Source organism: Achromobacter ruhlandii (assembly GCF_902859695.1).
Lineage (GTDB): Bacteria > Pseudomonadota > Gammaproteobacteria > Burkholderiales > Burkholderiaceae_B > Achromobacter > Achromobacter ruhlandii.
In genome coordinates, this window is record NZ_CADIJL010000016.1 from 53524 (window position 1) to 110156 (window position 56633).

Below are 56633 nucleotides of genomic sequence, written 5' to 3' on the forward strand. Positions count from 1 at the left end.
GACCGCTTTCACAATATCGACCATCACCCCCTCGATGGAGTTGGTCTTGGTGTCAAGAAAAGTGAACGGACTGCCGGTGGGCGTGGACCCCACCTTCAACACCGTCTGGGCCTGCGCGGCCGTGGCCGTGGACAATGCTGCGAATACAGAGACAACCAGAGTCTTGAATTTCATGACATTTCCTCATCTAGGCAAAGCGTTCCGGAGCGTGCCCGGACGGCGGATGATCCCCAGTGTCATCGCGCCGATTCACTGCCCGCGCGCTCAAGGCGGCGGTTACGTCACATCCCCCGCGGCTTGATTGATATTCGAGATGGCCCAGATGACTTCGGTCACCTGCGAGCCGGGATTGCGCCAGCGCCGCGGCGTGCTGCTGGCATAGCAGAAACTGTCGCCCTCCTTGAGCAGCACGACGCGGTCACCCACCCAGAGTTCGAGCGTGCCCTTGAGCACCACGCCGATCTGCTCGCCCTGCCCGGTCACGAACAGTTCGTTGCCGGTCGAGCCGCCGGGCTCGATGGTGGCGCGGCACAGGTCCATGCTGCGGCAGGCCGGCGGCGTGTACATCTCCTTGACGATGCCCTTCTCGCGCAGGTCGATATAGCGGTGCGTGCCGGCGCGGGCGACGCGGCCGCCGTCCTCGCCTTCGGTGTGCTCGGCGTTGCGCAGCAAGGCGTTGACCGACACGCCGAACTCGCGCGCCAGCTGGTGCAGCGTCTTGACCGACGCCGAGCTCAGGCCGCGCTCGATCTGGCTGAGCAGGCCCAGCGACATGCCGCAGGCCTGCGCCACGTCCGCCAGCGAGCGGCCGTGCTGCTTGCGCAATTGGCGCAACTGCTGGCCCAGCCACATGTCGACGGCGGACTCAGGGCGACCCGCCGCCAGCGCTGGCCTGGACAGCGCGGCGGCATCACGCGGCACGGGAGAGGATCGGCTCATATGAAAATTTCATTTTTATGTAATTTTCAATACTAAGGAGCGAGCCGAGTCACTACAACCTAGGAGCATCCCTAGGCTGATCGGGTCTTGGAAAAGGGGAAAAGGCTTGCGGACGAATCCCGCGCGATGAACGGCGGCCAGCCGGCCAGGCTGCAGGAACGAGGACGAATGAAGGCCGGAGCGTCCGCATGAAACCAGGATGCCCGCATCCTGGCGCGCCACCGAAAGATGCGCCTCGGCCCAGAATCGGGAGGGATGCGCGCGTCACGAAACCGACAGGAGCGCGTAATGGCGCAAGGCCTGGGAATGCGCCTGCCGACTCAGGAAGCCTTGGACTTGGATCCGCGGCGGCGCTTGGCGGGCAGCGGCGGCAACGGCTCGCCGGCCAGTTCGGCCAGGAAGCGCTCGTCGGCCAGCGACAGCCAGCCCTGGGCGCGGGCCGACTCGATCAGCTCGGGGCGCCGCGCGACGGTCAGCGCCAGCGAACGTTCCCGGCGCCAGCGCGAGATGTTGGCATGGTGGCCGCTGAGCAGCGGCGCCGGCACGGGTGCGCCCTCGTAGACTTCGGGGCGCGTGTAATGCGGGCTGTCCAGCAGGCCGGACAGCGTGTCATTGAAAGAGTCCTGCAGCGCGGAGTCGCCATCGTTCAGCACGCCCGGCAACAGGCGCACCGCGGCGTCGATCACGGCCAGCGCCGCGATCTCGCCGCCGGACAAGACGAAGTCGCCCAGCGAGATTTCATGCGTGACGCAGCGCTCGATGAAGCGCTGGTCGACCCCTTCGTAGCGACCGCAGATGAGGATCAGGCCGTCGCTGGCAGCCAGCGCCTCGGCGCCGGCCTGGTCGTAGCGCTTGCCCACGGGCGCGAGCAGCGCCACCGGGGCCGGCCCCAGGCCTTGGGCCTCGCGCGCCGCCTGGGCGGCATTGACGGCGGCCTCCAGCGGCGCCGCCATCATCACCATGCCGGGGCCGCCGCCATAGGGGCGGTCGTCCACGGTACGGTGGGGATCACTGGTGAAATCTCGCGGATTCCAGGCATGCAGGGCCCACCGGCCCTGGGCATGGGCCCGGCCGGTGACGCCCAGGTCGCGCACCACCCCGAACATCTCGGGAAAGAGTGTCACGACATCGATGCGCATCAGAGATTCGCGGGCCAGTCGCTGTCGATGCGGCGCGCGGCCAGATCGACGGCTTGGATGTGCGCGCGCACGAACGGAACGAGCATTTCGGCGGGCTTTCCCTTGGCGTTCAGCAAGGTTTCGGGGCCGTCGGCTCCGACCTTCTGGCGCAAGACCTTCAAGACGGCGTGAGCGCCGTTATCCAGGACCTCGTCCACCACGCCGATGAGCGCGGCATCGCCGTCCGCCGTGGTATACAGCGAACAGCCAATGAGGTCGACCCAGTAGTATTCGTCTTCTTCGGGCGCGGGGAAGGAACCCCGCGGCGCCTGCACGGAATAACCGCGCAGCGCTTCGGCCTGGTCACGGTCGGCGATGCCGGCCAGCTGGGCCACCACGGTGGCGCCCTGCGAACGGACTTGCACGACCTTGTATGCGACAGGCGCAGACGCGACAGCGCCCCGCGCCAATTCAGGCACAGGGCGAGTCAACCACCATTGAGAAGCTGAGAGCAGCACTTCGGCATTGGCCGAATGCGGCTGCACCTTGACCCAGCCTTTCACACCGTAGGCCGCACTGATGCGGCCCAACTCGATCAAGTCCGCAGGCGCCGCGTTGGAATGTGCGGCATCAGACATGTATCGGGCTATCGGTTTCGTACAGCGTAGCTAGAAACTAGCAGGGTTCAGGCGTGCGACGCGGGCATTAAGCCGCGGCGGAAACCTTGGCCGAGTAGTCCTTGACCAGACGCTCGACGGCCGGCGACAGCTGGGCGCCGTTGCTGGTCCAGTGTTGCACGCGATCCAGCGCGATGCGCAGGTTTTCCGCGCCTTCGTTGCCGACGGGGTTGTAGAAACCCACGCGCTCGATGAAACGGCCGTCGCGACGGTTACGCGAATCGGTGGCCACCAGGTTGTAGAACGGACGCTTCTTGGACCCACCGCGGGCCAGGCGAATCACCACCATAGGTAATCCCTTGAATTAGTTGTGAAAAACGGGAAATTCTAGCACTTAAACAAGCCAGCTGGCAAATGCAGGTGCTGAACATCGGAAGTCGCGGCGCGATTTATACGCGAAAACACCACATATGCACCGCGTACGGGTATTCTACAAAATCCGGGCCGGAGCCCGCCGCAGACAGAGTGTAGCCCGTCACGGGCCGCTGTGCTGCGCGGGGGCGCATGAAAATCGCCCGGCGGCGTTGCCATCCGGGACGCGCCGCCCGACCGGCGCCCTTGGCAAGTGCGTGTGAAGCATTTCCCCGATTGGAGAGATCGGAATGTCACCCTACGCCACATCCTCAAGCCCGCTCCCCCCGGCCGCGCCGCAACGGCGTCGCCCTTCCCTGCTCTCACGCACCGCATGCCCGCGCGAACGTCCCCGTTTTCGCAGGGGCTGATCGCGCCCTGTTTCTCCCCAGCGTTTTCCCACAACTTCCTCTACCGGAGGGTGCTACACCATGAAGAACCGTAAAACTGTCTTCACCCCTGTCGCGCGCCTGGCGGCAACAGGTTTGCTGGCGAGCATGCTGGCGCTGCCGATGGCGGCCGAGGCCCGGGTGGTCGGCGCCGCGCTGACCACCGCCACCGGCAAGGTCACGGCGGTGGATCCCGCCACCCGCACGATCACCCTGCAGGGCGCCAATGGCAATGTGGTGGATATCCAGGCGGGCCCGGAAGTGCGCAATTTCAAGCAGATCAAACCAGGCGATTCGTTGACGCTGGACTATTACGAGTCGGTGGCCGTCGACGTGCGCCCGGCCGGCTCCGGCGCTCCCGAAGTGGTCACCCAGACCGCCGGCACGCGCAGCGCCAAGGGAGCCAAGCCAGGCGGCGCGGTCGGCCGGCAGACCACCATCACCGCCGAGATCTGGCACATCAACAAGAGCGCCAATCTTGTCACTCTGAAGGGCCCGCAAGGCGCGCTGCGCACGATCCAGGTGCAGGACCCGGCAATGCAGGCGCGCCTGGCGAAACTGAAGGAAGGCGACTTGGTGGACTTCACCATCACGCAGGCGGTGGCGGCGGCCATCCATAAATAGACGGCGCGACGCGCAGACGCGCGCCACGGCACGCCAAACAAAAAGGCCAGCCCGTAAAGGCTGGCCTTTGTCATGGAACGCCGGATCAGCGGCGGCGCAGGAAATGCACGCCGCGGCCATCGGCCTCGTGTTGCGCGACCAGCACGTTGCCGGTCTGGCGCGAGAAGGCCTGGAAGTCACGAATGGCGTTGCGGTCGGTGGTGACGACGCGCAGCACCTGCCCGCTTTCCATCTGCGCCAGGGCTTTCTTGGCGCGCAGGATGGGCAAGGGGCAGGTCAGGCCGCTGGCATCCACTTCCTGGTCGAACGACGGCGCCGGCGCGCCGGACGCGTTGTCCATGTCAGAGGCGCTCATCGACCCACTTCTGCACGCTGGCGATCGCGGCGGGCAGCGCCGCCAGATCGGTGCCGCCACCCATGGCCATGTCCGGACGGCCGCCGCCCTTGCCGCCCACCTGGCTGGCGACGAAGCCCACCAGGTCGCCGGCCTTGATGCGGTTGGTCAGGTCGGCCGTGACGCCGCCGACGACGCTGATTTTGCCGTCGGCCGAGCCGGTGGCCAGCAGCACCACGGCGGGCTTGAGGCGGTCCTTCAGGTTGTCGACCATGCCGCGCAGGGCCTTGGGATCGACGTCGCCGATGCTGGCGGCCAGCAGCTTGATGCCCTTGACCTCGACGGCCGCGGAGCTGGCCAGGTCATTGCCGGCGCTGGCGGCGAGCTTGCTGCGCGATTGTTCCAGGTCTTTCTCGAGCTGCTTGACCTGGTCCTGCACCTGCGCGATGCGGGCCGGCAGGTCGGCGGGCGTGCTGCGCAGCATGCCGGCCACCTGGGCCAGCAAGGCGCTCTGGTTCTGCACCCAGGCCAGGGCGTTGTCGCCCGTGATGGCCTCGATACGGCGCACGCCGGCGGCCACGCCGCCTTCGGACACGATCTTGAACAGGCCGATGTCGCCGGTGCGGCTGACGTGGGTGCCGCCGCACAGTTCGCGCGAGAAACCGATGTCGAGCACGCGCACGGTGTCACCGTACTTTTCGCCGAACAGCGCCATGGCGCCGCCCTTGACGGCGTCGTCGTAGGCCATGACCTGGGCCACGGTGGGCTGGTTGGCGAGGATCTCGGCGTTGACGATGGCCTCGACGCGGGCGATCTGCTCGGCCGTCAGGGGCGCGTCCTGCGCGAAGTCGAAACGGGTCTTGTCGGGGTCGACCAGCGAGCCGCGCTGCTGCACATGCGCGCCCAGCACCTGGCGCAGGGCCTTGTGCATCAAATGGGTGGCCGAGTGGTTGCGCACGGTGCGGGCGCGGCGCACCGCGTCCACGCGCGCCAGCACGGTGTCGCCCACCGCCAGCTTGCCCTCTTCCAGCGTGCCGTGATGGCCGAACACGCCGGACTGGATCTTGAGCGTGTCGCCCACGGCGAAACGCACGCCGACCGCTTCGAGCAGGCCGGTGTCACCGACCTGGCCGCCGGACTCGGCGTAGAACGGGGTGGCATCCAGCACCACCACGGCGCTCTGGCCGGCCTGCACCTGCTGTACCTGGGTGCCGTCGACGTACAGGGCCGTGACCTTGACGTTGTCGAGTTCGAGCTTTTCGTAGCCTTCGAAACGCGTTTCCGCGCCTTCGTAGCTCAGGCCTTCGGCCATCTTGAACTTGCCGGCGGCGCGCGCCTGGTCGCGCTGGCGCTCCATGGCGACCTCGAAGCCGGCCATGTCGACGTCGACTTCGCGTTCGCGGCAGATGTCGGCGGTCAGGTCTACCGGGAAGCCGTAGGTGTCGTACAGCGTGAACAGCGTGGTGCCATCCAGCTGGCCGCCCTTGGGCACGTTGGCCAGCGCGCCGTCAAGGATGCGCATGCCGTGTTCCAGCGTTTCGCCGAAGCGCTCTTCTTCCTGCTTGAGCACCTGGGCCACGCGCTCGGCGGTGGCGGCCAGCTCGGGATAGGCTTCGCCCATCTCGGCGACCAGGTCGGGCACCAGGCGGTGGAAGAACGGCTTGGTCTGGCCCAGCTTGTAGCCGTGGCGCAGCGCGCGGCGGACGATGCGGCGCAGCACGTAGCCACGGCCTTCGTTGCTGGGGATGACGCCGTCGACGATCAGGAACGAGCAGGCGCGGATGTGGTCGGCGATGACCTTGAGCGAATTGTTCGCCAGGTCCTTGACGCCGGTTTCGCGCGCGGCGGCGGCGATCAGGTTCTGGAACAGGTCGATTTCGTAGTTGGAGTGGACGTGCTGCAGCACGGCCGCGATGCGCTCCAGGCCCATGCCGGTATCGACACAGGGACGCGGCAGGCGCGGCATGTTGCCGGCGGCGTCGCGCTCGAACTGCATGAACACCAGGTTCCAGATCTCGATGTAGCGGTCGCCGTCTTCCTCGGGCGATCCCGGGGGGCCGCCCCAGATCTCGGGGCCGTGGTCGTAGAAGATTTCCGAGCACGGGCCGCAGGGACCGGTGTCGGCCATCTGCCAGAAGTTGTCCGACGCGTAGCGCGCGCCCTTGTTGTCGCCGATGCGGATAATGCGCTCGGCCGGCACGCCGACTTCCTTGGCCCAGATGTCATAGGCCTCGTCGTCTTCCTGGTAGACGGTGACCCAGAGCTTCTCGGCCGGCAGCTTGTAGACCTGCGTCAGCAGTTCCCAGGCGTACTGGATGGCGTCGCGCTTGAAGTAGTCGCCGAAGCTGAAATTGCCCAGCATTTCGAAGAACGTGTGGTGGCGGGCGGTGTAGCCCACGTTCTCCAGGTCGTTGTGCTTGCCGCCGGCGCGCACGCTGCGCTGCGACGACGTGGCACGCGTGTACGACCGCGATTCCTTGCCCGTGAAGACGTCCTTGAACTGGACCATGCCCGAATTGGTGAAAAGCAGGGTCGGATCGTTGCCCGGCACGAGCGACGACGAAGGAACGATGGTGTGTCCCTTGGACTTGAAGAATTGCAGGAACTGCTGGCGAATCTCGGAGGATTTCATCGTGGATGAAGCAGGATTTAGGCGAATCGTTGATTATAGAGGGTTGTCGCCCGCTTGCACCCTGGGGGCCACCCCAGCGCGTCCCGCCTCGTCCAAACCGCCCCCTGGCGAGGCGCGGCGCGCCTGGGCCGCCAGCCTGCCGCCACGGAATACCAGGGCCTGCCAGCGACCCGCCACCACCACGTACGGATCGCGGTGCGCAAGGGGCAGGACGCGCTCGCCGTCGGCCGCCACGCCCAGGATGGCGGGCAGCGCCTGGCCAGGCGCGAACTGCAGCCAGGTCTCGCGGCCGTCGTCGAACACCTGCATCGGCGCCACGGCGGGATCGCCGGACAGCAGCCAATCGAAGTGGAACCCGGGCGCGGCGATGGCCGATGCCCGCCAGCCCGGCCGCGCCATCGGAGTGCCGGCGGGCGACCACGCGCAAGCGGCCAGGCTCGACAGCGCGCCGGCGAAAAAAAGGATTCTGAACATGCTCCACCCTGCCTGAAACGGCGACCCGGGAGCGGATCGCATCACGCCAGGCATGGTGAGCCCAAGCCGGCGGCAACGACAGACCGGCATGTACGCATGGACCGATATATCCCGTCCGATGGCATGGGCGTGGCCCGAAAAAAAGCCCGGTTCGGAAACCGGGCTTGCGGACGGCTGTCAAACGGCGCGCGGGCGCCGCCGGCGGACTGTCTTAACGCTGCGTGGCGATGGAACGCGCCTGGTTGGCGGCGTTGTTCAGCGCCGACACCGGCGGCGTCTTGCCTTCCAGCGCGTCGTTGAGCTGCTGGTTGAACACCGGCTCGATGCGGTCGTAGTTGGCCATGCGGAAACCGCGGCTGTTGGCGACCGGGCGAGCGCTCATCGAGGCCACCACGGCTTGCGCGCCGGGGATGCTCTTGTAGAACGACACATCCGAGGCGCGGAACGCGGCTTCGGTCAGCGGCAGGTAGCCAGTGCGCTGGTGCCATTCCGCCGCGATGACGGGCTTGGACAGCCAGGCCAGGAACTGCGCCGTGGCCTTTTCCTCATCCTTGGGACGGCCTTCGAGCGCCCACAGGGCCGAGCCGCTCACGAACGGCTGGCCGCCGTTCTGGGTGACCTGGTCGTAGTAAGGCAGCGGCGCCACGCCGAACGACAGCGACTTGGTGTTCAGGAACTGGCCGAACGAACCCGAGTTGCCGGTCAGCACCGCGCATTCGCCCTTGGCGAACAGCTTGTCGGCGCTGTTGTCGGCAGTGTGCGCCATGAACAGCAGCGAACGCTTCCAGCTGACCATCAGCGAGATGTGACGCATGTAGAGCGTGTCGAACTGCATCGCCGGCGCCGCGCTCTTCTTGGTGACCGCATCCAGGCCGTTGTTGTTGCTGGTGTATTGCTGGTTGTTCACCGGCGCCAGGTTTTCCAGGTGAATCGAAACCTGGTCGCTGGAGGCGTAGGGACAGTCGAGGTCAGCCACGTCACGCAGCTTCAGCAACTCGGCCTGCAGGCCGGTCCAGGTGCGGGCGGGCTTGTTGGGGTCGAGGCCGGCCTTCTTGTAGGCGGCGGTGTTGTAGAACATCACCGGCACTTCGGCCATCCACGGGAAGGCCAGCAGGCGGCCCTTGCCGTCGCGGATGAAGCTGCTGGTGGCCGGCACGAACCAGTTCAGGTCCTTGATCGGATACTTGGCCAGCAATTCGTACATCGGCAGGATGGCCTTGTGTTCGGCCACGACTTCCGGCGAGTGATTGTCGTTCAGTTGCACCAGGTTGGGGGCCTTCTTGGCCTTGACCGCGGCGGCGGCCTCCTGTTGCAGTTGCGCCTGCGTCGGGAAGGCGCGCAGGGTCACTTTGACCTGGTCCTGCTCCTTGTTGTACTGCTTGGCGAGCTTTTCGAACTCGGCCTTGTTGGCGTCCGGCAGCGTGTGCCAGACCTGGATTTCCACGGGAGCGGCATGGACCGCGCCCGCGACCGCCATGGCGGCGCCAAAGACCCATGTGCGCCGGCTGGCGAACATCGCGCGGGCAATGCCCGCCAATTGCAATTTCTTCATAGGTTCATAGACCAAGAAAAGGGAATTCCGGTTCTGGACGACGTCCGCTCAGCAGGTCGGCCAGTGCCCGGCCCGAGCCAACGCCCATCGTCCAGCCGAGAGTACCGTGTCCGGTATTGATATACAAATTCGGGATGTGACTGCGGCCGATGATGGGCACGTTCGAGGGAGTGGACGGGCGCAGGCCCGACCAATAGCTGACACGCTCGAAATCGAGCGCGTCGGGAAAGAGTTCGCGGGCCAGCCGCGTCATGGCTTCGCAGCGGCCGGTGTTCAGGCCGCGCGAATAGCCGGACAGCTCGGCCGTGCCGGCCATGCGCAGGCGGTCGCCCAGGCGGGAGAACACCACCTTGTGGCTGCTGTCGGTCAGGCTGACCGTGGGCGCGCCGTCGGGTTTCAGGACCGGGAAGGTCGCCGAGTAGCCCTTGGCCGGGTAGACGTTGCACGGAATGCCGAGCGGGCGCAGCAGCGACGGGCTGAAACTGCCCATGGCCACCACGTAGGCGTCGGCCGCCAGGGCGCCGTAGCGGCCGTCGGGCTCGATCAGTTCGACGCCGCTGACGGCGCCGGCCTGGGTGATGAGCCGGGTGACGCGGGTGCTGTAGCGGAATTCGACCCCGGCGCGCGCGCAGCGCTCGGCCAGCGCGACGGTGAACAGATGCACGTCGCCGCTTTCGTCCTCGGGGGTGTAGTCGCCCCCGACGATGGTGTTGCGATGCGGCGCCAGGGCCGGTTCGATGGCGATGACCTCGTCGGTCGAGACGACGCGGCGCTCGACGCCGAAATCGCGCATCAGGCCGGCGGCGCGCTGCGAGTTCTCGAATTCGTGCTGGTCGCGGTAGAAATTCAGGATGCCGCGCTCGAGGTGATCGTATTCGATGCCGAGTTCGGCGCGCATGCCGCGCAGCGTGGCGCGGCTGTATTCGGCCATGCGGACCATGGCGCGGATGTTCGGCGCCAGGCGGCCGGGCAGGCACTCGCGCAGGAAGGCCAGGCCCCACATCCACTGGCGCCAGTCCAGCTGCGGACGGAACAGCAGCGGCGCGTTGTCCTGGAACATCCACTTGAGCAGCTTCAGGGGCGCCTGCGGATTGGCCCAGGGCTCCGCATAGGAAACCGAAATCTGCGCGCCGTTGGCGAGGCTGGTCTCCTGGGCGGGTCCGGTGCAGCGGTCGATGACCACGACGTCGTGGCCGGCCTGGCTCAACCACCAGGCGCTGGAGATTCCGATGATGCCGCTACCCAATACCGCTACTTTCATGCCCGCATTGCTCCCTGCGTATCCGCCGGGCCCGCGGACACGATGTCCGCCCCCCGCGGCAAGCCGCTGCCAAGATGACACCGCAGTTTACCCCGGCGCCCCGCCCTCGCCTACGCCCGCCCTCATCAAAAAAAGGGGAGGAACCCGCCCCTGCCGGATCCCTCCCCTTCGCTATGGGCGGCGAGCGGATTTCAATCAGGTCGCGGCTTTGGCCAGGTCGGCCTCGGAAGTAAAGGCGTCCGCGTAAAACTCCTCGGGCGGCAGGCCGCACTGGGCGCTGAATTCGCGCCGCGCGGCGTCGACCATCGGCGGCGCGCCGCAGGCGTAGACCTGGTGACCGGACATGTCGGGGATGTCCTGGAGCACGGCCTCGTGCACGAAGCCGTCGCGGCCGCTCCAGCCGTCTTCCTCGAGCGCATTGGACACCACCGGCACGTAGCGGAAATCCGGCAGGTCGCGGGCCCACGACTGCGCCAGTTCGTCCATGTAGAGGTCGCGCGGGCGGCGGCCGCCCCAGTACAGCGACACCGGACGGCGGATGTTCTTGTGGATCATGTGTTCGACGATGGCCTTGACCGGCGCGAAACCGGTGCCGCTGGCCAGCAGGATGATCGGCTTGTCGCTGTCTTCGCGCAGGAAGAACGAACCGAACGGGCCTTCCAGGCGCAGGATCTCGCGCTCTTTCATCTGCGTGTCGCCGGCGCCGAACACGTGGTCGGTGAAGACCCCGCCCGGCAGGTGGCGGATGTGCAGTTCCAGCGGGCTGCCGGTGTGCGGCGCGCCGGCCATGGAATAGCTGCGGCGACGGCCGTCCTTGAGGATGACCTCGATGTACTGGCCGGCGTAGTAACGGAACTGCTCCGAGGCCGGCAATTGCAGCTTGAGCACGATCACGTCCGGCGCCGCGCGCTCCATGGTCTGCACGCGCGAAGGCAGCTTGCGGATCTGGATGTCGCTGGCCAGGCGCACTTCGGTCGACTCGACCACCAGGTCGGAGGCGGGCCGGGCCTGACAGAACAGGGTGTAGCCATCGGCCAGTTCCTCGGGCGACAGGATCTGCGCGGGGTACTGGCCGGCGTCGAATTCCCCGGACACCACTTTGCCCTTGCAGGTGGAGCAGGCGCCGTTGCGGCAGCTGTAGGGCAGCACGATGCCCGCGGCCAGGGCGCCGTCGAGCACGGTCTGGCCGGGCTCGACCGGGAATTGATGCTTGCTGGGTTGGATGATGACCTGGAAGCTCATGATGAAACGTATCAGGGGGGATCAGGGTTGACGGCGCCCATGGTACACACCCCACGAGGCGCCGCCCGGCCCGGCCTCAGGCCGGGAACTTGCGGATTTCCTTGACGCGGTTGGCGTCGTCCACCAGCACGACCTGCGGCTTGTGGGTGGCGGATTCTTCTTCGGACATGGGACCGTAGGTGCAGATGATCATCAGGTCGCCGACCTGCGCCCGGCGCGCGGCCGCGCCATTGAGCGAAATGATGCCGCTGCCGCGGGCCGCCTTGATGATGTAGGTGTCAAAGCGCTCGCCATTGTTGATGTTGTAGAGCTCGATGCGCTCGAACTCGCGCATGCCGGCGGCGTCCAGCAGGTCTTCGTCGATGCCGCAAGAGCCTTCATAGTGAAGGTCGGCTTCGGTGACCGTGACGCGGTGCAGCTTTGCCCGCAACATGATGCGTTGCATGATGGAAATATCCTGGTTTCGCGTGCCGGAACGCGAAGTGATGCGATGAATGCGAAAACACCCGCGACGGTTGCGAATCCGCGGGCGTGCACCGAACGGCACCCGGTTTTGCCGTCGGAAGCCGGTATTCTATAATTTTTGCCGCGACGGGACGGCCCGTTGCTGCGCCTGCCCGCACATGGCGGCATTTGCCATCGGCAACGACGGCATTGGCCATTGCCGGCAACGCATCAATCCGGGGACGACCCCTCTCAAGTAGGAGTCGTCATGACCTGGATCATCCTCATCCTCGCTGGCCTGTTCGAAATCGTCTGGGCCGTCGGCCTCAAATACACCCATGGCTTCACCCGCCTGACGCCGTCGCTCGTCACCGTTGGCGGCATGCTCATCAGTTTCTGGCTGCTGGCCGTGGCGATGAAGACGCTGCCGCTGGGCACCGCCTACGCGGTGTGGGTCGGCATCGGCACCATCGGCGCCTTCGTGGCCGGCATCATCCTGTTCGGTGAATCCATCAGCTGGTTGCGCATCGCCAGCGTCGCGCTGATTGTGCTGGGCCTGATCGGCCTGAAGCTGACGTCGGCCTGATCGCGCAAGACCCGGCCTCGCGCCGGGACGCGACGCGCTAGAAATCCAATTCGATCTCGACCGCGTCGCCCACTTTCAGGCGCGCGCCGGCCGGCGCATCGACAATCGCATTCTGGCCAAACACCACCCCGATCTCCAGGTTGCGATAACCCGCCAGTGTGCGGCCCGGCTCGTCGTGCTGCACGGCGGTGCGCTGGTCGATGTCGGGAATCGAGCAGCGCGTGCACGGCTTGACCAATGCCATGCTGACCGCGCCCGTGGTGATCATGGCGGTATGGTCTTCCTCGAAGGCCTCCCACTCGCCCTGCACCACGATGTTGGGACGGAACCGATCCATCGGCACCGGGGCCACGCCCTTGGCCTGCAGGCGTGCGTTCAGGTCATCGAGCGACGCCTGGTTCGCCACCAGCAACGGGAAGCCATCGGCGAAGCCGAAGAAGTGATCCCCCCCGAACGTCTGCGCCAGGTCTGGATGGCTTTCGGCCCACTTATCCACCCATTCCGGTTTGGCCGGCCGCGTCGCGCCGGTGTCGACCTTGTACAGGCGGCAAGGCGTCTTGAGGAAATCCGAGCACCACTGCGCCGCGGCCTCGCTTTCGCGGCGCGCGTCGAGCGTGTCCTTCCAGACGCCCACGCTTTCGACCCCGGGCTGCAGCGCCGAGCCGTCCAGCGGCACGTCCAGGTCGGGCATGCCGGGCGCCGAAAGCCGCAGCGTGTCGGCCGTGAGCGCCGTGCGGATCAAGGCCATGGCCGCCCACTGGCGCTGCGTCATGAAATGGCCGTCCGCCCCGACCAGCATCCAGCGACGGTCGTGGGCCAACCCGGCGCGGTCCACGGGCGACTCGGACAGGTCGATACCGGCACAGGATTTGACCGGGTAGATATGCAGGCTGAGGATGCGGGCGGACATGATGCGACTTCCGGCGGGGAAAGACGGCAGAGCATAGCGGAACGACGAAAAAAAGCCCAGGCCGAACGGCCTGGGCTGCGGCGCATGCAAGCGACGCGGGCGTTCTTTCCCCTCACGGGAAAGCGCGCAGCGGAAACGGCATGGGTCGCCCCCGCGCGCGGCCGGCCAGGCCACGCCCCGACCAGCGCCGGCAAGCATCCGCCGCGGATAACATGCCGCGCTAGCTGCCGACCAGCTTCAAGGTATCGAGCGGCGTGACGGCCTTGAACGCCTTGCGGGTGGCGATGTGCTCGGGACGCGGGGTCAGTCCGTACTTGGGCGGCTCCAGCGTGTTTTCCACGCTGTTGTAGACCATGAACACGTTGGCGCGCGGCCACGGCGAGATGTTGCTGTTGGAGCCGTGCATGGTGTTGCAGTCGAAGAACACCACCGAGCCGGCCTTGGCCGTCATGGTGCGGATGCCGCCCTGCTCGACCAGCAACTGCAGGCTGACCGGATCCGGCACGCCGTACTCCTGCTTCTTGAGCGACTGCTTGTAGTGGTCGTTGGGGGTTTCGCCGACGCACGAGATGAACTGCCGATGCGAGCCCGGCACCAGCATCAGCGGGCCGTTGCAGTCATTGTTCTCGGTCAGCAGCACCGAGCAACTGAGCGCGCGCATCGACGGCATGCCGTCTTCCACGTGCCAGGTCTCGAAATCCGAGTGCCAGTAGAACTCCTTGCCCTTGAAGCCGGGCTTCATGTTGGCGCGGGACTGGTGGATGTAGACCTCGGACCCCAGGATCTGGCGCGCCACGTTGACCAGCCGCGGATCGCGCACCAGGCGCGCCAGCACGGGATTGAGCACGTGCACCATGAAAATCGAGCGCACGGCGTTGCTGCCGGGCTCGGTGATCGACTCTTCGCGGCGGATGATCGACGGGTCGCGCGTCATGCGCTCGACCTCGGCCGACAGCGCCCGCACTTCGGCTTCGGAGAACACGTCCTCCAGCAGCAGGAAGCCATCGCGCTCGTAGCTGCCGATCTGTTCGCCGCTCAGGGCGTTGGCGTACTTGCCTTCTCCATAGACCACCGGATCCTGGCGGGAAATGATGGCGGAACTGCGATCCGTACGGGAGGCGTACGGATCCTGCGCAGGTGAGATCATGCGAACCTCCTTGTATCAGGCCGCTTGGGCTTCGGCTTCAGGCAGGGCGTAGACGCCCTCTTTATCGTGCACTTCCTGGCCGGTCAGCGGCGGGTTGAAGACGCAGATGACGCGCAGCGGCTCTTTGCCGCCGCACAGCCAGTGCTCGTCGTGCTCGTTCAGCGCGTAGACCACGCCCGGGCCGAGTTCATACTTCTTGCCGTCGGCAATCGTCTCGATGGAGCCGTCGCCCTCGATGCACCACACCGCTTCCAGGTGATTCTTGTAGTGGATGTGGGTGCGCCCGCCCGGGAAGATGGTGGTCTCGTGGAAGGAGAAGCCCATGCCGTCCTTCTTGAGCAGCACGCGGCGGCTGACCCAGGTATCGGTGCGGACTTCGTCGGCGGTGCCGATCACATCTTTGACATTGCGTACGATCATTGACGTTTTCCTCCAAATTTCAGGATGCGGGCGGACTGCCCCTCTTCGGCCAGCGCGTCGGCCACGCTGGCCTCGATCACTTCCAGGCCCTTGGACAGCAGGTCTTCCTCGATGGTCAGCGCCGGCAGCAGCTTGAGCACTTCGTCATGCGCGCCCGAGGTCTCGATGACCACGCCGCGCTTGAAGGCGTTGGCGGCGATGCGGTTGGACAGCGCCGGGGTGGCATTGCTGACCAGGCCCTGGATCAGGCCGCGGCCACGCACCGACAGGCCGGCGTTGGGATAGCTGTGCACCAGGTTTTCCAGCCAGTCGCGCACCAGGCGCTCCTTGCGCTGGATCTCGGCGGTGAACGCGGTGTTGGTCCAGTAGGTTTCCAGCGCCTGGGTGGCGGTGACGAAGGCCAGGTTGTTGCCGCGGAAAGTGCCGCTATGGGCGCCGGGCTTCCAGACGTCCAGCTCGGGCTTCATCAGCACCAGCGACATCGGCAGGCCAAAGCCCGACAGCGACTTGGACAACGTGATGATGTCGGGGCGGATGCCGGCGGCCTCGAAGCTGAAGAAGGTGCCGGTGCGGCCGCAGCCGACCTGGATGTCGTCCACGATCAGCAGCATGTCGTGGCGCTTGCAGAGCTTGTCCAGTTCCTTGAGCCAGCGCAGCGTGGCGACGTTGACGCCGCCCTCGCCCTGCACCGTCTCGACGATGACGGCGGCGGGCTTGTCCATGCCGCTGCTGGGATCTTCCAGCATGCGCTCCAGGTAGGCCATGGTGTCCACGTCCGGGCCGAAGTAGCCGTCATAGGGCATGAACGTGGTGTTGCCCAGCGGGTAGCCGGAGGCATCGCGGAACTTCATGTTCGCGGTCACCGCCAGCGAGCCGCCGCTGACGCCGTGAAAGCCGTGCGTGAAGGAAATCACATTGGGACGCCCCTTCACCTGGCGCGCGATCTTGAGCGCCGCCTCGACCGCATTGGTGCCGGTGGGGCCGGTGAACTGCAGGGTGTATTGCCAGTTGCGCGGCTTGAGCAGCACGCGGTCGACCGCCTCGAGGAAGCTTTTCTTGGCGCTGGTGGCCATGTCCAGGCCATGCACCACGCCGTCCGCCTGCACGTACTCGAGCAGCTTTTCCTTGAAGATGGGATTGTTGTGGCCGTAGTTCAACGTGCCGGCGCCGCTGAAGAAGTCGATGTACTCGCCACCGTCCTCATCCACCAGCGTCGATCCCCTGGCCTGGCTGAAGATCACGGGAAAAGACCGGATATAGCCCCGTACTTCCGACTCCATCCGGTCGAAGATTTTCAAGTCCATGTGATTATTCCTCCCTTTCATCTCATAAGTTGACAGACGGCCAGATCCCTTCCGCATGCGCGCCAGGCGCATCCGGATGCGTCAAAGCCATCCCGGTTTTCGACAGGACCGCGTTGCCGCCTAGGGAGCGGGCAAGGTGAACGGGCCTATCCTCAACAACATCTCGTCGTCATGGTCCGCGCCGCCGAACAGTTGCCGGTCGAAGAACGGCTGCTCGGAGACGTGGGCGCCCAGTTCGCCGGCCAGGCCGGCGAAGGTGCGGCGCGAGGCCTGGTTGTCAGGCGCCACCGTGGTTTCAAGATGACGAACATGCGCGAGCCCCTCGCGTTGCAAGAGCGCCCGAAGCATGGCGCGGCCTAACCGTTGGCCGCGTGCGCGGGTGTGCACGGCGACCTGCCAGACGAACAACACGTCGGGCCGGTCGGCAAGCACGTAAGCGGAGATAAATCCATCGATGCGTCCTCCGGCGCTTTCGGCCAGGACGCAGGTGCCGCGGTTGTGCTCGCACAGGAGCAGATACGCGTATAGGGAATTGAGGTCGAGTGGCGGGCACTCGGAAATGAGCTGGTGGATCGCGGCGCCGTCCTTGCGGCGGGGCTCACGCAACAGATGCGTTTTGCTGCCCGCCGCCGGCGCCACGGCACTTGAGTTCGTAGGGTCGTGCAGTTCGTTTGCTCTCATACAACCAATCCTGATTCGGGAGGCGCGCCACCGGTGGGCACCTCGAGGATGGGCGACGACGCGTCGCCCTGGGGTTCCGTCGCCACCCCGCTCTCTTCTTCCATGAGCGCGACGATGCGCTCGAGCGACAGGGTGATGGTGGCCTGCTCCAGCTCCGGCAACGCGTTGAGCGCGTCGGCCAGGTGCTTTTGCAGCGGCGACGGCGCCTGCTGCGCGACCTCGCGGCCGGCGTCGGTGGCAGTCACGAAAACAATGCGGCGGTCTTCACGGCCGCGTTCGCGGCGGATCAGGCCCTTGTCTTCCAGGCGGTCGAGAATGCCGACGACCGTGCTGGGGCTGACGTGGATCTCGCGGCTGATCGCCGTGGCCGTCATCGGCCCATTGGCAATGACCGTGCGCAGGCACATCAGCTGCGGCGCGGTGATATGGCTCACCGCGGACAGCTGGCGCGAATGCAACGCGATGGATCGCGTGATCCGGCGCAGTGCCCGCAGGATGCGCAGGTCATATTGCTGCGCGGGGTCGGTTACGGTCTGTTTATTCATGACTGAATTAGTTCAGCTAAATTGATTTCTATACGAATGATATGGGTGACCTATCCCTGTGTCAAACCGGATCGACCCTCATTTTGTAATCATTTCCGCGCATTCCGTCGTCAAGTCGCCGGGGGCGTCCCCGGGAACGGCGGTCGTTACGATTTGCCGGAATCGTTCTACATTTCGCAAATAAAACATCCGTTTTATTTTTACCCAGACAGCGGTAGCATTTGTTTTATTGCTTTCGCTTATTCCGCCATGATCGCGCCCCTGCAAGACCACCTGCGCCGCCTCAGCGCCACCCTGCCCGCCGAATTACAGCGCGCGGCGCATTGGGTGCTGGCCAATCCGGCCGAAGTGGGACTGTGGTCGATGCGCCGGCAGGCGCAGGCAGTGGGCGTCTCCCCCGCCACCATGCTGCGCCTGGCGCGCGCTGCCGGGCATGACAGCTACGAGGCCTTCCGCGCGCCCTTCCAACGCGCTTTGGCCGGCGCCGCCGACAACGGCTTGCGCGAGCGCGCGGCGCGTCTGCAGGCCGCGCACGCCCACCCGGCCGGCGGCGCGGGGCAGGATGCGCTGACGCAATGGCAGACGGCGGCTCTGGCCTCGGTCTGGCAAACCAACGACGCGGTGGCGTTCGACGCCGCCGTCGATACCCTGCTACGGGCGCGCCAGGTCGGCTTCCTGGGGACGCGCTCGGCCTTCGGCGTCGCCTTCCAGATGCGCTATGCCTACCACCTGCTGCGCCGCAACGGCATCCTGATCGATGGACTGGGCGGCGCGGCGGCCGAGGATGCCGACAGCCTGCAGGCCGGCGACGCCCTCGTGGTGATATCGCAGGCCCCCTATCCGACCGCGACGGTGCGCCTGACCCGCGAGATCGCCGCCCGCGGCGTCGCCGTGCTGGCGCTGACCGACAGCGACACCAGCCCGGTGGCGCGGGCCGCCCGCCATGTGTTGCGCTTCACCCGTCCCGCCGACACCGGGCCGGATGACGGCGAGGCGCGGGATCCCGCGTCCTTCTTCCACAGCACCGCGGGTCTGCTGGGCCTGGCCGAACACCTGATCGCGCGGCTCGCGGCCCGCGGCGGCGAGGCGGTGCTGCAACGCCTGGACGAGATCGAGGCGCGGCTGCGAGCCGACGGCGCCTATTGGCGCGACCCGCCGCGCGGGCGCGGCGCGGCGCCGGCTCCGGAATGACCCCGCCGCGCGCCGCTTCCCACCTTTTCGCCATCCGTCACCCGCCCTTCCCGCTCCGGAGTTCCTCATCATGACCCACACCCGAGTCCTTCATCGTTCCCTGCGCAGCACGCCCCCGGTCGCGGTCCGCGGCCAGGGCGCCTGGCTCTATGACCAGGAGGGCCGCGCCTATCTGGACGGTTCGGGAGGCGCCGCGGTCTCGTGCCTGGGGCACAACCACCCCGACGTGCAGGCCGCGATGCACGCGCAGATCGATGCGCTGGCCTATGCCCACACCAGCTTCTTCACCACCGAGGTCGCCGAGCAGTTGGCCGCCACCCTGGTGGCCGACGCGCCGGCCGGCACCTCGCATGCGTACTTCGTCTCGGGCGGCTCGGAGGCGATCGAGGCCGCGTTGAAGATGGCGCGCCAGTACTACGTCGAGATTGGCCAGCCGCAGCGCCGCCACATCGTGGCGCGGCGCCAGAGCTATCACGGCAACACGCTGGGCGCGCTGGCGGTGGGCGGCAACGCCTGGCGCCGGGCGCAGTTCGCGCCGCTGCTGATCGACGTGGCGCACGTGTCGCCGTGCTATGCCTACCGCGACCAGGCGGCTGGCGAAACCGATGATCAATACGCCGAACGGCTGGCGCAGGAGCTGGAGCAGACCTTTCAGCGCCTCGGCCCCGCCAGCGTGATGGCCTTTGTTGCCGAGCCGGTGGTGGGCGCGACCTCGGGCGCGGTGACCGCGGTGCCGGGCTACTTCCGCCGCATCCGCGAGGTCTGCGATCGCCACGGCGTGCTGCTGATCGCCGACGAGGTCATGTGCGGCATGGGCCGCACCGGCACCTTGTACGCCGTCGAGCAGGAAGGCATCACGCCCGACCTGATCACCATCGCCAAAGGCCTGGGCGGCGGCTACCAGCCGATCGGCGCGGTCATGGCGCAGGAACGCATCGTGCAGGCGATGCAGCAGGGCAGCGGCTTCTTCCAGCACGGCCACACCTACTTGGGCCACGCCACCGCGTGCGCGGCCTCGCTGGCGGTGCAGCAGGTGATCAAGCGCGACAACCTGCTGGCGCGCGTGCGCGCCCAGGGCGAGGGACTGCGCCAGCGCCTGCGGCAGGCGCTGGGCGACCATCCGCACGTCGGCGATATCCGCGGCCGCGGGCTGTTCATGGGCGTGGAACTGGTGCGGGACCGGGCCAGCAAAGCGACCTTCGACCCGGCCCTGTCGCTGCATGCGCGCATCAAGCGCGAAGCCATGGCGCGCGGCCTGATGGTCTATCCGATGGGCGGCACCATCGATGGCCGCCAGGGCGACCACGTGCTGCTGGCCCCGCCCTTCATCATCACGGACGACGAGCTGGACCAACTGACCGAACGCCTGGCCGGCGCTATCGACGCCGCCATTGCCGACAGCGGCCGCTGAACCGCAGGCGGCCTAGCCGGCCGGCGGCGTCGGCTGGCGGCGCCACGCGGGCCAGGCGCCGACGGTCAGCGCGCGCAGCAGCCATTCGACCGGGCCGTAGGCGTGGCGGCGCAGCCACCACGCCGACAGCGGCAGCTGCGCCAGAAAGATCCCCACGGCGATCGCCAGGCCCGCGCCCGGCGACACGCTGCCCGTCAGGCGCAGGCCCCAGCCAGTGAAGAGGAACGCGCACACCACCGATTGCATCAGGTAGTTGCTCAGCGCCATGCGGCCGGCCGGCGCCAGCGTACGCGCCAGCGCGGCGCCCGGTCGCGTGCGCATCGCCAGCAGCAGCGCCGCGGCGTACGACATGCTCAACAGCGGCGCCGTGAACAGGTCCATGGCCAGGCCCGGGGTTTCCCACAACGGGGACATCGACGGCAAGGCGGTGGTCGCATAGGCGGCGGACCCGGCCAGCCCGGGCAACGCCCCCAGCGCGCACAACAGCCACAACGCGCGCGGCTGGCGCCACGGATCGGCCAGCGCCTGGCGCCGGCCCAGCGCGTAGCCGACCAGGAACATGGCGAAGACAAAAGGACCCTGCACCAGCAGGATGACGCCCCAGATGCTGGTGGTCAGCTCATGCCAATGGCGGGCCACAGTGCTGCCGATGGTGCCGCGATAGGCCTCGATGGCGGCCTGCGAATCGGCCACGGCAACCCCATTGGCGGCGTGGCTCAATTCGACGGTGCCGGCGGGATCGAGCAGGCTCAGCGCGCCCAGCAGCGTCCAGGCCAGCGACACCAACCCGATCAGCCACAGCGCGCGGCGCAAGGCGCGCCCCGGATTCATGCGGCGGCACGCCATCAGCACCACGCCCAACGCCGCGTAGGTCAGCAGGATATCGCCCTGGTAGAACAGCACGGCGTGCGCCAGTCCCAGCAGCGCCAGACCGAGCAGGCGCCGCAGGAAGCGCGGCCCGAAGGCGGCGCCGCCGCGCTCGGCCGCGCTCATCTGCAAGGTGAAGCTATAGCCGAACAGAAACGAAAACAGCAGGTAGAACTTGGTCTCGAACAACCACGCCACCAGCCATCGCATCGCTAGGTCCCACGGCCGCGAGAAGGCGGGGTCGGTAATGCCGTTGGCGTAGAACGGCGAGGCGAACACGCCAATGTTGACGACCAGGATGCCGAACAGCGCGAAGCCGCGCAGCGCGTCGACGTGGGCAAGGCGCGGCGGGGCCGCCGTGGCGGCGCCCGCAACGGCGCTGACAGGAGCGTTCAGGGGGACGTTCATGACCGCCCGCCCGCTGTGTCGGGCGCCGGCGGCAGGCAACCCTGCAATGCCGCCTCGAGCAGCCGCCCGCCGGCCGCCGCGTCGAACCGCGGGTCCACCACCGATCGGCTGTAGATGCCGTCCAGCAGCAGCAACAGCAGGTCGGTCATTTCGGACACGGGGCGCGGCATGGCGTCCGGCGGCGCGTCCTGCCATACCGCCGCCAGCAGCGCTGCCAGCGATGCCTTGCGCTCGTCTTCATTGGCCATGACCAACGTGTGCACACGGGGGTTGCGCACTGCCTCGGCCAGGATCTCCATACCCAACCGCGCGAAACCCGGATCGCGGTACTGCGCGAGGTTCTCGTCGATCCAGCCGATCAACGCGGCGCGCGCATCGCCCGCGACGGCGCCGGCCTGGCGGCGTGCGCGCAACGCGTCGGTGTCGGACGCGATCAGCGCCTCGATGATCTCGGCCTTGCTGGCGTAGTAATGGAACAGGTTGCCGGGACTCATCCCCGCGCGCGCGCAGATCTGCGCGGTCGAGGTGGCATGGAAGCCGTTTTCGGCGAAACACTCGGCGGCGGCGGCCAGGATCTGGCGGCGCCGCTCCTGCTGCCGGGCGGGGTCGATTTTGCGCATGCTGCGTCAGAGATAAATTAATAGACTGATTGATCTATCTATTAAATATCGGGCTCCCGGACAACGTCAAGTCGCGGTTCCGGAAACAAAACGGCGGACCCTGCGGGGTCCGCCGTTGAGGGACATCGCCAACCGGACCGCGATCAGCCCAATACCGGCGACAGCAGCGGCTGCTTGGGCCGCACGTCCAGCGCCCGCCCTTTGCGCGCGCGCTTGCCGACGTACACCGCCAGCGCCGCGCCCGCCAGGATGTCTTCGGTGTGCTTGTTGCGGTAGATGCCCGCCGCGCGCAGGCCGAGCGCGCCGATCGGCACGGTCTGATCCAGCTTGTCGGCGCCGTCCAGCCCCATCAGGATGGTGCCGCGTCCGCCGCCGGACAACGATTTGACCTCGTCCAGCCCGAACACCAGGAACTTGCCCTTCTGCGACAGCAGCGCCAGTTGCGTGGCGCCCTCGAACAGCGGCACCGGACGCAACAGTTCGTCGCCCGCCTCCAGCGTGATGAACTGCTTGCCGGCGCGCTGGCGGCTGGTCATATCCGACAGCCTGGCGGCAAAGCCGTAGCCGCCGCGCGTGGCCAGCAACCAGCGGCTGTCGGCCGCCGCCGCGATGGTGTGGACAATGCGGGTGCCGCTTTCCAGGTCGATCATGGTGGTGACCGGCTGGCCGTCGCCGCGCGCCGACGGCAGGCCGGACACCGGCACCGAATAGACGCGGCCGTTGTCGCCCATGGCGATCAGCGTGTCGGTGGTGCGGCATTCGAAGGCGCCGTAGAGATCGTCGCCCTGCTTGAAGGCGAATTGCGAGGCGTCGTGGCCGTGGCCCTGGCGGGCGCGCAGCCAGCCCTTCTGCGACACGATCACCGTAACGGGCTCGTCCAGCACCTTGGTCTCGAGCACGGCGCGTTCGGCGGTCTCGATCAGGGTGCGGCGATCGTCGCCATACTGCTTGGCGTCGGCCTCGATTTCCTTGACCAGCAGGCGCTTGAGCGCGTTGGGATTGTCCAGCAGTTCCTGCAACGCAACCTGTTCCTTGCGCTTGTCCGCGAGCTCCTGCTCGATCTTGAAGCCTTCCAGGCGCGCCAGCTGACGCAGGCGCATTTCGAGGATGTCCTCGGCCTGGCGCTCGGACAGCTTGAAGCGCTCCATCAGCGCCGCGCGCGGCTCGTCCGATTCGCGGATGGTCTGGATCACCTCGTCCACATTCAGGTAGACCACCATGCGGCCTTCCAGCACGTGGATACGGTCGATGACCTTGTCCAGGCGGAAGCGGGTGCGGCGCATCACGGTGTTGGTGCGGAACGCCAGCCATTCGGTGAGGATGTCGCGCAGGCCCTTCTGGCGCGGGCGGCCGTCGGTGCCGATGCAGACCAGGTTGACCGAGGCGCTGCTTTCCATGCTGGTCTGCGCCAGCAGCGTGTTGACGAACTCGTCGCGGTCGACGCGCGAGGTCTTGGGTTCAAACACGAGGCGCACGGCGGCGTCCTTGCCGGATTCGTCGCGCACTGCGTCCAGCAGGTTCAGCATGACGGCCTTGGCCTGCGTCTGCTCCGGCGTCAGGCTCTTCTTGCCGCTCTTGACCTTGGGGTTGGTGATTTCCTCGATCTCTTCGAGCACCTTCTGGCAGGAGGTGCCCGGCGGCAGCTCGGTGACCACCAATTGCCACTGGCCGCGCGCCATTTCCTCGAACTGCCAGCGCGCCCGCACCTTGAGCGAGCCGCGCCCGCCGGCGTAGATCTGCGCGATGTCGGCGGCCGGCGTGATGATCTGGCCGCCGCCGGCGAAGTCCGGGCCGGGGATCATGCCGAACAGCTCGGCGTCCGGCAGTTGCGGCTGCTTGATCAGCGCCACGCAGGCCTGCGCCACTTCGCGCAGGTTGTGCGGCGGGATCTCGGTGGCCATGCCGACCGCAATGCCTGAGGCGCCGTTCAGCAGCATCACCGGCAGGCGCGCCGGCAGCATCTGCGGCTCCTGCTGGCTGCCGTCGTAGTTGGGCACGAAATCGACCGTGCCTTCGTCCAGTTCGTCCAGCAGCAGCTTGGCGATCGGCGTCAGGCGCGCTTCGGTGTAGCGCATGGCGGCGGCGTTGTCGCCGTCGCGCGAACCGAAGTTGCCCTGGCCGTCGATCAGCGGATAGCGCAGGGAGAAGTCCTGCGCCATGCGCACCATGGCGTCATAGGCGGCCTGGTCGCCGTGCGGGTGGTACTTGCCCAGCACGTCGCCGACGACGCGGGCCGACTTGACGGGCTTGGCGCCCGCGCCCAGTCCCATGGCCTGCATCGCGAACAGGATGCGGCGCTGCACGGGCTTCTGCCCGTCACCCACGTCCGGCAGGGCGCGGCCCCGCACCACGGACACTGCGTAGTCCAGATAGGCCTGTTCGGCGTAGCGCGCCAGGGTGATGGCGGCATCGCCGCCCTCGTCGGGCGCGGCGTCGAACAAACCTTGTTGATTGCTGTCGGTCATGATGGTTTCAGGTAGACAAATTCATTGAAACGGCGTCATTGGGGACGCGCGGCGCCCAGCAGCTGGGCATCGGCCACGTGCTCGCGCAACTGGGCGCGCACCGCGTCCAGGGTGGCGGCGTCCTGCCCGCGCTTGGGAATGATCACGCCTTGCAGCGTCCCCAGGATGACATACAGATGCTGCGGCGTTTCCTCGACCCGCCGCACGTCGCCCCAGTCGATGCGCCCCGAGGCGTCGGCAATGCTGTCCTCGATGCCATCGGCGCCGAACACCAGCTGGTGGCGCCCCAGGAACAAGCCGTCGGGCCGCTTGGCCAGCATGCGGCGCGTGTTCATGCGCACCAGTCCAGGCAGCACGAACTCGTAGGCCAGCGCCAGCAGCGCCAGGATGCCCAGGCCCACCGCCAGCCCCTCGACGTACACCGGCAACAGCGCGCCCCAGTTGGGGCCGTGCCCGTCCCAGGTCTGCCAGACCAGATAGCCCAGCAGGACCACCACCATCAACACCGCGAAACGCAGGTGCGACAGGTAGCGGCGGCGGCGCAGTTCCGGCCGCTTGTACACGTAGGCCGCGAATTCGGCGTAGTCGTCGGCGGTCAGGTCGACCGCCATGGCGGCGGACGGCGGCGGGGACGCGGACGGCGTCATCAGATATCCAGCTCCGCCAGGTTGCCCTTTTCTTCGATCCAGGCGCGGCGTTGCGAGGACTCGCCCTTGCCCATCAGCATGTCGAACATGCGGGTGGTGTCTTCAGGGGTCTGGTCGCCATAGCCCACCGGCAGCAGCCGGCGCGTGTCCGGATTCATGGTGGTTTCCCACAGCTGCTCGGGGTTCATTTCGCCCAGGCCCTTGAAGCGGCTGACCGACCAGCTGCTTTCGCGCGAGCCTTCCTTGCGCAGCTTGTCCTGCGCGGCTTCCAGCTCGCCTTCGTCCAGGCAGTAGATCTTGCGCGCCGGGCGCTTGCCCTGCGCCGGCACGTCCAGGCGGAACAGCGGCGGCTTGGCGACGTAGACGTGGCCGGCCTCGACCAGCTTGGGAAAGTGCTTGTAGAACAGCGTCAGCAGCAGCACCTGGATGTGCGAGCCGTCGACGTCGGCGTCCGACAGGATGCAGATGCGGCCGTAGCGCAATCCCGACAGGTCGGGCGAATCGCCCGGGCCGTGCGGATCGACGCCGATGGCGACGGAGATGTCGTGGATCTCGTTGTTGGCGAACAGGCGGTCGCGGTCGACCTCCCAGGAATTGAGCACCTTGCCGCGCAGCGGCAGGATGGCCTGGAATTCCTTGTCGCGGCCCATCTTGGCCGAGCCGCCGGCCGAGTCGCCCTCGACCAGGAAGACCTCGGTGCGGGTGGCGTCGCTGGATTCGCAGTCGGTCAGCTTGCCGGGCAGCACCGCCACGCCGGAACTCTTGCGCTTCTCGACCTTCTGCGCCGAACGCTGGCGCGCCTGCGCCTGGCGGATGGCCAGTTCGGCCAGCTTCTTGCCGTATTCGACATTGCTGTGCAGCCACAGGTCGAGCGCGCTCTTGGCGAACCCGCCCACCAGGCGCACGGCGTCGCGGCTGTTCAGGCGTTCCTTGATCTGGCCCTGGAATTGCGGGTCCAGCACCTTGGCGGACAGCACGAAACTGGCGCGGGCGAACACGTCCTCGGGCAGCAGCTTCACGCCCTTGGGCAGCAGGCTGTGCAGCTCGGCAAAGCCCTTGACGGCGCCGAACAGGCCTTCGCGCAGGCCCGACTCGTGGGTGCCGCCGGCCGGCGTCGGGATCAGGTTGACGTACGACTCGCGCACCGCGTTGCCATCTTCGGTCCAGGCCACCACCCATTGGGCGCCCTCGCCTTCGGCGAAGGTTTCGTGGTCGGCGCCGGCATATTGCTGGCCTTCGAAGAACGGCACCATCAGTTCGGCGCCCGCCAGCGCCTCGGACAGGTAGCCGCGCAGGCCGTCCTGGTACTGCCAGGTCTTGGTGTCGCCGGTCTTTTCGTTGACCAGCGAGACCTTCACGCCCGGCAGCAGCACGGCCTTGCTGCGCAGCAGGTGGGTCAGCTCGCCCAGCGGGATATTGGGGCTGTCGAAATATTTGGCGTCCGGCCAGACCCGCACGCGGGTGCCGGATTTCTTGCGGCCGCCTTGGTCGTAGGGCGCCAGCGGTTCGGCGACGTCGCCGCCCTTGAACACCAGGCGGTTGACGGTGCCGTCGCGCCAGACCACCACTTCGAGGCGGGTGGCCAGGGCGTTGGTGACGGATACGCCGACGCCGTGCAGGCCGCCGGAAAAGGCGTACGCGCCGCCGCCGGCCTTGTCGAACTTGCCGCCCGCGTGCAGCCGGGTGAAGACCAGCTCGACCACGGGGGCGTTTTCCTCGGGGTGCAGGCCGACGGGAATGCCGCGGCCGTCGTCCTCGACGGAGACGCTGCCGTCGATGTGCAGCGTGACCAGGATCTGCTTGCCGTGGCCGGCCAGAGCCTCGTCCGCGGCGTTATCGATGACTTCCTGCACGATGTGCAGGGGGTTTTCGGTGCGGGTGTACATGCCCGGGCGCTGCCGCACGGGCTCCAGCCCTTTCAGGACGCGGATGGACGCCTCGTTGTAACGTGGAGTGGCCAAGTTATCCCCAACATCTGTGGAAAAAAACCGACATTTTACGGATAAGCCCAGATTCTGCGCGGCTCCGGGTGGGATGCGCACGACCTGACCAGCTCCGAATTCGGTAGGATGACGATAGAGACACAGCCAGCGGATCCGGGTTCAATGCGCCGGGTCGCGATAACTGCGCCGCGATATCCTACACAAAAGCGGCGAATACTGTTGTTATAAACAGTGGTATGCCTGTTGTTTTTGACAGTGGTATGCTTTAATCCATTCCACAAACAAGAACAACGGCAAGGCGTCCCTCTTTTCGCCTTTTGCTGCCGAACCCGAGAATCACCATCATGAGCGACCAAATCAAGAACGTCAGTGACGCGAGCTTCGATGCCGATGTGTTGAAGTCCGGCCAGCCGGTGCTGGTGGACTACTGGGCTGCCTGGTGCGGCCCCTGCAAGATGATCGCCCCGATCCTGGAAGAAGTCGCCACCGAATACGCCGGTCGCCTGACGATCGCCAAGCTCAACGTGGACGAAAACCAGGGCACCGCCGCCAAGTACGGCATCCGTGGCATCCCCACCCTCATGCTCTTTAAAGACGGCCAGGCTGCCGCCACCAAGGTTGGCGCGCTGTCGAAGTCGCAACTCACCGCATTCCTGGACGGCGCGTTGTAAACTGCGTGCTGTGAACGAAGGCGCCGCCCTGGGGGCGGCGCGCATTCAATACCGCGCGAGCCCGTCCGTGGCGCGCCGCCAGAACCCTCCTTTACTTTTCCCCCAACACTCACCGCGATGCACCTCAACGAACTGAAGGCGCTGCATGTCTCGCAGCTGCTGGAAATGGCCGCTGGCCTGGAAATCGAGAACGCCAACCGCCTGCGCAAGCAGGAGCTGATGTTCGCCATCATGAAACGGCGCGCCAAGCAGGGCGAGCAGATCTTTGGCGACGGCGTGCTGGAAGTCCTGCCCGATGGCTTCGGTTTCCTGCGCTCGCCCGAGACCTCGTATCTGGCCAGCACGGACGACATCTACATCTCGCCGTCCCAGATCCGCCGCTTCAACCTGCACACCGGCGACTCGATCGAAGGCGAAGTGCGCACGCCCAAGGATGGCGAGCGTTATTTCGCGCTGGTCAAGGTGGACAAGGTCAACGGCGTGGCGCCCGAGGCGATCAAGCATCGCATCATGTTCGAGAACCTGACGCCGTTGCATCCGAACCGGACCATGCGCCTGGAACGCGACATCAAGAGCGAAGAGAACCTGACGGGCCGCATCCTGGACGTCTTCGCCCCCATCGGCATGGGCCAGCGCGGCCTGATCGTCGCCAGCCCCAAGTCCGGCAAGACGGTGATGATGCAGCACATCGCGCACGCCATCACCACCAACTACCCCGACGCGGTCATGATCGTCCTGCTGGTGGACGAGCGCCCCGAGGAAGTGACCGAAATGCAGCGCACCGTGCGCGGCGAAGTGGTCGCCTCGACCTTCGATGAGCCCGCCACCCGCCACGTGCAGGTCGCCGAAATGGTCATCGAAAAGGCCAAGCGACTGGTCGAAATGAAGAAGGACGTGGTGATCCTGCTGGACTCGATCACCCGTCTGGCCCGCGCCTACAACACCGTGGTGCCGGCTTCCGGCAAGGTGCTGACCGGCGGTGTCGACGCCAACGCCCTGCAACGTCCCAAGCGCTTCTTCGGCGCCGCGCGCAACCTCGAGGAAGGCGGTTCGCTGACCATCCTGGGCACCGCGCTGATCGAGACCGGCAGCCGCATGGACGAAGTCATCTACGAAGAATTCAAGGGCACCGGCAACTCCGAAGTGCACCTGGAACGCCGCCTGGCGGAAAAGCGCGTCTACCCGTCCATCAACCTGAACAAGTCGGGCACCCGCCGCGAAGAACTGCTGATCGCGCCGGACCTGCTGCAGAAGGTCTGGGTGCTGCGCAAGTTCATCCACGACATGGACGAAGTCCAGTCCATGGAATTCATCCTGGACAAGATGCGCGCCACCAAGACCAACGCCGAATTCTTCGACATGATGAAGAAGAAGTAAGCCGTCGCCGCCCGCATGCCGGGCGCACGCATCGATTTGGCGAGGATTGCCCCACGGCGGTCCTCGCCAAATGCTTTCAGGGGCGGCGTTTCGAGCCGGCCCGCATTGAATCCACCCAGAGGGGCCCGTCGGCACGCACACTATCCGCGGCGGCGCTGACGGCCAGCCCGCAACCGATCCGCCACCCGGCCGTCGTTCAGTGCAACTTGGGATCGGGGAACGGCAGCTTGTCCTGGGACATGCTGGGCTGGGCCTTCCACGTCTTGCCCTGCCTGTAGAAGTCCATCTGGTTTTCGTTGACCGCGGCGCCCATCGTCACCGCCACCGTGCAGGCGACCTGCCCCGGGTGGCTGGCCTGCTCTGCGGCCACACAGGTGCCCAGTTTGACCTCGGACGGGCGCGACAGGCCGGTGCCCGCGAGCATATCGACGATCGCATCCGTCGCCTCGGGAATGGTGGGCAGGACCAGGTCCTGGGCCTGGGCCCAGGCCCAGGCGGAAACACTCATCAATGCGACCACCGTTGCCAGGCGGATGCGGGACTTGGCCATGCGTCGACTCCAAGCAGTATCAGGACTGACGGGAGCTTAATGGCCCGCATGCGTTGCTGTCTGTTCGGTCTGTATCCCAATGTCAGGAAGAGGCGCGGCCGGATCAGTGCTCGATGAACTCTTCCAGGCTGCGGGGCTTGGGCGTCTGCTTGGGCGCAGGCTTGCCCGAGGCGTCGATCGGGTCGATCTGCGGATCGTCCCAACTACCCGTGACCGCGTATTCCATGGTCATGGCGCGCGCCAGGGGCTGCTTGAGCAGCCATTGCGTGACAAACGCGCCCAGGCCGATCAGAGGGTTGACCGCCAGCGCCGTGACCATCGCCGCGCCGCTGGCGTCCAGGTTGGGAATCACCACTGCCTTCAGGTTCCAGCGCTCCAGCACGATGTTGACGTCGCCGGCCAGCACGATGGCGGCGACCGGGCCGTTGATCTTGTAGCCCTCGGTCCTGAGCGAGCCATCGGCCAGCTTGACCTGCCCGCGCACGGTGTCGAACGGGAAGCCGTCGCGCAACAGGTTGGTCGGATTGACGTCGAGCCGCGCCAGGCGCTGCAACGATTGCAGTGACAGCAGCTCCAGCAGGCGCGCCGTACGCGAATTCACATGCATGAAGCGCCCCTTGTCCAGGGTGATCTCGGCATCGCCGATGACGTCGGCGATGTTGTGGGTCCAGGGCAGGTTGCGCCAGGTCACCTTGGCCTTGATGCCGCCGGAGCCTCCCGACACCACGTGCTCTAGGCCGATTCGATCCATGAAACTGCCCACGTTCTCGAACTTGGCGGTGGCGTCCACCGTCAGGCCCCGGTCGGGCCCCTCCAGGCGCCACGCGCCGGTCGCGTTCAGCGCGGCCGCGTCATTGGTGATCGATAGTTTGTCCAGGCGCCACTGCCGGCCGCGCTCCAGGTTGGTACCCAGCACCTGCAGCTCGCCCAGGTTCTTGCCATAGAGACGGAATTCCTTGGCCTGCAGGTCGATCGCGGGGATGTCCGACAGATCGTTGCCGGACGACAGCGCCTTGTCGGCCTCGTTGCTGTCATCGGCGCCCCCCAGCGCCAGGTGCTTGAGGCGGGCCGTGATCTGGCCGGCGATCGCGCCGGAGGCCTCGCGCCATGACAGCGAGCCCGCGGCCTGGCGCGACTCGATATCGACGCGCCACTGCGCTGGCGCCGGGCGGGTGGCGTACAAGGTCAGGTCGTTCAGCGTATAGCCACTGGTGCGCAGCATCCCGGTCGCCAGGCTGACGCGCTCGGCCGGCGGCAGCAGGGGCCGGGGCGCCGGGCGTCCTTTGACCGCTGGCGCGCTGAAGCCGTCGGACACGGCTTCCCAGGCATCCATGTCCAGCTGCGGCAGGCTGGCGTTCAGGCTCAGGCCGCGATCGGGCAGACTGGCGGGCCGCTCGATGCCCAGCGCCCCGCGCGCAAAATAGGACGGCGCGGCATCGGCCGGGTCACGCTCGAACAATGCATTGATGTTGTCGCCCAGGCTGGCGGTCAGCCAGCGCCGCCCCTTGTTGCCACGATCCTGCGCGGCGCCCCATTGCAGCTTGAGCGGACGGCTGGATGCCGCCGGCTTGCCCACCGGCGCCGGCATGTCGATCGCCAGGCCGGCCAGATCCGAGTCCAGCGACAGTTCCACCGAACCGCCGCGCTGGTAGCCGACCTTGCCCTTGTAGGCGGTCCTGCCCGAGAAACGCGCCATCGCCGGCACGTTGCTGATCTGCGTCAGCCCCGCCCCCGCCAGCACGCCCTCGAAGCGCAGGGCGTCGTTCGGCTGGGTCAGGCTGCCGCTGATCTTGACCGGCCCGCCCAGGAACTGCGCGCGGATTTCCTTGGTATGTACGCCCTTTTCCGAGAAATCCAGGTCGCCGTGCATCTGGCTGAGCAAGGGCATTTCCGGCATGAAAGTGAAGGTATTGTCGGCGAACTGGATCTTGCCCTCCACCTGGGTGTCGTCGGTGTTCATCAACGGCACCTTCAGCTTGAGCGGCATGCGCCAGTTGCCGGTGCCGCGCGCCTCGTCCAGGGCGCCGTCCAGCAGTTGCCCGAGCGGCGAACTGCCGGCCAGCGCCAGATAGGCCGGCACCGTGCCGCTGGTCTCGCCGACGACCGTCAACTCGGCCTGGTGCTCCATGTCGGGGATGCTGGCGGTCACCGCGCCCAGGGTCACCGTCTGGTCGGGGCCGGTCTGGAACACGCCGCCGCCCGGACTGTCGAGCACCAGCCCGACCTTGTCGACCCGGAAATTGCCCGACAGGTTCTGCACCATCGGCCAGGCCTTGCGGTCCCGGCGTGCCGGCGCATAGTCGACCCGGGCGCCGGTATAGGCGCCCGCGATGACGAATTCGCCCGTGGATCCCGCCGCGCCGAACGGGAATTCGTCCAGGTCGCCCTTGAGGGTGATGGCCGCCGATTCCATCTGGCCGGCCGGCAGGCCGGTCGCCAGCCATTCACGCGCGTCGGCGTTGACCTCCAGCGGCAGATAGCGGTGAATCGCGTTCATGGCGCCGCGCACCAGAGTGCCGCGCATGTCGACGCTGCCGGCCGCGCTCTTGCCCTCCTTGCGCCACTGGCCCTGCAGGCGCACGTCCAGGTCGTCATTGGTGACGCGCAGCTGGCTCACGTCGAGAAACCAGTCGCGGGCGTCGACGCCCTTGATGCCGGCATCCAGCACGACCTCGTTGGCCGCCAGTTCGGGCTGCTCGAAGATGCCCGGCAAGGTCACGCGCAATTGCTCGATGCGGCCATTGACCGCCAGGTTCGCCGCCCCCGCGCTGCGCGCCAGCGGCACGCGCTCGCTGTCGATGAAATCGCCCGGCGTGCCTTCGATGCGCGCTTGCGCATAGCCGCCGCGCACCGCCGGCCCGTCGGCGGCCGCGGCCCAATCGACCCCGCGCGCGGCCACGTCGGCCGTCAGGGTGGTGAACTTGCCGTGATCCAGTTGCAGCCAGGCGCGGGCGGTGACGCGCCCCTTGATGGCCGGCGGCGGCATCCAGGGCGCCCAGGCCAGCGGCTCGGCGTCGTCCAGCGCGGCGTAGATCTGGCCGCTCCAGTTGGCGGGGCTGGCGGCATTGCCCGAGAACAGGCTGCGATTGAACTCGCCGCGCAGATCCAGCTTGCGGGCCAGGGCGGGATCGCCATCGGCGCGCAGAGCGAAGCGATGCGACAGGCTGCCGTTGCGCACCAGGAAATCGACATTGCTCAACACCAGTTCGGGCGCCTGGCGCAGTTCGTCCTGCCAGCGGATGCGGGCGCCGTGGATGAGCACTTCGCGCTGCGCGGTCAACCAGCGCAGCGCGGGATGGTTCAGGTCGGATTGGTGATCGCCGGCGTTCAGGTCGATGCCCTGCCCCGCCACCCAGAGGCGATTGTCGGCATCGCGCCGCAAGGTCAGCTCCGGCTGTTCCACGCGCAGCCGCACCAGCTTGGGCGACAGCGTCAGCAGGCTGCGCCAGGCCAGCACCGCCGAGACCGAGGGCAGCGTCAGCACCGGTTGCGGCTGGTCGTCGTAGACCTGCACCGAGGCCAGTTCCAGCCTGGGATTGAGGCCTTGCCAATTGGCCTGGATCGCGCCGATCGTGACGCGCGCGCCCAGCGCCTGGCTGGCGTAGGCTTCGATCTGGGGACGCCACTGATCCACGCGCGGCAAGACCCAATAGCGGACGCCCAGGAGCCCGATGGCCACGACGCCGTACACGGTCAGTACCGCCCAGAACAGGCAGCAGAGCACTTTCTTTGAAACAGACACGGATCGGTGGGCAGGAGAATAGTCTTGCGGTATCGTCCCCACTTATACCTGAAACGCGCCCATTCGTCTCCGTCCGATCACCATGTCCACGCCCCCCCTGTTCGCCCCCGCCCTTGCCTGGTCCGGCCACCTGCGCCGCCGACTCGATGCCCACCCGGATCTGGCCGCCTGGCTGGCAGATGCCGAGCAACAACCGGTCACACGTGAGCGGCTGGCGCAGTGGCAGGCGGAGCTGGCCGGCGCCGGCGCGCCGGACATCCTGCCGGTGGAGCTGTGCCGCCAGGTGCTGCGCAAATTGCGCGAGCGCGTCTTCAGCACCCTGATCGTGCGCGACCTGGCCGGCCTGGCGCCGCTCGAGGAAGTGGTGGGCGCGATGACGGCGCTGGCGGACGCCGCGGTCGCCGCCGCCTATCGCAGCGTGGCCGCGGAGTTGGCCGCCGTGCATGGCGTGCCGCGCGACCCGGCCACCGGCCTGCCGCAGGAAATGCTGATCGTCGGCATGGGCAAGCTGGGCGGGGGCGAGCTGAATGTCTCGTCCGACATCGACCTGATCATGCTGTATGGCGAGGAAGGCGACACCGACGGCCCGCGCCGCATCAGCCACCACGAGTTCTACGGCCGCCTGACCCGCCGCATGATGCCGGTGCTGTCCGAGGTCGACGCCAACGGCCAGGTCTTCCGCACAGACTTGCGCCTGCGCCCCGATGGCGACGCCGGCCCGCTGGCCTGGAGCCTGGACGCGCTGGAGCACTACCTGATCGGCCAGGGCCGCGAATGGGAACGCTACGCCTGGCTCAAGGCGCGCCTGATGCCGGCGCGGGCATTCGAGGGCAGCGACAGCGACGCCCAGGCGCGCCAGCTGGAAAGCCTGCGCGTGCCCTTCGTCTACCGCAAGTATTTCGACTTCGACGCGCTGGCCGCGCTGCGCGCCCTGCGCGAGCGCATCCGCCAGGATTGGCAACGCCGCGCCACCGCCCGCAACGGCATCGACAGCGCCAACAACATCAAGCTGGGCGATGGCGGCATCCGCGAAATCGAATTCGTGGTGCAGTTGGCGCAACTGATCCGCGGCGGCCGCATGCCGGCGCTGCAGAAGCGCGGCCTGCTGGAAGCGCTGCACGCCGAACAGGTCGCCGGCCTGGTGTCCGAAGACGATGCCAGGCAACTGGAGGCGGCCTACCGCTTCCTGCGCCGCACCGAACACGCGCTGCAGTACCGCGAAGACGAACAGACCCACCTGCTGCCGGGCGACCCCGCGCTGCGGGCGGGGCTGGCCGCGGCCCTGGGCATGAGCGCGCAGGACTTCGAAAGCACGCTGGCCGCCCATCGCCAGTTCGTCTCCCGCACCTTCCGCAACGTGTTCCGCATGGTGGGCATGGACAAGGAAGACACGGCCGATGCCGGCGGCGACGCGTCCGCCGACGCCGAAGTCGACGAACAATGCGAATTGGCCGAACAGATCCGCCAGGCCTTCGGCGAACAGGCCGATGACCTGCTGCGCCGCACCGAAACGCTGCTGGGCAGCCATCGCGTGCGCAGCCTGCCGGAAAGCAGTCGGCGCCGCATGGAAACGCTGCTGCCCGCCGCGCTGCGCGCGGCCCGCCAGACCAGTGCGCCGCTGGACGCGGCGGTGCGCCTGTTCGACCTGATCGAGAAGATCGCCCAGCGCAGCGCCTACCTGGCCCTGCTGGCCGAATACCCGGACACCCTGGCGCGGGTCGCGCGCATGGTCGCCGCCAGTCCCTGGGCGGCCCAGTACCTGACGCAGCACCCGCTGCTGCTGGACAGCCTGATCGACTGGCGCACCCTGTTCGAGCCGCTGGATTTCGCCCAGATCGCGCGCCAGCTGTCCGCCGACCTCGACGCCTGCCGCCTGCCCGATGGCGATCCCGACATCGAGCGCCAGATGAACCTGATGCGCGACGTGCAGCGCCAGGCCAGCTTCCAGTTGCTGGCGCAGGACCTGGAAGGCGAGCTGACCGTTGAAAAGCTCGCCGACCAACTGTCGGCGCTGGCCGACCTGCTGCTGACGGAAACCATCCGCCGCACCTGGCCGCTGGTGAACAAGGTCGCCGGCGCCACGCCGCGCTTCGCCGTCATCGCCTATGGCAAGCTGGGCGGCAAGGAACTGGGCTACGCCTCGGACCTGGACCTGGTGTTCCTGTATGACGATGCGCGCGAGGACGCCGCCGAGGTCTACGCCAAGCTGGGCCGCCGCATGACCTCGTGGCTGTCCACCATGACCTCGTCGGGACGCCTGTACGAAGTCGACCTGCGCCTGCGTCCCGATGGCGACGCCGGCCTGCTGGCGGTGTCGGTCGAGGCCTTCGAGCAATACCAGCAGAAACACGCCTGGGCCTGGGAGCACCAGGCCCTGACCCGCGCCCGCTACGCCTCGGGCGACAGCGAGGTCGGCCAGCGTTTCGAGCAGATCCGCGAAGCCATCCTGGTGATGCCGCGCGATACCGCCAAGCTGCGCGAGGAAGTGCTGGCGATGCGCGACAAGATCAACGCCGGACACCCGAACAGCACCGACAAGTTCGATCTGAAGCACGACGCCGGCGGCATGGTCGACGTCGAATTCGTGACGCAGTACCTGGTGCTCAGCCATGCCGGCACCCACCCTCAGCTGGTGCGCAACCTGGGCAATATCACCCTGCTGCGGCTGGCCGGCGAGGCCGGGCTGATCGACCCGTCATTGGCCACCCGCGCCGGCGACGCCTACCGCACGCTGCGGCGCGTGCAGCACCAGATGCGCATGCAGGGCGTGGAAAAGGCGCGTGTGGCGCCGGACCAGTTGCAGGCCGAGCGCGCCGCCGTGCGGGAACTGTGGAACGCGGTGTTGGGCTGAACAACGGGGGACGCTTGCCGGCGCCTCCCGGCGGGCGTACTGGCCAGGGCGGCAACTCAGCGTAAAATAAGGAGTTTTCCGCCTTACCGCCGGTTTTTCACCATGTCCGAATTCGTGCGCCCCAAACTCGACCTGCCCGCCGGCCGCCGCAAGGTGCTGATGCACTCGTGCTGCGCGCCCTGTTCCGGCGAGGTCATGGAAGCCATGACGGCTTCCGGGATCGACTACGCGATCTACTTCTACAACCCGAACATCCATCCGGTCAAAGAGTACGAAATCCGCAAGCAGGAGAACATCCGCTTCGCCGAGCAGCACGGCATCGAGTTCATCGACGCCGACTACGACATGGACAACTGGTTCGAGCGCGTCAAGGGCATGGAAAACGCCCCCGAACGCGGCGAGCGTTGCACCGCGTGCTTCGACATGCGCTTCGAACGCACCGCGCTGTACGCCCACGAACACGGCTTCGACACCATCACCAGTTCGCTCGGCATCTCGCGCTGGAAAGACATGAACCAGATCAACGGCTGCGGCGAGCGCGCCGCCGCGCGCTACGACGACCTGATCTACTGGACCTACAACTGGCGCAAGGGCGGTGGTTCGTCGCGCATGATCGAGATCAGCAAGCGCGAGAACTTCTACCAGCAGGAATACTGCGGCTGCGTCTACTCGCTGCGCGACACCAACCGCCACCGCCGCGCGCAGGGCCGCGAGCGCATCCACATCGGCGTGAAGTTCTACGGCAAGGAAGACCTGATCAACGCGGAAGAGCTTTAAGGCCCGCGCGGGCCTGTACCGCGCGTGGCCCGGCCCTCAGGCCGACTCATCGTCCGGCTGGCGTCCCTGGCGCCGGTATTCCGATGGCGACACCCCATAGCGGTTGCGGAACGCGTGACTGAAGCGCGCCGCGTCCGAGAATCCATGACGGAAGGCGATCTCGCCGATCTGCCGCGCGGTCTGCGCGGTATCGGCCAGCATGTCGCGGCAGCGTTCCAGGCGCGCGCCCAGGATGAAATCGGCCGGTGTGGTGGCCGCCTGCGCGAACAGGTTGTACAGATAGCGCCGCGACACGCGCAACGCCACGGCCGCCGTCGCCGGCGACAGCTCGGGATCATGCAGGTTCTCGATCAGGTACTGCTGCACGCGGCGCAACTGCGCCTGCCGCAGTTCGGCGGGATCCTGCGGTCCGCCCCCGCCGGCCCGCTCGCTGATGTCCAGCCCCATCATCTGCATCACCGCATTGGCGGCGTCGCGCGCCGCGCTGTCTGACAGATGCGCGTGTTCGCTCAAGGCCACCCGCAACAGGTCCATGGCCATGCGGCCGCAGCCGTGGCGGGCGCTGAAGCTGCGCGCCACCGCGTTGCGCATGGCGGGCAACCAGGCCTCGGACTGCTTGCCCGGCACCTGCATCACCAGGAAATGCGCGTTGTCGTCGACATCGACCTCATAAGGACGGGTGGTGTCGTAGATGCCCCACTCACCCGGCATCAGCAGGGCGGTGCGCGCGGCCTGGCGGATTTCGCTGCGGCCGTCCAGTTGCAAGGTCACCTTGTAGCCGGACGCCTCGGCGCGTTCGGCCAGCGTCTTGGTGCGCCGCACGCGCTGCGCGCCGGTGCGCATTTCGCAGATCTGCATCCAACCCAGCGCATCGACCGCCACGCTGCTGCGAAAGTGACTGGGATCGGCCGCCGACACTTCCAGCGGCACGAACGTGTTGCTGATGTTTTCCTTCCAGCTGGCGCAATCCAGGAACTGCTGGGGCGCGCTGCGTACGAGGGGGGGTGACATGGCGACTCCGGCGCGCGGCATGGAACAGGTGGCGATCTTCTTTCTATCACCGAGCCCCGGGCGCGGAGTATCGGTGACAACCCCTACGCGGCGATGCGAGGTCCCCCATCGCCCGTTCATGGCCCCAGGCGACGCCCGGCCTCAGGGGGCGCGGGCGCTGCCATACGAATAGTCGGACAAGGCCAATCCCAGCGCCGCCAGCTCGCGCGCCAGGCCGTGGCGCACCGGCACCACATCGTCGTAGCGGTGCGGCCGGGCGGCGGCCACCTCGCTTTCGGTATACGGCTGGAAGCCCGTCGGCAACTGCGCCGGGCTGAACGTGCGCAACAGCCAGTTCAACACATTGGCCAACTCGGCATTGCTCAACTGCGAGTAGGCCGCGCCCGGGACCCGGACCAGGTATTCGCGTCCGGCCGGCAGGTGCGTGAAGGCGCCCACCGAATTGCGGAAATCGGGAATGCCGTGCGGCGTGCTGCCGCGGCCGTCGACCCGGTGGCAGCCGGCGCATTGCAATACGTAGTCCGCGCGCGCGGCCTGCCACAGCGTGTCGGCGCCGGGCACGCCATTCGCCGCTGCCTGCGGCCCCGCGGCGGCCTGCGCGGCCGCAGGCACCGCTTCGTCGGCGAGCGCTGCCGCCCCCACGACCGCCGCCCCGATCGCCGCGCAGGCCAGCCCGGCAGCGGCCCCGCGCCACCGCCCTCGCCCGCCGCCCCGTTCCGGCGTGTCCATCATGGCTTCTTCTTGGCCAACCCCACGATCACGGAGGTGGTGCAGTGGAAAATGGACGACTCATTCGACATGCACCAGTTGACGTCGTTGTGCAGGAACATCTGGTAGCCCGGCCGCTCGCGTTCGGCCGAGGCGCACATGCACTTGCCGCAGGCCGTCTTGCCGCAGCAGTCGTTATAGCTGATGAGGTAGTCCTTGCCGTCCAGCGGGTTGTGGCAGGTCCCCACCCACGACACCGCCGACGGCGAGGTGCCGGGCGGGCACGAGGTCATGCTGCCGCCGCAGCACGAGCACAGGAAGCCATCCACCGCGCAATAACGCCAGTAGTCGCAGGCGGTCTCGTCGGTCTGCGGCTTCTTGGCCGCGGCGGGCGCCGAGCGCGCCACCGGCAGCACCGGCACCAGAAAGGCGGTGCCGACCAGCACGCGACCGATGCGGTTGAGCACGCTGCGACGCGACGTGGCGTGGGCGACGGAGCGCGTGGCGCGCTCTCCAAGCTTATCCAACCAGCGCATTGCCGTTCTCCTTGCGTGAAATGCGGGTCTCTTCCAGCGCGCCGCCGGCCAGGAATTCCTGCACCGAGGCCACGCCCAGCTCCTTGGCCGTGAACAGGCTTTCCAACTGTTCGCGCGAATTGATCAGGCCCTTGGCGCGGATCACGCCGGACTCGTCGATCAACACCGCGTACGGCAGCTTGCTGATCTGGAACTTCATGCCCAGCTCGGTCGACAGCAGGTAGGGAAAGCGCTCCAGCCCGGCCTGGCGGTAGAACGCCAGATGCTCCGGCATCTCGCCGTCGCTGGCCAGGACGATGCGCAACCACGCGCTTTCCGTGCCGGCCACCGACTTGAGGATCGGTAAAAGCTTCTTGCACACCGGGCAGGTCGGCGACAGGAAGAACAGCAGTTGGCTGTGCTGGCCGCGCTCGCCGATCGTCAGGTGCCGGCCCAGCAGGTCGGCCAGTTCGAAGCGCGGTGCGGCTTCGCCCACCGCCGGCCCCTTGTCCATGGTCAGCGCCCCCATCGGCGCGACGCGCTCGTACAGCACGCCGATCTGACGCGACAGCGCCAGGATGACCAGCAGCAGACACAACACCACCGCCCACAGCAGAAAATTGGAAATGATCAAGGCTTCCATATCGTGTCGCTCCGTTGTTCCTAGATGTGCAGTTGCCGCAGCTTCAGGTGCGAAGCCAGCAGGTGGTTGGCGGTGAAATACAGGGCCACGGCGCTCATCGCCAGGCCGAAGACCGAGGCGGCGTCGGTCCATTGGAGGCTGCGTGACGCGCCCTGCGCGGCGGCGAACACCGGCAGCGTCCACGACGCCAGCAGGGCATTGCGCAGCACCATCCACCAGGACAGCCCGGCGCCGCGCGCCGCGGCGCCCCGGAAAGCGGGACCGCCGCAGCCGCAATCGATGTCGCGGCGGCCGCGCGCCAGGTTCAGGGCCACGCCAGCCGTGGCCAGGGCCAGCACCAGCAATGCCAGCGCGGCCCCCGCCGCACGCAGGCCCGGCGCCAGCAGCAAGGCGCCCGCCAGCGCCTCGGCCAGCACATAGCCCCACGAGAAAAGGCTGGCCAACCCCGCGGGCAGAATGTCGTAGGCGTGCACGGCGGCGCTGAACGCCGCCATGTCCTTGAGCTTTTCCAGCGCGCCGAGCAGCAGCACGCAGGCCAGCGCCGCGCTGGCGGCATAGAGCAGAACGGGGTCGGTCATTGCGCGCCTCCCGGCTGTGGCTCGACCTGCAGCGCCGTCTCGCCGGCGCCCTGGATCGCGCCCTTGAACACCGGCGCGGCCGGCGCCGCGTCGTAGATGTTGACGTTGCCGCCGTCGATGGTGAACAGGCGCGGCTTGTCGTCCTGCGATACCGACATCGACAGCGCGTTCTTGCCGGGAATGCGCGCCAGCCGCTTGTGCGTGGCCAGGTCATAGACCCAGATTTCGGCGGCCGGCGTCTTGTGCGACCCCTCGGCGCCGTTCGGATGCATGCCTACGTACAGCCGCTTGCTGGCGCGATTCACCGCCAGCAGGTTGTAGCCGCCGGGCCGCCAGCCGCGATCCTTGCCGGAGGCGTCCAGCAGCGACCAGCGCTCGCCGAAGCGCGCCTCGGCACCGCTGAAATCGGCGCTGTAGACGTTGCCGTTGTACGAAACGAAGTAGAAGGTGTCGCCCAACCGGTCGGTATGGGTGAAGATCGGGTCCTTCTCGACCTCGAACATGGGCTTGCTGCGCTGCTGGCCCGAGGGCTTGCCGGCGGCGTCCAGGTCGACCGTGACGAACGAGCCGTCGCCGCAGATGCTGGCGAAGCTGCGCGGCCGCGACGGCGGCACGATGATGCTCCAGCAGCCCGCCGATGCGGTCACTTCGTCGGCGAACTTGCGCGTCTTCAGATCGACCACCGTCACCGACGAGGCCGGCGTGGCGTTCTGCACGAATAGCAGGCCGCCATCCGAGCTCTGCTGCAGGTAGTTGCGGTAATTCAGCGCCTGGGCACGCTTCTCGGGAATCGGCACCTCGTATTTCGGCGTCAACGTCTCGGCGTCCCAGGCCTCGACCACGTCGGTGCGTTTGCCGCGGTTCAGGCGCTCGTAATAGGTGGTCATGATGTAGATGTCCTTGCCGTCCGCCGACACCGTCATGTGGCCGTTGAACGACGAGGGCACCAGCCCCAGGAATTTCAGGGTGTCGCCGTCGTAGATGTTGACGCGGCTGTCGACCAGGTGGTTGAACACCGCGTCCATCACGTACAGCCGGTGCGGGGTGGCGGGGGGCAGGCGGGTGCCGCCCTTGAGCTCCTCGACCGGCAGGTCGGCGCGGGCAAGCCCGGCGGCCGCGGCCAGGGCCGCGCACAGCGCCCATTTGCCGGCCCGGGCGGCCCTCCCGTTGGCACAAAGCGCAATCATTCGATCTCTCCTGCTGTCATGTGCGTTGCTCCTAGAAGGCATAGACGTAGCGCATCTGCACGCCCCGCATGCGCGGACCGTTCTCGACCTTCAGGTCGTGGATGTACTGCATCTGGATCTGGTTGGCGTCGTTGATCTGGTGCGTCAGTTCCAGCGCCAGCTGGTGGTTGCGGGCGCGGCTGGTCACCGTCTCGCCCGCCGCGCGCTCGCGGCCGCCGGTCTCGTAGCGGTAGCGGATGCCGGTGTAGGTGTTGTCCGTGATGTTGGTGGAGGCCAGCGCGAAGAAGCGAAAGGACGGGTCCTTCTTGAGCGTCTGGCTCATCCAGTCGCTGTTGCGGCCGTAGATCTCCACTTCGCCAATGGCCTCGAGAAAGGTAGACTCGCCCACGCCCTTGACGAACGAGAAGTCCTGGATGGTGGACCAGCGGTTCTTGCCCGGTGATGTGTCGGGGCGCGAACCGTCGTAGCGGCCCACCGGCACCACCACGAACGGCTCCCAGGCGAACCACGTCTTGGTCTGCTCGTTGTTGTAGAGCCAGATGGCCGACCCCAGCGTCACGTCGCCGATGCCGGTCTGGCGGTCGCGCGGGGCGCCCGGCAGTTCCATCGTGGTGCGCGACATCGGCACAATGAACTCCAGCTGCACGGTCTTGCCGAACAGCTCCCGGTAATGCATCTGGCGATAGATCAGCGCGTCCACGTCCACCGAGGCGCCGTCGATGCGCTTGCCGGCCGAATACAGCCCCGACGAGCGCAGCCCGGCCAGGTAGCCGGCGATGATGTTCGTGCCCACCGGCGCGGGTATCCAGTCGCGCGCGCTGGGGTCCCCGGCCCATGTTACCTGCGCCATGGCCAGGCCCGCCAGCAGCAATGCTGTGCGCGCCCCAGCCCGGCAATTGGTCTTGCCTGCCATGCACTTCCCCTTGGTTGCGCGGCCGCGCGCGCCGGTATTTCCCGGCTTGTCTGGCGCGGCCGTCAGTCTAGTAAGCGATACAAACGGACTTCTTCTCCAGGTACATGTCCAGTACGGCGCGGCCGTGCTCACGGCCGATGCCGGACTGCTTGAAACCCCCGAACGGCATGTTCGGGTCCAGCATGTTGTGGGTGTTGATCCAGAGCGTGCCCGCGTCGATGCGCGGGATCAGGCGCTGGACCCGCGTCAGGTCGTTGCTCCAGAGGCTGGCGCCCAGGCCGAAGACGCTGTCGTTGGCCAGCCGCACGGCGTCGTCCAGGGTGTCGAAGGACTGGGCCACCACCACGGGCCCGAAGATCTCCTCGCGGGCAATGCGGGCGTCGGGCGCCACGTCGGCGAACACCGTCGGCCGCACGAAATAGCCGGCGCCCTCGCCCGCGGCGCCGCCCGCCAGCACCTTGCCGCCCTCGGCGCGGCCGATGCCGATGTAGTCCATCACGCGCTGCCGGTGACGCGCCGACACCAGCGGCCCCACCTGCGTATCCGCGGCAAAACCGGAACCCAGCTTCATGCCGGCGGCCAGGTCGGCCAGCCGCTCCACCACCTTGGCGTACAGGCCCTTTTGCACATACAGCCGTGAACCGGCGGTGCAGACCTGCCCCTGGTTGAAGAAGATGGCGGCGGCCGCCCCGTGCGCGGCCACATCGGGGTCGCAGTCATCCAGCACAATCACGGGCGACTTGCCGCCCAGCTCCAGCGACACGCGCTTCATGTCGTCCATGGCGGCGCGGCCGATGAGCTTGCCGACCTCGGTCGAGCCGGTGAAGGCGATCTTGTCCACGCCCGGATGCGCCACCAGTGCCGCGCCGGCGGTCTCGCCACGCCCTGTCACCACGTTGACCACGCCAGGGGGAAATCCCGCCTCCAGCACCAGTTCGGCCAGGCGCAGGGCGGTCAGCGGCGTTTCCTCGGCGGGCTTGAGCACCACCGTGCACCCGGCGGCCAGCGCCGGGGCGATCTTCCAGATCGCCATCAGCAGCGGGAAATTCCACGGAATGATCGCCGCCACCACCCCCACCGGCTGCGGCAGGGTGTAGGCGCTGTACTGGACACCGGGCGGGAACGGAATCGACAGCGACAGCGTGTCGCCGCTCAGCTTGGTCGCCCAGCCCGCCATGTAGCGCAGCCATTGCGCGCCCGAGCCGACCTCCAGTCCCTGGGACACGCCCAGCAGCTTGCCGTTGTTCAGGGTCTCGAGCCGCGCCAGTTCCTCGCCGTGGCGTTCCACCAGGTCCGCCAGGTTCAGCAGCAGGCGCTCGCGCCCGGCCGGCAGCATGTCGCGCCATGGCCCGCTGGCGAACGCGCGGCGCGCGGCCTGCACTGCCAGGTCGATCTGCGCGGGCCCCGCATCCAGCTGCGTGGCGATGACCTCGCCGGTGGCCGGGTCGTGCACGTCAATAGGATCACCCTGCCCCTGGCGCAGCGGCTCGCCGTCGACGATCATGTACTGCCGGATGGCGGCCAATTCCGGGCGGTCGGAGGCGGAAGCGCTGGCGGTGGGGCGGACGGACGACATGCGGAAGGCTCCAACGGATAGGGTCGGGCCAGCATAGCAACGGCCCGGCGCGCTGGCTTGTCCGCGCGTGCATGGCGATTTGTCCCGGTGCGCACGGGCCAAAAAAAAGCGGGACGCTCGCCGCGTCCCGCCTTGCCGGTGGCGTCCACGACGCGCCGGATCAATCCAGCATCAGCACGGTGGCGCCGGTGGTCTTGCGCGAGGCCAGCGCGGTCTGGGCTTCGCCGGCCTGCTCCAGGTTGTAGCGCTGGTCGATGCGGACCTTGATCTTTTTCTTCAGGACCAGATCGAACAGCTCGTCCGAGGCGGCCTGCAGTTTTTCCAGCGTGTTGACGTGCACACCCAGCGACGGCCGCGTCACGTACAGGCTGCCCTTCTGGTTCAGGATGCCCAGATTGACGCCCGCCACCGGACCGGAGGCATTGCCGAAGCTGACCATCAGGCCGCGCGGCTCGATGCAGTCCAGCGAGGTTTCCCAGGTGTCCTTGCCGACGCCGTCGTACACCACGGGCACCTTCTTGCCGCCAGTCAGCGCCAGCACGCGCTCGGCGACGTTCTCGCGCGAATAGTCGATGGTTTCCCAGGCGCCGTTGGCGCGGGCCAGTTCGGCCTTTTCAGGGCTGGAGACGGTGCCGATCAGCTTCACGCCCAGCGCGCGCGCCCATTGGCAGGCGATCAGGCCCACGCCGCCCGCGGCCGCGTGGAACAGGATGGTCTCGGTGCCCTGCAGGCGGTAGGTCTGGCGGAACAGGTATTGCACCGTCAGGCCCTTGAGCATCACGGCGGCCGCCTCGTCGAAGCCGATGCCCTTGGGCAGCTTGACGACCTGGTTGGCCGGCACGTTGCGGGCCTTGGCGTAGGCGCCGATCGGGCTTTGGCCGTAGGCCACGCGGTCGCCCTTCTTCAGGTGCTTGACGTCGGCGCCCACGGCGCTGACCACGCCCGCGCCCTCGAAGCCCAGGCCGTGGGGCAGCGGATGGGGATACAAGCCCGTGCGGAAATAGATATCGATGAAGTTCAGCCCGGCCGCGTGCTGGTCGATGGTGACCTCATTGGCGGCCGGCGACGGCACTTCGACCTCGACCAGTTTCAGGACTTCGGGACCGCCATGCTGCTCGATACGGATTGCCTTGACGAGATTGCTGGCCATGCTGGCCTCCTTTCATTGAAATGTTGCGATTCAAGCGAGAAAACCGGATGTCACCGCGCGGGCGCGCTGCCGCCCGGCGCGGCGGGCGGCGCCTTGGCGGCGCCGCCCCCCATCAATACGAACACCCCGGCCAGTACCAGCGCGGTCCCGGCCATCTGCCACACCGTGACGGGCTCGTGCAGGAACCACGACGCCAGGAACAACACCGACACCGGCCCCAGCATGCCCAGCAGCGACGCGGTCGGCGCGCCGATCAGCGCCACCGCCCACATCAGCATGAAGACGGGCACCACGGTGTTCAGCGTGGCGTGGATGATCGAATAGCCGTACACGCCTGGCGGCTGCACCAGCACGGAGGCGGGATGGATCACGAAGAACTGCACGATGCAGGCCACGCACGACACCAGCATGGCGTACGCCACCAGCCGGGTCGGCCCGATGCGCTTGATCAGTTCCCCGGAGCAAATCAGGTACACAGAATAGCTGAGCGCCGAACCGAAAACGAACAAAGACCCTAACAACACCTCGGCGGAGCCGCCGAAGCTCAAATCATGGGCAAAAACCAGCACGACGCCGGCATACGACAACGTCATTGCGAGCCATTGGCGGCGCTCGACCGGACGCTTGAACCAGAACGCGGAAATCAGCACCACCAGCGACGGCGACAGGAACAGGATCAGTCGTTCCAGGCTGGCGGTGATATAGCGCAGCCCGAGGAAATCCAGGAAGCTGGACAGGTAGTAGCCCAGCAGCCCCAGCAGGCAGACCTGGACCCGTTCCTTCCAGGTCATGACGACGATCTCGCCGCGCGCCGCCAGGCGCGACTGGTGCCAGGCCACGGCCGCGAAAAACGGCATGGCGAACAACATGCGGAAAGCGATGAGGGTGACCGCGTCGATGCCGTAGCGGTAGGTGAACTTGACGACGATGGCCTTGGCCGAAAACAGGATGGCGCCAAGCGCGGCCATGATGAACCCGGCCGCGCGGCTGGAGGGACGGGAGACCGGCAAAAGCTTGGCAATACGATTCATGCGATGATTTTAGATTCAGCGCAACGCGATTTGCACGTGCGCGCCGCGCTTTTTTAGCCACTTGTCCCGCCCCCGGCCATGCCGCCGCCCTTGCCGTCCCACAGCGAATGACCCGACACCGCGCCCTCGCCTATATCCATATCGCCGCCGTCCTGTTCGGCCTGACCGGCGTCTTCGGTGAACTGATCCAGGCCAGCGCGGCGGTCATCACGCTGGGCCGGGCGGTCTTCGCCGTCATCTCGCTGGGCCTGTTCGCCCGCATGCGGCGCCGCCCCCTGCTCGGCGCCCTGACGCCGGCCCAGCTGTTCGTGCTGGTGATCGCGGGCGCGCTGCTGGCGGCCCACTGGGTCACCTTCTTCATCTCGGTCAAGGTGGGAGGCATCGCCATCGCCACCCTGGGCTTCGCCAGCTTCCCGGCGTTCATCACGTTGTTCGAAGGCCTGATCTTCCGCGAACGGGTACGGCTGGCCGAATGGCTGCTGCTGGGCCTGGTCACGGCCGGACTGGTGCTGGTCACGCCGTCGTTCGACCTGGCCGACCAGGGCACCATCGGCCTGGCCTGGGGCCTGTTGTCGGGCCTGACCTTCGCCCTGCTGGCCCTGAGCAACCGCCGCTCGGCCTCGGGCATGGACCCGATGCAGGTGGCCTGCTGGCAGAACCTGGTGGTGGCGCTGGTGATGTTGCCGTTCGCCGTCGGCCAACTGCCCGCCCTGCCCGCCACGGACTGGTTCTGGCTGGCGCTGCTGGGCGTGTTCTGCACCGGCCTGTCGCACTTCCTGTTCGTCTCCAGCCTGACCCGCCTGAACGCCCGTAGCGCCGGCCTGGTGATCGCGCTGGAACCGGTCTACGCCATCGCCTTCGCCTGGCTCCTGTTCAGCCAGCAGCCCACAGTGCGGATGATGGCGGGCGCGGCGCTGATCGTGGCCGCGATCGTCTGGTCCGGGTTGCGCAAGGCGCCGTCATCGGCTTCGGAAAGCGTCCCTCAAAAGCAGCCTTGACAATTACTGACTAGGCAGTAAAATCTGGGCCATGAATGCCTCGTCACGCCCTGATTCTTCCGAAAATCCGATTCATTATCGCGGGGACACCCGCTGCATGATGGAAGAGAACGCCGGCTACCTGATCAAGCTCGTCGCCAATTCCCTGAACCGGATGCTGGACCAGGAAATGGCGCCGCTCGATCTCACCGCCATGCAATGGCGCCCCATCGCCATGGTCTCCCTGGGCCGGGCCGACACGCCCGCCGAACTGGCCCGGCTCAATGGCGTCGACACCGGCGCCATGACCCGCACGCTCGACCGGCTCGAGGCCAAGGGCCTGCTGCGGCGGGCGCGCAGCCAGCAGGACCGGCGCGTCGTGAAGATCGAGCTGACGGAGCTCGGCGAGGCCAAGGCGCGCGAAATTCCGCCCAATATCGCCCACGTGCTGAACCACCACCTGCGTGGTTTCTCCACCGACGAAGTGACGCAGTTGATGCACTTTTTGCGCCGCATGATCGCCAACGGTTCCGCCTCCGCGCCCGAGCGCTGACGACGTCCACCCAAGCCGACCCGCCCCTGCAAAAGGGGCTTTATTTGACGTAATATTTGCCTAGGCAAATACAGATTAATCAATTACTTTCAGCAGATTGTCAGGATGAAACGCCTTCTTTCTACCGCATTAGTGCTGGCCTTGAGCGGTTGCGCCCTGATGGAACCCGGCCCCGAGCCGGTGGCCGCCCTGAATGAAGCCAAGCTGGGATTGACGAGCCAGGCCGTGACCTGGCCCGAGACGAAATGGTGGCAACGCTACGGCGACAGCCAGCTCGACACGCTGATGGACGAAGCGCTGGCCAACAGCCCGTCCATGACCGCCGCGCAGGCGCGCCTGGCCAAGGCCAATGCCGCCGTCAGCACGGCCCGCGCGCCGCTGATGCCGCGCGTGGACGCCAACTACACGCTGAACCGCGAGCACCTGTCCAGCGACTACATCTACCCGGCCCCGTTGGGCGGATCGGTGGTCAGCGACAACCGCCTGGCGCTGGACTTCAGCTATGAACTCGACTTCTGGGGCAAGAACCGCTCGCACCTGAAGGCTGCGGTGTCGCAACAGGCCGCCGCCGAAGCCGACGCCCAGGCCGCGCGCAACGTATTGGCCAGCGCCACCGTGCGCGCCTACCTCAACCTGCAGGACGCGTTCGCCCAGCGCGAGGTCCTCAAGCGCGTGCTGGCCCAGCGCGAGGAAGTCCTGTCTCTGACCCGCGGCCGCTATTCGGCCGGCCTGGACACCCAGGTGGAGGTGAAGCAGGCCGAATCCTCACTGGCCGCCGGCCAGGTCGAACTGACCCAGACCGAAACCACGTTGGCGCAGCTTCGCAACCAGGTCGCGGCGCTGGCCGGCGCCGGTCCGCAGCGCGGCCAGTCGCTGGTGGCGACCACACTGACCGCCCCCGGCGGCGGCGTGCCGGCCAGCGTGCCGCTGGAATTACTGGGCCACCGCCCCGACGTGGTCGCGGCGCGCTGGCGCGCCGAGGCCGCCCGCCACCAGATCGACAGCGCCCGCGCCGAGTTCTATCCCAACATCAACCTCGTCGCCTTCGCCGGCTTCCAGGCGATCGGCACGGGCAACCTGCTCAGCGCCGCCGCCCGCACCGCCGGCATCGGCCCCGCCGTCACCCTGCCGATCTTCCACGGCGGCGAGCTGAACGCCAACCTGGCCAGCCGCCGCGCCGACGCCGACCTGGCCGTGTCCGACTACAACCAGACCGTGCTGGACGCCGTGCATCAGGTCGCCGACGCGCTCGACGGGCTGCGCCTGCTGGAGCAGGAACGGGCGCAGCAGCGCCAGGCGCGCGAAGCCATCGAGGCCGCCTACGAGCTGGCCGTCAACCGCTACAAGGCCGGCATGGGCAACTACCTGACCGTGCTGGTCGCGCAAACCGGCGTGCTGACCCAGGCCCGGCTCGACACCGATCTGCGCATCCGCGCCTACCAGCTGGACGCCAACCTGGCCAACGCACTGGGCGGCGGCTACCTCCCCGCCCCCGCGCAGCAGCCCGCGCCCGCCACGAACCCCACTCATTGAACGCTCCGGATTCAGACGTCATGAACGCAGCCACTCCCACGACCAATCCCGCCCGCAAACGCCTGCTGCTGATCGCCACCGGCGTTTTCATCCTCATCGCGATCGCCTACGGCATCTGGTGGGTCCTGTTCGGCGCCCACTTCGAAAGCACCGATGACGCCTACGTGCACGGCAACCTGGTGCAGATCACCCCGCAGGTGCCCGGCACCGTGGTGGCCATCGAGGCCGACGACACCGAGACCGTCACCGCCGGCCAGCCGCTGGTGCGCATCGATCCCGCCGACACGCAGGTCGCCCTGCAGCAGGCCGAGGCCAAGCTGGCGCAGACCGTGCGCCAGGTCCGCACCTACTATGTCCAGAACGACGCGCTGGCGGCGGACGTCGACCTGCGCCAGGCCGACATCCAACGCGCCCAGGCCGAACTGACGCGCGCCCAGAGCGACGTCAGCCGGCGCCAGCAACTGGCCAAGTCGGGCGGCGTCAGCGGCGAGGAAATCCTGCACGCCGAAGCGGCGCTCAAGACCGCGCAGTCCGGCCTGGCGCAGGCGCGCGCGGCGCTGGCCGCCTCGCGCGCCAAGCTGGCGACCAACCAGGCCCTGACCCAAGGCACCACGGTGGCCGACCACCCTGACGTGCGCCAGGCCGTGGCCGGTCTGCGCAACGCCTGGCTGGCGCAATCGCGCACGGTGCTGCCGGCGCCCGTCGGCGGCGTCATCGCCCGCCGCAGCGTCCAGGTTGGCCAGCGGGTGGCGCCTGGCGCCGCGCTCATGACCGTGGTGCCGCTGGACCAGGTCTGGGTCGAAGCCAACTTCAAGGAAGGCCAGCTGCGCAAGATGCGCGTCGGCCAACCGGTCAAGATGACCGCCGACCTGTACGGCAGCTCGATCACCTACCACGGCACCGTCGAGGGCCTGGATGCCGGCACCGGCGCCGCCTTCGCCCTGCTGCCGGCCCAGAACGCCACCGGCAACTGGATCAAGGTGGTGCAGCGCGTGCCCGTGCGCATCAAGCTCGATCCCGAGGACCTGAAGACGCACCCGCTGCGCGTGGGCCTGTCGATGGACGTGGAAGTCGACGTCGGCAAGCAGGACGGCGAAGCGCTGACCGCGGCCGCCCGCAAGGAACCGGCCTGGTCGACGCGCGCCTTCGAACCCGCCCATGACGAGATCGACGCCACGATCGAGAAGATCATCCAGGCCAACCTCGCCTCCGACGAATTCACCCCGCAGGCGGCCGCATCGCCCGCGACCAAAGAGGGCTTGGCGCGCGGCGCCAAGTAAGGGAGCGTTCCCATGAGCACCACCGCGCAGCCCGCGGCCGGCGGCGCCCCCGCCGAACCCACCGTACTTCCGCCGGGAACCTATCCGCCGCTGGAGGGCGCTACCCGCATCATCGGGTCGATCGCGCTGTCCACGGCGGTGTTCATGAATGTGCTGGACACCTCGATCGCGAACGTGTCCATTCCCACGATTTCCGGCGACCTGGGTGTCAGCTCCAGCCAGGGCACCTGGGTCATCACCTCGTTCGCCGTGGCCAATGCCATCACCGTGCCGTTGACCGGCTGGCTGACGCAGCGGTTCGGCCAGGTGCGGCTTTTCCTGATCTCCACCCTGCTGTTCGTGCTGGCCTCGTGGCTGTGCGGTTTCTCGCCGTCGCTGGAAGCCCTGATCGCATTCCGCGTGCTGCAAGGCGCGGTGGCCGGGCCCATGATCCCGCTGTCGCAGACCCTGATGCTGGCCAGCTTCCCCAAGTCCAAGGCGGGCATGGCGCTGGCGGTCTGGTCCATGACGACACTGGTGGCGCCCGTGGCCGGCCCCCTGCTGGGCGGCTGGATCTCCGACAACTACACCTGGCCCTGGATCTTCTACATCAACGTGCCGGTGGGCCTGCTGGCGGCGTGGATCAGCTGGCGCATCTACGGCAACCGCGAATCGCTGACCCGCAAGCTGCCGATCGACAAACTCGGCCTGGTGCTGCTGGTGGTGTGGGTCGGCTCGCTGCAGATCATGCTCGACAAGGGCAAGGAACTGGACTGGTTCGCCAGCCCCACCATCATCGCCCTGGCGGCCATCGCCTTCGTCGCCTTCGTCTTCTTCCTGATCTGGGAACTGACCGACGCGCATCCGGTGGTCGACCTGCGCCTGTTCAAGATCCGCAACTTCACGGTCGGCGCGCTGACGCTGGCGGTGGCCTACGGCGTGTTCTTCGGCAATGTGGTGCTGCTGCCCTTGTGGCTGCAAAGCTACATGGGCTACACGGCCACCTATGCCGGCCTGGTGACCGCGCCGGTGGGCCTGCTGGCCATCCTGCTCACGCCGATGGTGGGCAAGATGCTGGCCACCCGTGATCCGCGCCAGATCGTGACGGTGGCGTTCCTGATCTTCGCGCTGGTGTGCTTCATGCGTTCGGGCTTCAACACCCAGACCGACGTGCGCACGTTGATGATCCCGACGATCATCCAGGGCGCGGCCATGGCGGCGTTCTTCGTGCCGCTGACCTCGATCACCCTGTCCAGCATCGAGCCCTGGCGCATACCGGCCGCTTCGGGCCTGTCGAACTTCCTGCGGTTGACCGCCGGCGCCTTCGGCACCTCGATCGCGACCACGCTGTGGGAAAACCGCGCCACCCTGCACCATGCCCAGCTGACCGAGGTCGCCAAGCCGGGCCAGCAGGCCTTCGACCAGACCTTGAGCGCACTGCAAAACGGCGTCGGCATGTCGCACCAGCAGGCGCTGAGCACGGTCGACAGGCTGATCAACGCCCAGGCATTCACCATGTCGGCGGTGGATGTGTTCTACGCCTCGGCGGTCATCTTCCTGCTGCTGACCGGGCTGGTCTGGTTCGCGCGGCCGCGCTCGGCCAAGGCGGGCGGCGGTGGCGGCGCCGCGGAAGCAGCCGCGGGCGCCCACTAAACCTCTCACGACAGAGGGGCCAAAGAATAGGGCCCGGCAGAATCTGCCGAGCCCTAATTCAATTTTTCAGCAACGCGCGCCAGTCCTGCCGCTCGATCACCTCCGGCGGCAGCGCGCTTACCGACGACAGATTGATCACCGACACACCGCGCGCACGCCACTGCTGCGCGGCGAAACGAAACGAGGGTTCGATAAGGTGGGCGAAATTGCGCGCCAGCCGGCTGGTCTGAGGCGTGTCACCCTCGTCATAGAACCGCATGCCATGCTGCAGCGTCAGGTCCAGCCCGTGCACGTAAACCTTGCGCGCCCCACCGGAAATCATCACCTGCAGCGCCACATAGGCCACCGTATCGGCGTCGAACACCCCAAGTGACGCGTCGAAGCTGTATCCCAGGCCCTGCTTGGCATCCAATAACCGCAGGTCTGGCGACGCCGCCACGATGCGCTTGAGCACTGCGGGCGCTGCGCTGCGCTGGTAGGCGCGCTCTGAAATGAATTCGATGATACAAATGCGGCAACGAATGTATTCCTGCGCAATCCCCTGCATGATGTAGCGCAGCACATCCGGCAGCACATACAGCGTTAGGTCACAAGCGACGATCTCGCGCACCAGATCAATGCGGTCCCGCACGAAGTTCTGATCGATAATGCAGTAATACTTGAACTGCAGATCGAACTTGCGCTTCAGTGTGATCGAACCATTTACTCCCATGGCGGCCCGGATATTCAGGCGGTCATAAGGAATCTCGGCAATCGAGGGGCCGCTCAGAATCAGATGCATCTCGTCGTCGCTGGGGTCGTATCCCTGCTCCAACGGCGTAATCGGAATAGAACGACCTAGCGCCCGGAAACCACAGATCACTCCGGCCGGATTGCGCCAGATACGCACGAAGGGCCACAGATGCTGATTGTGGCGCTGCGTGCGCGACCGCATCATCCGGAAAAGCTTCCGAACGAAGCGGTCCGCACGACTGCCGCCCACCCGAACAGTGGGGGCGGCAATGGGTTCGACCATAGTATCGGTCCTCATACAGCGCTACACCGACTCGATAAGCGACGCGATAGCGTCGCCCACCTCGGCTGTTGATGCGGAGCCCTTCATGTCGCGCGTACGTGGGCCGTCAGCCAGCACCGACTCAATGGCGCGGACCACGGTCCCCGAGGCATCCGGATACCCGAGAAAGTCCAGCATCAGCGCGCCGCTCCAGATCTGGCCGATCGGGTTGGCGATGCCCTGGCCGTAAATATCGGGTGCAGAACCGTGCACGGGCTCGAACAGCGAGGGGAATCTTCGCTCGGGATTCAGATTGGCAGACGGCGCGATACCAATGGTTCCGGTGCAGGCGGGGCCAAGGTCGGAGAGAATATCGCCGAAAAGATTGGAAGCTACAACCACGTCGAACCAGTCAGGGTGTTGCACGAAGTGCGCGCAGAGGATATCGATGTGATATTTGTCCCAACGAACATCCGGATAGTTCCCGGCCATATCCGCCACGCGCTGATCCCACCAGGGCATCGAAATCGAAATACCGTTGGACTTGGTCGCAGCCGTCAGGTGCTTGCCGCGCTTGCGGGCCAATTCGAAGGCGAATTTCAACACGCGCTCGGCACCGATGCGGGTAAATACGCTTTCCTGAATGACGACTTCGCGCTCGGTGCCGCCAAACAGGACGCCGCCACTGTTGGAATATTCTCCCTCGGTGTTTTCGCGCACGATGAAGAAATCGATCTCGCCGGGCTGGCGGCCGGCCAGCGGCGACGGCACCCCCGGCATCAGACGCACCGGACGCAGATTGATGTATTGATCGAATTCACGGCGAAACTTGAACAGGGAGCCCCATAGCGCCTCGTGGTCGGGCACCGTGGCTGGCCAACCGATGGCGCCGAAGAAAATCGCTTCATGCTGGCCGATCTGCCGTTGCCAATCGTCCGGCATCATCTTGCCGTGCTGGGCGTAGTAATCGCAGCTCCAGTCGAAGTGGTCCCACTGGAACTCAATGCCGAAGCGTGACGCCACGGCGTCGAGTACTTTCAGGCCCTCTGGAACGACTTCCTTGCCAATTCCGTCCCCTGGGATCACCGCAATTTTGTGCTTTTTTACCACCGTCCGCTTCCTTTGTATCCTGGATTGCATCGCCCAGAATCATAGGCATAAATGACGGCAACGCAATACCCCAAGTTACAAACAACGTACTACCCTGCGTTACAACAAACCGAGCACAAATTTGTTCCGTTAATGGAACACAGAATTCAGCGACGCGTCTTGGATCCCAGCAGCGATCCGAGAATACCGCGCGCCAGTTGCGTCGCGATCGACCGGGCCGTGCTTTTGGCGAAGGTCTGCACCACGCCGTCGCGCTTGCCGCCGCGCGGCCCGGTCGAGCCGAACAGCACGTCATTCAGGCTGTCCATGAGCCCCCCGCCCTGCGCCCCGGCCGGCGCGCCCCCCACCGTCGGCGTCGGCGCGGCCCTTCCGGGGGCCTGATCGGCCGGCGCCGCGGCGCGTCCGGCCAACACCTCGTAGGCAGATTCGCGGTCGATGGCCTTGTCATATTTGGCCGACATGGGGCTGCCCTGGCGCAAGGCCTGGCGCTCCGCGTCGGTGGCCGGGCCGATACGGCTCGCTGGCGGCACGATCCAGGCGCGTTCGGTCGGCATCGGTCGCCCCTTGGCGTCCAGCAGCGACACCAGCGCCTCGCCCACGCCCAGTTCGGTGATGGCGGCTTCGATGTCCAGCCCCGGATTGGGCCGCATGGTCTGGGCCGCGGTCTTGACGGCCTTCTGGTCGCGCGGCGTGAAGGCCCGCAGCGCGTGCTGCACCCGGTTGCCCAGTTGCCCCAGCACCGTGTCCGGAATATCCAGCGGATTCTGCGTGACGAAATACACGCCCACGCCCTTGGAACGCACCAGGCGCACCACCTGCTCGATCTTGTTCAGCAGCGCCGGCGGCGCGTCGTTGAACAGCAGATGCGCCTCGTCGAAGAAGAACACCAGCTTGGGCTGGTCCGGATCCCCCACCTCGGGCAGCTTCTCGTACAGGTCGGCCAGCAGCCACAGCAGGAAGATCGCGTACAGCCGGGGCGCCTGCATCAGTTTGTCGGCGGCCAGCACGTTGACGATGCCACGTCCCTGGGCGTCGGTGCGCATCAGGTCGGCGACGTCCAGCATCGGCTCGCCGAAGAATTTCTCGGCGCCCTGCGACTCCAGCGCCAGCAGGCCGCGCTGGATCGCGCCGACGCTGGCGGCGGACACGTTGCCATAGCGGGTCTTGAGCTCGGCGGCGCGGTCGGCGACGTTCTGCAGCATCGCGCGCAGGTCTTTCAGATCCAGCAGCAACTGGCCCTCGTCGTCGGCCACCTTGAAAACCAGGGTCAGCACCCCTTCCTGGGTATCGTTCAGCTCCAGGATGCGCGCCAGCAGCAGCGGTCCCATGTCAGTGATGGTGGCTCGCACCGGCGTGCCCTGCTCGCCGAACACGTCCCACAGCGCGACCGGGCTGGCGCCCCAGGCCGGCTCATCCAGGCCCAGGTTCTTGAGCCGCTCCTGCAGCTTGGGACTGGCCGTCCCGGCCTGCGAAATGCCGGTCAGATCGCCCTTGACGTCGGCCATGAAGACCGGCGTGCCGATGCGGGAGAAGGATTCGGCCAGCACCTGCAGGGTGACGGTCTTGCCGGTACCGGTGGCGCCAGTGATGCAGCCGTGGCGGTTGGCCAGGGCGGGCAAGAGGGCCAATTCGGTCTGCGCGTTCTTGGCGATGACGATGGGATTGGGCATGGACTGCTCTCCGGACCGGAATGACTCAGATGCCCAAGTGTAGAGCCTGCGATGGCGGTTGTGCGCGTGGCAATATGGACACAGGCGGCGCACTCCCGGGCGCGTCGGCCGCCGGCACGGTAAAATGCCGTTTTTGCAGACAATTTATCCTGGGAAGCCATGGCCGGACACAGCAAATGGGCCAATATTCAGCACCGCAAAGGCCGCCAAGACGCCAAACGCGGAAAGCTCTGGACCAAGATCATTCGTGAAATCACCGTGGCGGCGCGCGCCGGCGGCCCTGACCCGGACAGCAACCCGCGCTTGCGCATGGCCTGGGACAAGGCCACCGACGCCAACATGCCCAAGGACAACATCCAGCGCGCCATCCAGCGCGGCGCGGGCGGCGCGGACGGCGAAGCGTACGAGGAAGTGCGCTACGA

Annotated in this window: 52 protein-coding genes (2 of these 52 only partly in view); 14 read left to right on the forward strand and 38 right to left on the reverse strand. The window is 67.0% G+C overall.

Features of this window, described 5'->3' with window-relative positions; genetic code table 11:
• From HV742_RS19315 to rpsP, 5 genes are all read right to left on the reverse strand, one after another.
• Positions 1–174, reverse strand: the 5' portion of a protein-coding gene (locus tag HV742_RS19315) for an ABC transporter substrate-binding protein (RefSeq protein WP_024068344.1). It extends 579 nt beyond the left edge of the window; 174 of the gene's 753 nt are visible here — the first part of the coding sequence; its start codon is at positions 172–174; the stop codon falls past the left edge of the window.
• 102 nt (positions 175–276) lie between these two features.
• The gene (locus HV742_RS19320; protein WP_049075201.1) at positions 277–939 is read right to left on the reverse strand and encodes a helix-turn-helix domain-containing protein; all 663 of its coding nucleotides are present in this window, start codon (positions 937–939) and stop codon (positions 277–279) included.
• Between the two features lie 320 nt (positions 940–1259).
• Positions 1260–2078, reverse strand: a complete 819-nt coding sequence (trmD, locus tag HV742_RS19325; protein WP_059269734.1) for a tRNA (guanosine(37)-N1)-methyltransferase TrmD — start codon at positions 2076–2078, stop codon at positions 1260–1262.
• The gene (rimM, locus tag HV742_RS19330) at positions 2078–2695 is read right to left on the reverse strand and encodes a ribosome maturation factor RimM (protein ID WP_175146165.1); all 618 of its coding nucleotides are present in this window, start codon (positions 2693–2695) and stop codon (positions 2078–2080) included. Before rimM ends, trmD begins: the two co-directional genes overlap by 1 nt.
• A gap of 67 nt (positions 2696–2762) precedes the next feature.
• A complete protein-coding gene (gene rpsP, locus HV742_RS19335; protein ID WP_006387841.1) occupies positions 2763–3023 on the reverse strand; it encodes a 30S ribosomal protein S16 in 261 nt (86 codons plus the stop codon).
• A 493-nt stretch (positions 3024–3516) separates the two neighbouring features.
• Here rpsP and HV742_RS19340 point away from each other — a divergent pair, with 493 nt between their 5' ends.
• On the forward strand, positions 3517–4098 hold the full coding sequence (locus tag HV742_RS19340; RefSeq protein WP_175146166.1) for a hypothetical protein: 582 nt from the start codon (positions 3517–3519) through the stop codon (positions 4096–4098).
• Between the two features lie 85 nt (positions 4099–4183).
• Here HV742_RS19340 and HV742_RS19345 read toward each other — a convergent pair whose 3' ends face one another.
• The 7 genes from HV742_RS19345 to panD form a co-directional block, all read right to left on the reverse strand.
• Complete coding sequence (locus tag HV742_RS19345) at positions 4184–4453, reverse strand: sulfurtransferase TusA family protein (protein ID WP_026383462.1); 270 nt, start codon at positions 4451–4453, stop codon at positions 4184–4186.
• Positions 4440–7064 (reverse strand): alanine--tRNA ligase, encoded by a 2625-nt coding sequence (alaS, locus tag HV742_RS19350; RefSeq protein WP_049075208.1) that lies wholly within the window; start codon positions 7062–7064, stop codon positions 4440–4442. Before alaS ends, HV742_RS19345 begins: the two co-directional genes overlap by 14 nt.
• A 33-nt stretch (positions 7065–7097) precedes the next feature.
• On the reverse strand, positions 7098–7538 hold the full coding sequence (locus HV742_RS19355) for a TrbG/VirB9 family P-type conjugative transfer protein (RefSeq protein ID WP_059269732.1): 441 nt from the start codon (positions 7536–7538) through the stop codon (positions 7098–7100).
• Positions 7539–7749: 211 nt separating this feature from the next.
• On the reverse strand, positions 7750–9090 hold the full coding sequence (locus HV742_RS19360) for an extracellular solute-binding protein (protein WP_054417801.1): 1341 nt from the start codon (positions 9088–9090) through the stop codon (positions 7750–7752).
• A 4-nt stretch (positions 9091–9094) separates the two neighbouring features.
• Positions 9095–10351, reverse strand: a complete 1257-nt coding sequence (locus HV742_RS19365) for a D-amino acid dehydrogenase (protein ID WP_049075213.1) — start codon at positions 10349–10351, stop codon at positions 9095–9097.
• A gap of 195 nt (positions 10352–10546) precedes the next feature.
• Entirely contained in the window at positions 10547–11593 is a 1047-nt protein-coding gene (locus HV742_RS19370) for a CDP-6-deoxy-delta-3,4-glucoseen reductase (protein ID WP_175146167.1), read from the reverse strand.
• Between the two features lie 76 nt (positions 11594–11669).
• Positions 11670–12038 carry an aspartate 1-decarboxylase gene (panD, locus tag HV742_RS19375; protein WP_054503932.1) on the reverse strand — a complete coding sequence of 123 codons (369 nt, stop codon included), beginning with the start codon at positions 12036–12038 and terminating at the stop codon, positions 11670–11672.
• A gap of 267 nt (positions 12039–12305) precedes the next feature.
• On the opposite strand from panD, the gene sugE reads away from it, so the two are divergent.
• A complete protein-coding gene (gene sugE / locus HV742_RS19380) occupies positions 12306–12623 on the forward strand; it encodes a quaternary ammonium compound efflux SMR transporter SugE (protein WP_049075218.1) in 318 nt (105 codons plus the stop codon).
• Positions 12624–12660: 37 nt separating this feature from the next.
• On the opposite strand, the gene HV742_RS19385 is transcribed toward sugE, so the two are convergent.
• From HV742_RS19385 to HV742_RS19410, 6 genes are all read right to left on the reverse strand, one after another.
• The gene (locus HV742_RS19385; RefSeq protein WP_063582826.1) at positions 12661–13533 is read right to left on the reverse strand and encodes an MOSC domain-containing protein; all 873 of its coding nucleotides are present in this window, start codon (positions 13531–13533) and stop codon (positions 12661–12663) included.
• A gap of 220 nt (positions 13534–13753) precedes the next feature.
• Positions 13754–14680, reverse strand: a complete 927-nt coding sequence (gene thpD, locus HV742_RS19390) for an ectoine hydroxylase (protein WP_175146168.1) — start codon at positions 14678–14680, stop codon at positions 13754–13756.
• A gap of 15 nt (positions 14681–14695) precedes the next feature.
• A complete protein-coding gene (locus HV742_RS19395) occupies positions 14696–15100 on the reverse strand; it encodes an ectoine synthase (RefSeq protein ID WP_006387829.1) in 405 nt (134 codons plus the stop codon).
• Positions 15097–16404: a diaminobutyrate--2-oxoglutarate transaminase gene (gene ectB / locus HV742_RS19400; RefSeq protein ID WP_049075226.1), complete on the reverse strand. Its 1308-nt coding sequence runs from the start codon at positions 16402–16404 to the stop codon at positions 15097–15099. The genes HV742_RS19395 and ectB overlap by 4 nt, the downstream gene beginning before the upstream one ends.
• Before the next feature lie 120 nt (positions 16405–16524).
• Entirely contained in the window at positions 16525–17085 is a 561-nt protein-coding gene (ectA, locus tag HV742_RS19405) for a diaminobutyrate acetyltransferase (protein ID WP_049075228.1), read from the reverse strand.
• Positions 17082–17630, reverse strand: coding sequence for a MarR family winged helix-turn-helix transcriptional regulator (locus tag HV742_RS19410; protein ID WP_049075229.1), 549 nt, complete (start codon positions 17628–17630; stop codon positions 17082–17084). Before HV742_RS19410 ends, ectA begins: the two co-directional genes overlap by 4 nt.
• Before the next feature lie 249 nt (positions 17631–17879).
• Between HV742_RS19410 and HV742_RS19415 the strand changes: the two genes are divergently transcribed.
• Both HV742_RS19415 and HV742_RS19420 read left to right on the forward strand, forming a co-directional pair.
• Positions 17880–18821: a MurR/RpiR family transcriptional regulator gene (locus tag HV742_RS19415; RefSeq protein WP_175146169.1), complete on the forward strand. Its 942-nt coding sequence runs from the start codon at positions 17880–17882 to the stop codon at positions 18819–18821.
• A 70-nt stretch (positions 18822–18891) separates the two neighbouring features.
• A complete protein-coding gene (locus HV742_RS19420; RefSeq protein WP_175146170.1) occupies positions 18892–20232 on the forward strand; it encodes an aspartate aminotransferase family protein in 1341 nt (446 codons plus the stop codon).
• 12 nt (positions 20233–20244) lie between these two features.
• Here the strand turns inward: HV742_RS19420 and HV742_RS19425 are convergent, their stop codons facing one another.
• The 5 genes from HV742_RS19425 to parE all read right to left on the reverse strand — a co-directional run bounded on the left by HV742_RS19425 (position 20245) and on the right by parE (position 27200).
• Positions 20245–21507: a DUF418 domain-containing protein gene (locus HV742_RS19425; protein WP_175146171.1), complete on the reverse strand. Its 1263-nt coding sequence runs from the start codon at positions 21505–21507 to the stop codon at positions 20245–20247.
• Positions 21504–22127 (reverse strand): TetR/AcrR family transcriptional regulator, encoded by a 624-nt coding sequence (locus tag HV742_RS19430; RefSeq protein WP_059269727.1) that lies wholly within the window; start codon positions 22125–22127, stop codon positions 21504–21506. Before HV742_RS19430 ends, HV742_RS19425 begins: the two co-directional genes overlap by 4 nt.
• Positions 22128–22270: 143 nt before the next feature.
• Entirely contained in the window at positions 22271–24592 is a 2322-nt protein-coding gene (gene parC, locus HV742_RS19435; RefSeq protein WP_068956512.1) for a DNA topoisomerase IV subunit A, read from the reverse strand.
• A 35-nt stretch (positions 24593–24627) separates the two neighbouring features.
• Positions 24628–25239, reverse strand: a complete 612-nt coding sequence (locus HV742_RS19440) for a YcxB family protein (RefSeq protein WP_049075241.1) — start codon at positions 25237–25239, stop codon at positions 24628–24630.
• Positions 25239–27200 carry a DNA topoisomerase IV subunit B gene (gene parE / locus HV742_RS19445; RefSeq protein WP_068952864.1) on the reverse strand — a complete coding sequence of 654 codons (1962 nt, stop codon included), beginning with the start codon at positions 27198–27200 and terminating at the stop codon, positions 25239–25241. Before parE ends, HV742_RS19440 begins: the two co-directional genes overlap by 1 nt.
• Positions 27201–27526: 326 nt before the next feature.
• Between parE and trxA the strand changes: the two genes are divergently transcribed.
• On the forward strand, positions 27527–27853 hold the full coding sequence (gene trxA / locus HV742_RS19450; protein WP_006387817.1) for a thioredoxin TrxA: 327 nt from the start codon (positions 27527–27529) through the stop codon (positions 27851–27853).
• Positions 27854–27970: 117 nt separating this feature from the next.
• Positions 27971–29230, forward strand: a complete 1260-nt coding sequence (gene rho, locus HV742_RS19455) for a transcription termination factor Rho (RefSeq protein ID WP_006218533.1) — start codon at positions 27971–27973, stop codon at positions 29228–29230.
• Between the two features lie 196 nt (positions 29231–29426).
• Here the strand turns inward: rho and HV742_RS19460 are convergent, their stop codons facing one another.
• On the reverse strand, positions 29427–29780 hold the full coding sequence (locus HV742_RS19460; RefSeq protein ID WP_175146172.1) for a hypothetical protein: 354 nt from the start codon (positions 29778–29780) through the stop codon (positions 29427–29429).
• A gap of 103 nt (positions 29781–29883) precedes the next feature.
• Positions 29884–33504, reverse strand: a complete 3621-nt coding sequence (locus HV742_RS19465; RefSeq protein WP_254601191.1) for a YhdP family protein — start codon at positions 33502–33504, stop codon at positions 29884–29886.
• Positions 33505–33604: 100 nt separating this feature from the next.
• On the opposite strand from HV742_RS19465, the gene glnE reads away from it, so the two are divergent.
• Positions 33605–36373: a bifunctional [glutamate--ammonia ligase]-adenylyl-L-tyrosine phosphorylase/[glutamate--ammonia-ligase] adenylyltransferase gene (glnE, locus tag HV742_RS19470; protein ID WP_175146174.1), complete on the forward strand. Its 2769-nt coding sequence runs from the start codon at positions 33605–33607 to the stop codon at positions 36371–36373.
• Positions 36374–36475: 102 nt separating this feature from the next.
• Entirely contained in the window at positions 36476–37150 is a 675-nt protein-coding gene (locus HV742_RS19475) for an epoxyqueuosine reductase QueH (RefSeq protein WP_049075257.1), read from the forward strand.
• Positions 37151–37186: 36 nt separating this feature from the next.
• Here the strand turns inward: HV742_RS19475 and HV742_RS19480 are convergent, their stop codons facing one another.
• The 10 genes from HV742_RS19480 to HV742_RS19525 all read right to left on the reverse strand — a co-directional run bounded on the left by HV742_RS19480 (position 37187) and on the right by HV742_RS19525 (position 46462).
• Positions 37187–38161 (reverse strand): AraC-like ligand-binding domain-containing protein, encoded by a 975-nt coding sequence (locus HV742_RS19480; RefSeq protein ID WP_049075259.1) that lies wholly within the window; start codon positions 38159–38161, stop codon positions 37187–37189.
• Between the two features lie 141 nt (positions 38162–38302).
• Positions 38303–38893, reverse strand: a complete 591-nt coding sequence (locus tag HV742_RS19485; protein WP_367647953.1) for a c-type cytochrome — start codon at positions 38891–38893, stop codon at positions 38303–38305.
• Positions 38890–39405, reverse strand: coding sequence for a methylamine dehydrogenase light chain (locus HV742_RS19490; RefSeq protein WP_049075261.1), 516 nt, complete (start codon positions 39403–39405; stop codon positions 38890–38892). Before HV742_RS19490 ends, HV742_RS19485 begins: the two co-directional genes overlap by 4 nt.
• The gene (mauD, locus tag HV742_RS19495; protein WP_175146175.1) at positions 39389–40027 is read right to left on the reverse strand and encodes a methylamine dehydrogenase accessory protein MauD; all 639 of its coding nucleotides are present in this window, start codon (positions 40025–40027) and stop codon (positions 39389–39391) included. Before mauD ends, HV742_RS19490 begins: the two co-directional genes overlap by 17 nt.
• A gap of 20 nt (positions 40028–40047) precedes the next feature.
• On the reverse strand, positions 40048–40605 hold the full coding sequence (locus HV742_RS19500; RefSeq protein ID WP_175146176.1) for a MauE/DoxX family redox-associated membrane protein: 558 nt from the start codon (positions 40603–40605) through the stop codon (positions 40048–40050).
• A complete protein-coding gene (locus tag HV742_RS19505) occupies positions 40602–41792 on the reverse strand; it encodes an amine dehydrogenase large subunit (RefSeq protein ID WP_063582835.1) in 1191 nt (396 codons plus the stop codon). The genes HV742_RS19500 and HV742_RS19505 overlap by 4 nt, the downstream gene beginning before the upstream one ends.
• 31 nt (positions 41793–41823) lie before the next feature.
• Positions 41824–42705, reverse strand: coding sequence for a transporter (locus tag HV742_RS19510; RefSeq protein WP_175146177.1), 882 nt, complete (start codon positions 42703–42705; stop codon positions 41824–41826).
• 67 nt (positions 42706–42772) lie between these two features.
• Entirely contained in the window at positions 42773–44281 is a 1509-nt protein-coding gene (styD, locus tag HV742_RS19515; protein ID WP_175146178.1) for a phenylacetaldehyde dehydrogenase StyD, read from the reverse strand.
• Between the two features lie 160 nt (positions 44282–44441).
• Positions 44442–45431 carry a quinone oxidoreductase family protein gene (locus tag HV742_RS19520; RefSeq protein ID WP_175146179.1) on the reverse strand — a complete coding sequence of 330 codons (990 nt, stop codon included), beginning with the start codon at positions 45429–45431 and terminating at the stop codon, positions 44442–44444.
• A gap of 50 nt (positions 45432–45481) precedes the next feature.
• Positions 45482–46462, reverse strand: a complete 981-nt coding sequence (locus HV742_RS19525) for a DMT family transporter (RefSeq protein WP_049075271.1) — start codon at positions 46460–46462, stop codon at positions 45482–45484.
• A gap of 107 nt (positions 46463–46569) precedes the next feature.
• On the opposite strand from HV742_RS19525, the gene HV742_RS19530 reads away from it, so the two are divergent.
• The 5 genes from HV742_RS19530 (at position 46570) to HV742_RS19550 (ending at position 52437) form a co-directional block, all read left to right on the forward strand.
• Entirely contained in the window at positions 46570–47460 is an 891-nt protein-coding gene (locus HV742_RS19530) for a DMT family transporter (protein ID WP_049075273.1), read from the forward strand.
• A gap of 97 nt (positions 47461–47557) precedes the next feature.
• Complete coding sequence (locus HV742_RS19535; protein ID WP_372364129.1) at positions 47558–47992, forward strand: MarR family winged helix-turn-helix transcriptional regulator; 435 nt, start codon at positions 47558–47560, stop codon at positions 47990–47992.
• A gap of 105 nt (positions 47993–48097) precedes the next feature.
• Positions 48098–49525 (forward strand): efflux transporter outer membrane subunit, encoded by a 1428-nt coding sequence (locus HV742_RS19540; protein ID WP_175146180.1) that lies wholly within the window; start codon positions 48098–48100, stop codon positions 49523–49525.
• 20 nt (positions 49526–49545) lie between these two features.
• On the forward strand, positions 49546–50805 hold the full coding sequence (locus HV742_RS19545) for an HlyD family secretion protein (protein ID WP_054417821.1): 1260 nt from the start codon (positions 49546–49548) through the stop codon (positions 50803–50805).
• 12 nt (positions 50806–50817) lie between these two features.
• A complete protein-coding gene (locus HV742_RS19550; RefSeq protein ID WP_054417822.1) occupies positions 50818–52437 on the forward strand; it encodes a DHA2 family efflux MFS transporter permease subunit in 1620 nt (539 codons plus the stop codon).
• Positions 52438–52495: 58 nt separating this feature from the next.
• Here HV742_RS19550 and HV742_RS19555 read toward each other — a convergent pair whose 3' ends face one another.
• From HV742_RS19555 to HV742_RS19565, 3 genes are all read right to left on the reverse strand, one after another.
• On the reverse strand, positions 52496–53452 hold the full coding sequence (locus HV742_RS19555) for a WaaZ-like lipopolysaccharide core biosynthesis protein (protein ID WP_175146181.1): 957 nt from the start codon (positions 53450–53452) through the stop codon (positions 52496–52498).
• A 21-nt stretch (positions 53453–53473) separates the two neighbouring features.
• Complete coding sequence (locus tag HV742_RS19560) at positions 53474–54541, reverse strand: tartrate dehydrogenase (protein WP_175146182.1); 1068 nt, start codon at positions 54539–54541, stop codon at positions 53474–53476.
• A gap of 146 nt (positions 54542–54687) precedes the next feature.
• The gene (locus HV742_RS19565; RefSeq protein WP_175146183.1) at positions 54688–56211 is read right to left on the reverse strand and encodes a helicase HerA-like C-terminal domain-containing protein; all 1524 of its coding nucleotides are present in this window, start codon (positions 56209–56211) and stop codon (positions 54688–54690) included.
• A 159-nt stretch (positions 56212–56370) separates the two neighbouring features.
• Between HV742_RS19565 and HV742_RS19570 the strand changes: the two genes are divergently transcribed.
• Positions 56371–56633: the start of a YebC/PmpR family DNA-binding transcriptional regulator gene (locus HV742_RS19570; RefSeq protein WP_054417827.1), read on the forward strand. The gene runs 469 nt beyond the window's last position; only the first 263 of its 732 coding nucleotides appear in the window; it begins with the start codon at positions 56371–56373; the stop codon falls past the right edge of the window.

Coding starts and splice junctions, on each gene's coding strand:
- HV742_RS19370 (WP_175146167.1), bottom strand. CDS start 11,593: ATGAGCTTCCAGGTCATCATCCAACCCAGCAAGCATCAATTCCCGGTC.
- thpD (WP_175146168.1), bottom strand. CDS start 14,680: ATGATCTCACCTGCGCAGGATCCGTACGCCTCCCGTACGGATCGCAGT.
- HV742_RS19505 (WP_063582835.1), bottom strand. CDS start 41,792: ATGATTGCGCTTTGTGCCAACGGGAGGGCCGCCCGGGCCGGCAAATGG.
- HV742_RS19525 (WP_049075271.1), bottom strand. CDS start 46,462: ATGAATCGTATTGCCAAGCTTTTGCCGGTCTCCCGTCCCTCCAGCCGC.
- panD (WP_054503932.1), bottom strand. CDS start 12,038: ATGCAACGCATCATGTTGCGGGCAAAGCTGCACCGCGTCACGGTCACC.
- HV742_RS19500 (WP_175146176.1), bottom strand. CDS start 40,605: ATGACCGACCCCGTTCTGCTCTATGCCGCCAGCGCGGCGCTGGCCTGC.
- HV742_RS19425 (WP_175146171.1), bottom strand. CDS start 21,507: ATGAACGTCCCCCTGAACGCTCCTGTCAGCGCCGTTGCGGGCGCCGCC.
- HV742_RS19345 (WP_026383462.1), bottom strand. CDS start 4,453: ATGAGCGCCTCTGACATGGACAACGCGTCCGGCGCGCCGGCGCCGTCG.
- parC (WP_068956512.1), bottom strand. CDS start 24,592: ATGACCGACAGCAATCAACAAGGTTTGTTCGACGCCGCGCCCGACGAG.
- HV742_RS19530 (WP_049075273.1), top strand. CDS start 46,570: ATGACCCGACACCGCGCCCTCGCCTATATCCATATCGCCGCCGTCCTG.
- HV742_RS19430 (WP_059269727.1), bottom strand. CDS start 22,127: ATGCGCAAAATCGACCCCGCCCGGCAGCAGGAGCGGCGCCGCCAGATC.
- HV742_RS19550 (WP_054417822.1), top strand. CDS start 50,818: ATGAGCACCACCGCGCAGCCCGCGGCCGGCGGCGCCCCCGCCGAACCC.
- HV742_RS19485 (WP_367647953.1), bottom strand. CDS start 38,893: ATGATGGACACGCCGGAACGGGGCGGCGGGCGAGGGCGGTGGCGCGGG.
- HV742_RS19415 (WP_175146169.1), top strand. CDS start 17,880: ATGATCGCGCCCCTGCAAGACCACCTGCGCCGCCTCAGCGCCACCCTG.
- HV742_RS19420 (WP_175146170.1), top strand. CDS start 18,892: ATGACCCACACCCGAGTCCTTCATCGTTCCCTGCGCAGCACGCCCCCG.
- HV742_RS19460 (WP_175146172.1), bottom strand. CDS start 29,780: ATGGCCAAGTCCCGCATCCGCCTGGCAACGGTGGTCGCATTGATGAGT.
- HV742_RS19555 (WP_175146181.1), bottom strand. CDS start 53,452: ATGGTCGAACCCATTGCCGCCCCCACTGTTCGGGTGGGCGGCAGTCGT.
- HV742_RS19385 (WP_063582826.1), bottom strand. CDS start 13,533: ATGTCCGCCCGCATCCTCAGCCTGCATATCTACCCGGTCAAATCCTGT.
- styD (WP_175146178.1), bottom strand. CDS start 44,281: ATGTCGTCCGTCCGCCCCACCGCCAGCGCTTCCGCCTCCGACCGCCCG.
- HV742_RS19540 (WP_175146180.1), top strand. CDS start 48,098: ATGAAACGCCTTCTTTCTACCGCATTAGTGCTGGCCTTGAGCGGTTGC.
- HV742_RS19340 (WP_175146166.1), top strand. CDS start 3,517: ATGAAGAACCGTAAAACTGTCTTCACCCCTGTCGCGCGCCTGGCGGCA.
- HV742_RS19490 (WP_049075261.1), bottom strand. CDS start 39,405: ATGCGCTGGTTGGATAAGCTTGGAGAGCGCGCCACGCGCTCCGTCGCC.
- trxA (WP_006387817.1), top strand. CDS start 27,527: ATGAGCGACCAAATCAAGAACGTCAGTGACGCGAGCTTCGATGCCGAT.
- HV742_RS19320 (WP_049075201.1), bottom strand. CDS start 939: ATGAGCCGATCCTCTCCCGTGCCGCGTGATGCCGCCGCGCTGTCCAGG.
- HV742_RS19475 (WP_049075257.1), top strand. CDS start 36,476: ATGTCCGAATTCGTGCGCCCCAAACTCGACCTGCCCGCCGGCCGCCGC.
- sugE (WP_049075218.1), top strand. CDS start 12,306: ATGACCTGGATCATCCTCATCCTCGCTGGCCTGTTCGAAATCGTCTGG.
- rimM (WP_175146165.1), bottom strand. CDS start 2,695: ATGTCTGATGCCGCACATTCCAACGCGGCGCCTGCGGACTTGATCGAG.
- HV742_RS19365 (WP_049075213.1), bottom strand. CDS start 10,351: ATGAAAGTAGCGGTATTGGGTAGCGGCATCATCGGAATCTCCAGCGCC.
- rho (WP_006218533.1), top strand. CDS start 27,971: ATGCACCTCAACGAACTGAAGGCGCTGCATGTCTCGCAGCTGCTGGAA.
- HV742_RS19545 (WP_054417821.1), top strand. CDS start 49,546: ATGAACGCAGCCACTCCCACGACCAATCCCGCCCGCAAACGCCTGCTG.
- HV742_RS19480 (WP_049075259.1), bottom strand. CDS start 38,161: ATGTCACCCCCCCTCGTACGCAGCGCGCCCCAGCAGTTCCTGGATTGC.
- HV742_RS19520 (WP_175146179.1), bottom strand. CDS start 45,431: ATGGCCAGCAATCTCGTCAAGGCAATCCGTATCGAGCAGCATGGCGGT.
- HV742_RS19395 (WP_006387829.1), bottom strand. CDS start 15,100: ATGATCGTACGCAATGTCAAAGATGTGATCGGCACCGCCGACGAAGTC.
- HV742_RS19360 (WP_054417801.1), bottom strand. CDS start 9,090: ATGAAGAAATTGCAATTGGCGGGCATTGCCCGCGCGATGTTCGCCAGC.
- mauD (WP_175146175.1), bottom strand. CDS start 40,027: ATGGAAGCCTTGATCATTTCCAATTTTCTGCTGTGGGCGGTGGTGTTG.
- HV742_RS19535 (WP_372364129.1), top strand. CDS start 47,558: ATGATGGAAGAGAACGCCGGCTACCTGATCAAGCTCGTCGCCAATTCC.
- HV742_RS19410 (WP_049075229.1), bottom strand. CDS start 17,630: ATGAATAAACAGACCGTAACCGACCCCGCGCAGCAATATGACCTGCGC.
- HV742_RS19440 (WP_049075241.1), bottom strand. CDS start 25,239: ATGACGCCGTCCGCGTCCCCGCCGCCGTCCGCCGCCATGGCGGTCGAC.
- trmD (WP_059269734.1), bottom strand. CDS start 2,078: ATGCGCATCGATGTCGTGACACTCTTTCCCGAGATGTTCGGGGTGGTG.
- ectA (WP_049075228.1), bottom strand. CDS start 17,085: ATGAGAGCAAACGAACTGCACGACCCTACGAACTCAAGTGCCGTGGCG.
- HV742_RS19355 (WP_059269732.1), bottom strand. CDS start 7,538: ATGTTCAGAATCCTTTTTTTCGCCGGCGCGCTGTCGAGCCTGGCCGCT.
- HV742_RS19565 (WP_175146183.1), bottom strand. CDS start 56,211: ATGCCCAATCCCATCGTCATCGCCAAGAACGCGCAGACCGAATTGGCC.
- glnE (WP_175146174.1), top strand. CDS start 33,605: ATGTCCACGCCCCCCCTGTTCGCCCCCGCCCTTGCCTGGTCCGGCCAC.
- alaS (WP_049075208.1), bottom strand. CDS start 7,064: ATGAAATCCTCCGAGATTCGCCAGCAGTTCCTGCAATTCTTCAAGTCC.
- HV742_RS19510 (WP_175146177.1), bottom strand. CDS start 42,705: ATGGCAGGCAAGACCAATTGCCGGGCTGGGGCGCGCACAGCATTGCTG.
- ectB (WP_049075226.1), bottom strand. CDS start 16,404: ATGGACTTGAAAATCTTCGACCGGATGGAGTCGGAAGTACGGGGCTAT.
- rpsP (WP_006387841.1), bottom strand. CDS start 3,023: ATGGTGGTGATTCGCCTGGCCCGCGGTGGGTCCAAGAAGCGTCCGTTC.